32 protein-coding genes and 1 tRNA gene (1 of these 33 running past the window's edge) are annotated in these 57,671 nt (G+C 57.6%); 23 read left to right on the forward strand and 10 right to left on the reverse strand.

Annotation, left to right across the window (positions count from 1 at the left end; translation table 11 throughout):
* The first annotated feature begins 33 nt into the window (after positions 1-33).
* Complete coding sequence (locus ACQRAP_RS06080) at positions 34-11,475, forward strand: SpaA isopeptide-forming pilin-related protein (protein WP_427795148.1); 11,442 nt, start codon at positions 34-36, stop codon at positions 11,473-11,475.
* 251 nt (positions 11,476-11,726) lie between these two features.
* On the opposite strand, the gene ACQRAP_RS06085 is transcribed toward ACQRAP_RS06080, so the two are convergent.
* From ACQRAP_RS06085 to metK, 3 genes are all read right to left on the reverse strand, one after another.
* Positions 11,727-13,184, reverse strand: coding sequence for a L,D-transpeptidase (locus ACQRAP_RS06085; RefSeq protein ID WP_427747375.1), 1,458 nt, complete (start codon positions 13,182-13,184; stop codon positions 11,727-11,729).
* Positions 13,185-13,600: 416 nt separating this feature from the next.
* Positions 13,601-15,208, reverse strand: coding sequence for an L-serine ammonia-lyase, iron-sulfur-dependent, subunit alpha (gene sdaAA / locus ACQRAP_RS06090; RefSeq protein ID WP_427717365.1), 1,608 nt, complete (start codon positions 15,206-15,208; stop codon positions 13,601-13,603).
* A 341-nt stretch (positions 15,209-15,549) separates the two neighbouring features.
* Entirely contained in the window at positions 15,550-16,830 is a 1,281-nt protein-coding gene (gene metK / locus ACQRAP_RS06095) for a methionine adenosyltransferase (protein WP_427728191.1), read from the reverse strand.
* Between the two features lie 326 nt (positions 16,831-17,156).
* Between metK and gltX the strand changes: the two genes are divergently transcribed.
* The 5 genes from gltX (at position 17,157) to ACQRAP_RS06120 (ending at position 24,409) form a co-directional block, all read left to right on the forward strand.
* Entirely contained in the window at positions 17,157-18,632 is a 1,476-nt protein-coding gene (gene gltX, locus ACQRAP_RS06100) for a glutamate--tRNA ligase (protein WP_427795149.1), read from the forward strand.
* A gap of 70 nt (positions 18,633-18,702) precedes the next feature.
* A complete protein-coding gene (gene priA / locus ACQRAP_RS06105; protein ID WP_427795150.1) occupies positions 18,703-21,174 on the forward strand; it encodes a replication restart helicase PriA in 2,472 nt (823 codons plus the stop codon).
* Between the two features lie 18 nt (positions 21,175-21,192).
* Positions 21,193-21,729 (forward strand): peptide deformylase, encoded by a 537-nt coding sequence (def, locus tag ACQRAP_RS06110; protein WP_118449363.1) that lies wholly within the window; start codon positions 21,193-21,195, stop codon positions 21,727-21,729.
* A 362-nt stretch (positions 21,730-22,091) separates the two neighbouring features.
* Positions 22,092-23,012 carry a methionyl-tRNA formyltransferase gene (gene fmt / locus ACQRAP_RS06115; RefSeq protein WP_427795152.1) on the forward strand — a complete coding sequence of 307 codons (921 nt, stop codon included), beginning with the start codon at positions 22,092-22,094 and terminating at the stop codon, positions 23,010-23,012.
* Positions 23,009-24,409 carry an RsmB/NOP family class I SAM-dependent RNA methyltransferase gene (locus ACQRAP_RS06120; RefSeq protein ID WP_427795153.1) on the forward strand — a complete coding sequence of 467 codons (1,401 nt, stop codon included), beginning with the start codon at positions 23,009-23,011 and terminating at the stop codon, positions 24,407-24,409. Before fmt ends, ACQRAP_RS06120 begins: the two co-directional genes overlap by 4 nt.
* A 460-nt stretch (positions 24,410-24,869) precedes the next feature.
* Here ACQRAP_RS06120 and ACQRAP_RS06125 read toward each other — a convergent pair whose 3' ends face one another.
* The 7 genes from ACQRAP_RS06125 to glgB form a co-directional block, all read right to left on the reverse strand.
* The gene (locus ACQRAP_RS06125) at positions 24,870-25,106 is read right to left on the reverse strand and encodes an FmdB family zinc ribbon protein (RefSeq protein ID WP_154518065.1); all 237 of its coding nucleotides are present in this window, start codon (positions 25,104-25,106) and stop codon (positions 24,870-24,872) included.
* Positions 25,107-25,194: 88 nt separating this feature from the next.
* The gene (locus ACQRAP_RS06130; RefSeq protein ID WP_427795154.1) at positions 25,195-28,491 is read right to left on the reverse strand and encodes a 4-alpha-glucanotransferase; all 3,297 of its coding nucleotides are present in this window, start codon (positions 28,489-28,491) and stop codon (positions 25,195-25,197) included.
* A gap of 219 nt (positions 28,492-28,710) precedes the next feature.
* On the reverse strand, positions 28,711-31,125 hold the full coding sequence (gene glgA, locus ACQRAP_RS06135; protein WP_427795156.1) for a glycogen synthase GlgA: 2,415 nt from the start codon (positions 31,123-31,125) through the stop codon (positions 28,711-28,713).
* Positions 31,126-31,215: 90 nt separating this feature from the next.
* Positions 31,216-32,343 carry a glucose-1-phosphate adenylyltransferase subunit GlgD gene (gene glgD, locus ACQRAP_RS06140; RefSeq protein WP_427747383.1) on the reverse strand — a complete coding sequence of 376 codons (1,128 nt, stop codon included), beginning with the start codon at positions 32,341-32,343 and terminating at the stop codon, positions 31,216-31,218.
* A gap of 4 nt (positions 32,344-32,347) precedes the next feature.
* On the reverse strand, positions 32,348-33,496 hold the full coding sequence (locus ACQRAP_RS06145) for a glucose-1-phosphate adenylyltransferase (RefSeq protein ID WP_427795157.1): 1,149 nt from the start codon (positions 33,494-33,496) through the stop codon (positions 32,348-32,350).
* Positions 33,497-33,601: 105 nt separating this feature from the next.
* Positions 33,602-36,028, reverse strand: a complete 2,427-nt coding sequence (locus ACQRAP_RS06150; protein ID WP_427729050.1) for a glycogen/starch/alpha-glucan phosphorylase — start codon at positions 36,026-36,028, stop codon at positions 33,602-33,604.
* A 94-nt stretch (positions 36,029-36,122) separates the two neighbouring features.
* Complete coding sequence (gene glgB, locus ACQRAP_RS06155) at positions 36,123-38,456, reverse strand: 1,4-alpha-glucan branching protein GlgB (protein WP_427795176.1); 2,334 nt, start codon at positions 38,454-38,456, stop codon at positions 36,123-36,125.
* 331 nt (positions 38,457-38,787) lie between these two features.
* Here glgB and ACQRAP_RS06160 point away from each other — a divergent pair, with 331 nt between their 5' ends.
* From ACQRAP_RS06160 to ACQRAP_RS06240, 17 genes are all read left to right on the forward strand, one after another.
* Positions 38,788-39,477 (forward strand): HAD family hydrolase, encoded by a 690-nt coding sequence (locus ACQRAP_RS06160; protein ID WP_427795158.1) that lies wholly within the window; start codon positions 38,788-38,790, stop codon positions 39,475-39,477.
* A gap of 9 nt (positions 39,478-39,486) precedes the next feature.
* Positions 39,487-40,152 (forward strand): thiamine diphosphokinase, encoded by a 666-nt coding sequence (locus ACQRAP_RS06165; protein WP_427795159.1) that lies wholly within the window; start codon positions 39,487-39,489, stop codon positions 40,150-40,152.
* A 130-nt stretch (positions 40,153-40,282) separates the two neighbouring features.
* Positions 40,283-40,358, forward strand: a tRNA-Ala gene (locus ACQRAP_RS06170).
* A gap of 786 nt (positions 40,359-41,144) precedes the next feature.
* Positions 41,145-41,690 carry an antiterminator LoaP gene (gene loaP / locus ACQRAP_RS06175; protein ID WP_427795161.1) on the forward strand — a complete coding sequence of 182 codons (546 nt, stop codon included), beginning with the start codon at positions 41,145-41,147 and terminating at the stop codon, positions 41,688-41,690.
* Positions 41,691-41,762: 72 nt separating this feature from the next.
* Complete coding sequence (locus ACQRAP_RS06180; RefSeq protein ID WP_427795162.1) at positions 41,763-44,210, forward strand: glycosyltransferase; 2,448 nt, start codon at positions 41,763-41,765, stop codon at positions 44,208-44,210.
* Positions 44,194-45,264, forward strand: a complete 1,071-nt coding sequence (locus ACQRAP_RS06185; protein WP_427795163.1) for a polysaccharide biosynthesis protein — start codon at positions 44,194-44,196, stop codon at positions 45,262-45,264. The genes ACQRAP_RS06180 and ACQRAP_RS06185 overlap by 17 nt, the downstream gene beginning before the upstream one ends.
* Before the next feature lies 1 nt (position 45,265).
* Entirely contained in the window at positions 45,266-46,483 is a 1,218-nt protein-coding gene (locus ACQRAP_RS06190) for an NAD-dependent epimerase/dehydratase family protein (protein WP_427795164.1), read from the forward strand.
* 4 nt (positions 46,484-46,487) lie between these two features.
* Complete coding sequence (gene wecB / locus ACQRAP_RS06195) at positions 46,488-47,672, forward strand: non-hydrolyzing UDP-N-acetylglucosamine 2-epimerase (protein ID WP_427795165.1); 1,185 nt, start codon at positions 46,488-46,490, stop codon at positions 47,670-47,672.
* The gene (locus tag ACQRAP_RS06200; RefSeq protein ID WP_427795166.1) at positions 47,672-48,787 is read left to right on the forward strand and encodes a glycosyltransferase; all 1,116 of its coding nucleotides are present in this window, start codon (positions 47,672-47,674) and stop codon (positions 48,785-48,787) included. Before wecB ends, ACQRAP_RS06200 begins: the two co-directional genes overlap by 1 nt.
* A 394-nt stretch (positions 48,788-49,181) precedes the next feature.
* Positions 49,182-50,531 (forward strand): hypothetical protein, encoded by a 1,350-nt coding sequence (locus tag ACQRAP_RS06205; protein ID WP_427795167.1) that lies wholly within the window; start codon positions 49,182-49,184, stop codon positions 50,529-50,531.
* A 9-nt stretch (positions 50,532-50,540) separates the two neighbouring features.
* The gene (locus ACQRAP_RS06210; RefSeq protein ID WP_427795168.1) at positions 50,541-51,794 is read left to right on the forward strand and encodes an oligosaccharide flippase family protein; all 1,254 of its coding nucleotides are present in this window, start codon (positions 50,541-50,543) and stop codon (positions 51,792-51,794) included.
* Positions 51,787-52,608, forward strand: a complete 822-nt coding sequence (locus ACQRAP_RS06215) for a LicD family protein (protein WP_427795169.1) — start codon at positions 51,787-51,789, stop codon at positions 52,606-52,608. Before ACQRAP_RS06210 ends, ACQRAP_RS06215 begins: the two co-directional genes overlap by 8 nt.
* Positions 52,609-52,651: 43 nt before the next feature.
* The gene (locus ACQRAP_RS06220; protein ID WP_427795170.1) at positions 52,652-53,752 is read left to right on the forward strand and encodes a pyridoxal-phosphate-dependent aminotransferase family protein; all 1,101 of its coding nucleotides are present in this window, start codon (positions 52,652-52,654) and stop codon (positions 53,750-53,752) included.
* 2 nt (positions 53,753-53,754) lie between these two features.
* A complete protein-coding gene (locus ACQRAP_RS06225) occupies positions 53,755-55,137 on the forward strand; it encodes a Gfo/Idh/MocA family oxidoreductase (RefSeq protein WP_427795171.1) in 1,383 nt (460 codons plus the stop codon).
* Positions 55,134-56,321 (forward strand): ATP-grasp domain-containing protein, encoded by a 1,188-nt coding sequence (locus tag ACQRAP_RS06230; protein ID WP_427795172.1) that lies wholly within the window; start codon positions 55,134-55,136, stop codon positions 56,319-56,321. Before ACQRAP_RS06225 ends, ACQRAP_RS06230 begins: the two co-directional genes overlap by 4 nt.
* 257 nt (positions 56,322-56,578) lie before the next feature.
* On the forward strand, positions 56,579-57,124 hold the full coding sequence (locus ACQRAP_RS06235; protein WP_427795173.1) for a Pycsar system effector family protein: 546 nt from the start codon (positions 56,579-56,581) through the stop codon (positions 57,122-57,124).
* Positions 57,125-57,126: 2 nt separating this feature from the next.
* Positions 57,127-57,671 carry the 5' portion of an adenylate/guanylate cyclase domain-containing protein gene (locus ACQRAP_RS06240; protein WP_427795174.1) on the forward strand. 187 nt of this gene lie beyond the right edge of the window, so only the first 545 of its 732 coding nucleotides appear in the window; its start codon is at positions 57,127-57,129; its stop codon lies off the right edge, out of view.

A 57,671-nucleotide genomic window follows, 5' to 3' on the forward strand; every position in this document is an offset into this window, starting at 1 on the left:
AGTCTAGGACACTATTACCGAAAGTAGGTTGGGATGAGGCAGTTTAAGCGTGCTGTGGCTTTTGCCCTCACCTTTATCATGTGCGTCGAGGCCCTTTTGGGTAACGGCGTTGCCAGCGCGGTTGCCCTTACGCTTGAGGACGCCCAGTCGTGGCAGGACATTGTCCAACCGTTTGCCGAGACCGATGCGGCGGGGGAGTCGGATGACAAGACCGGCTCGGACGCCGCATCGGGCGTCTCGTCGAGCGATAGTTCGGATGAGGCTAGCGCGAGTGCTTCGAACGACGACAAGTCTGACTCAAACACTTCCAACAACACCACAGCCTCCAACGAGGACACTTCTGGCAACCAGGATGCCGTTGACGTGGTCCCGCGCGATTGGTCGCACGATGCCAGTGCGCTCACGGTATCCTCCGAGGGCCTTGCCTTTGACAAGCGCTTGGGAGAGCTTGCTGGAGCAGGCCCCATCGAGGAAATTCCTGTGCAGCTGCCTGCCTCGCTCAACATCAAGTGTGTTCTCAACGCGGCGCTGCTTGAAGGCGACACCTTTACCGTCGATCTTCCCGCCGGGCTCACATTCGACCTCGATTCGGCCAAGCTCCAGGACCATGATGGCATCAAGCGCATTGCCCTCTACCGCTTGGACGCTGAGGGCAATCCCACGCGCATCCGCCTTGGGTATGCACAGCTCACTGCCACTAAGCTTACTGTGGCTTTCGCTACTCCGCATGACGAGCAGACCGATGCCGACCTTTCCTTTGAGGCTCAAGAGTCCTTTGCCGTCGATGCCGATGTACTGCTCGATTCCGCGCTCCTCAAAGACGAGGAGTCAACGCTTGACTGGGCGATACAACAGACGCAGACCGAGGGCGTGCGTACTTGCGAGCTCACTATTCCCGCGCGCTCCCATGTTGAGGAGCTTCTTGGGATTGATAGGGCCGATGCTTCCCCAACGGTTGCCGTCGCTGTGGCGGGCACCTCCCAGGATCCGGTTTCTGCAGTGACCCCTGTGGATTCTTACGGCAGCAAGATCACGTTCACCACGCTTTGGGCCGATAACAACAACGCCAACCGCCCGTCTGCGGAGGCTCTCCAGAATCGAAACGAATACCGTGTGTTCTATTCTCTTGATGGCGGTAAGACCTATGTGGCGCTCACCGAGGACGGAGATATCCTGTCCGATGAGGCGGCCGCGCAGCTCGGATTTACCCAGGAGATCCTCGATGCCGCCAAGACCGATGGCCACTTGGTAAGCGTTGCAGCGTCCACGGTCTCCGAATACGAGGCGTCCGTGGTACTCGCTGGCAAGCTTCCCGCCAAGGTCGTGACGCGAACGGACGACGGCACGGCGCAAGAACAGCCCATCACGTATGCAATTTCCCACGTGACGGCGGGCGCTGGGGCCGTGGAAGTCAAAACTGGCTCGACACTCTATCCTAACTGCAACGCCGACCCTTCGCAGCGCTCTGAGTCTGGCGACTACATCGTGCCCGACTCCTCCATGCTGAGTGGCCGTACGGACTATGTGGAGCCCTATGCCAAAGAATGTCTGATGATGCTCAAAAACGTTAGCTTTAACGTCGATGTCCACATCGGCAACGATATGGTGGATCACAACCTTTCCGGCGATAATGGCTGGTATTCGAGATGGGGTAAGTACCTGACCCTTACGGCTGCGCGGCATATGGGTGCGTCTGACGACAAGGATGTAAGCAATATCAACGGGGACGGTCTTCTGCAGCTCATCGAACACCAGCTCTTTAGTGTTACCTGGAATGACAATGCTTCCAACAACTATGTTATAAGCGGTCGCATGCCGGCCTACCATCCATCCGGCGTGTCGATGAAGTACCGCCTGATCCAGCAGACAATAGATAACTCCGGCACCTCCGGCTATCGCGATGCCTACGAGGTCTCCTACGACAACAAGGCCGTTCCCGACTATGCGAGCGATATCTCCGCGTGCTACAGCGGCGGTACTATGACGGTGCGCCATACGGGCACCACGCGGTTTGAGGCTACCAAGGTCTGGCTCGACGACTACGCGCCCGGTTCGACCGATTCCAATGGCAACGATATTTCGCGCCCTGCGGCCACCTATACTCTGTGGCGCTATTCCGCAAGGCCCGGCAACGATGCGCGGAGCGCGGCGCAGGTGGTCGTGATGACGGGTGATCGCAAAGGCGAGTTCGTAAAGCTCGAGGTCACGGCCGAGCAGAATAATAAGCTGGGCGCGAGCTACAACAGTGAAGACGGTTCCATCAACAACGCTAAGATGGACCTTGGGAAGATGCTGCTCGATAAGTACGGCACCGATGGCTTCACGCAGTTTGCCAAGTACGATCCCGATGGCTACCCCTATATCTACCAGCTCCGCGAGTCGAACCTCGCGGGTTATGAGCATGTGTTCGGCACGGTCGACAACGAGGGCAACACGACGGGCGATCTCGGTCCCAACTATTTCAGTGCAAGCGATGCAAACACCGAGTATTTGCTTGATGGATGGATGCGCTCCGATTCCGACAACTTTGGCGTCTACAACGGCGGTACGCTCACCAATCGTCGTGCTGAGACCGAAACCGTTAGCGCCAAGAAGCGCTGGGATATCGGCGCCTATCAAGATCAGCTCGGTACCGTCGAGGTAAGCTTTCAGCTCCAGCGCATCCTTAAAGAGCATGCTACATACAACAACGGACGGTGGTTCTCTAAGGAAGATCCCATGTATGGAGCTGATGGCTCGCTTATCGGCACCTATACCTGGAACGACGTCGCTGACGGTCGCGTCACGCTTAACGGCTGGAGCGCCGAGAATTCTGAGCAGTCCTTCTTGAAGAGCGGTCTGCCTCGATATGACGAGCTGGGCAACGAGTACGTTTACCGCTGGCAAGAGGTTGAGGTGCTGGACACGCAGGATCCTGACCGGTTCTCTGCCTTGCCTACCACACCGGACGGCCCGTTTGAGTTTTTTGGCACGTTTACTGATGCTAACGGCAACCAGAATCTCCTTTCCTTTAATGGCGAATATGATGCTAAGGAGAAATGCTTTGTCAACAGCTACGTGGATACAGTTGATGCGACCGTTGATAAGTATTGGCAGGCCCTTGATGCCGATGGCAATCCTATTTGGACACAGGATGCCAAACAATGTGGTAATGGCGTTGCTCCAAAGGTAACGGTCAAGGTAATCCGCAACGATTCGCTGCTTACAACGATTGAGCTGGACGGTCGCGTTGATCCCACGCCCAATCTTCAGACGATTCCTGGCTCTTCCTGGGAGCTTGGCTGGTGGGAGACGAGTCCTTGGCATGTTGAGTTTATCCGTCTACCCAAATATGACGACAACGGGTCTAAGTACGACTACCTCTTTCTTGAGGAATCGGTGGATGGCTTTAACCTAGACCATACGGTTCGCGGTATCGACCCCGAGTCTCGCAAAATCTATACCAAGTTTTATAACCGGCGCGTGATTGAAGGCAATGCCTCCAGTTCGAAATTTGCGGTCTCCAAGAAATGGCTTGATAGCGGCAACGCTGCCTCCCGCGTGCCTGTTGAGATTGGCCTGTATGCGAAGCACGATATCGTTTCTCAAAGGGATGAACAGTTGGCCTATAAGGAGGGTCAACTGATTACTGAGGCCACTCTTAACGAAGAGAACTCTTGGTACGACGAATTAAATGTCCCAGTTGGCGGGCTTTCCAAGAATGACGTCGCTATCAGAGAGCTGTCTACGCTTAATAGTAGCGATACACCAGACGACCTAAGATATGAGGTCATCGATCGCGATACTGCTGTTCGCAGGGCTACAGACGGCTCTGCCGAGGAGATTGCGGCCTATGGTTCGCTGCTTAGAAATTGGCCTGAGACGGATACCTCTACTCGCATGATCTCCAAGAACCTTTCGCAGGGCTTTTCGTATGAGGTTTCGTATGGGGAAAATCTCGATAAAAATTCTCTCGAGGTCACGAATCGCCGCGTTGGTTCGGTGGATATCTCTATCGATAAGACCTGGGCTGACGCTGGATCTGCTGCGATCAAGCGCCCCAAGGCTCAGATAACAATCTCTGCGCCCGCATCGAGCTCCGAGTTTACGTTTGTCTGTGACAACAGTCGAGAGCTGTCCGTTAGGGTTGCCGGTAAAAAAGACCAGCCTCTAAAGAAAAAAGATTCGGAGGGCAACTTTAGCCAGCTAACTGGGTCTGCTGACGCCTCCGTAAACACCGATGTGATTGTTTCAGAGGATTCAAAGTCTATTACCTTTACGGTCGATGTGAACAAGGCCTCATCCTTCTTCTCCGTCGTGGGACTTCCTAAGTACGATCTTTCCGGCGCTATCGTTGATTGGAAGGTCGAGGAGAATATCGTCAATGCCGGTGACTATCGATCCGTCGGCGGACTTTCGAGCACAGACTTCGGTTCGCCCTGGCACCAGGAAGACCAGCTCAACTATTCGTTTACTAACAAGCGTACGGGCACCAAAGACGTGACGTTCCATACCAAGTGGTTTGACCACTACGTCAAGGACGTCCTCAACCAGCGCCCTGACGTTAAGCTGGTGCTGTATCGTGCGGCTTATACGTATGACGATAACGGCAATATCATTATAGATGGCGAAGGAAATCCCGTAATCACGCTCTCGTCGGTTTCTCCTTCCGAGTACGACGGCCACTTTGAGTGGGTGTCGTCCGACCCAGCCGATCGCCTGCGCAACGACACCAAGGGCGACTTTACCCAATACGCCACGTTCAAGAACCTTCCCAAGTACGACGGCAACGGCGGACAGTACGTCTATTACGCGCGTGTGGATATGAATGTCCTGGATGACACCAAGGGCGCGCTCGACTACTATGATGACGATACGGTTTCGAAGGATTCCTATACAAAGGACCCCGGCTCGTGGGATAAGGCAGATGACGAGGTTACGTCGTTTGCCGATTACCTCCTTGCAGACAACGACCAGCAGCTCGTTTACCGTGAGGACTCGACGTTCAATTTCCATATCCACGGCTCGGTAACGGTCTCGGGTGAGAAGCTGTGGGAGAACGTCCCTGTCGGTTACTCCAAAGACGACCTGCCGGCGATTTCTATCTACGTGCAGCGCCGCTTGCTTGCGGGTTCGTACGGAGCTAACGGCAACTGGACCGATGGCGCTGCTTTGCCTTGGTCTGGCCTTGCACTAACTGTGGATGATACGCAGGCAAAGGGCTATAGCGTGGCCAGCTCTAATACGGGTAAGACCGACTCTGGTCAGGAGATCCTTGACGGCAAGACTGCTGTGGCCTGGACGGACAGCCTTGAGAAGGACGGCAACAACTGGACGTTCAGCATCGGCCAGTACGGGGACAATTCCAATAGCAACGCTCTGCCGAGCGATAATAAGCTCGCTGCCTACGATGCCGAGGGACGTCGCATTGAGTACCGTGTGCGCGAGGTCATCGATGGCATTGTTGGTAAGGACGGTTGGCACCTCACGTCCGAAAGCGAACTCGAGAAGGCCTTTGACAAGGTCTACGATATTAGATATACGGACTTCTCGATCAGGAATACCTATAAGTCTAAGCAGAGCAAGCTCACGCTGTACAAGGTCTTTACGGGGCGTGCCTACGTTGACACCAAGTACCCCGACTCGACGTTTAGACTGTACCGCTACTACGTCAAGGATGATGACTCCAAGAGCGCTCTGACCTTTGTGGCTGAGCAGACGCTCAAGGGCGAGGACGTCAATCATGGCACCGAGTCCGGTGCTGTCACGTTTGACAACCTCGACATCTACGCGCCCTCAGGTGCCAAGTGGCAATACGTTGCCGTTGAGGTTGTGCCCAACGGCTACACCGCCACGAGCGGCATGGGCGAGCTTGCCGCCGATGCTTCTGGTTTTAAGTCTTCGGATGAGTGGGCGGCCGCCAACGGCGTGTCGCTTCCCACGGACGTGACCGGTGCCCTCTCCATGGGCCCCACCGTTGAGCTTGAAGAAGCTGGCACTGAACCCGACGTGACGTTTAAGAACGCCTATGAGCCTGCTACTGCGACGCTTACGGGTAAAAAGATCTGGCAAGACCGTAATAACGTGTTTAGCACGCGGCCTGATTCGATCACGATCGAGTTGACGCGTAAATACCAGAACGGCACCTTGGATGAGGACCTTGATGCTGGCCTGGTCAATCTCCAGTGCGATAATCCTGATCTGGAGAACTATATCTCCTGGGACAGATCTTCTGATACAGGTTCTTGGACCTATACCATCAAGAACCTCGAAAAATGGGCGCCCGATGGTACCCTGTGGCGATATGACGTTCGTGAGACGGTGACGCCGGATCAATATCGCATAAGCGGTAACGGCGGCTCGTGCCTCTCCGATCCAGGCGAGCTCCCCAATATCACCAACGTCCTGAATGGCCAGGTTGGTTTTTCCAAGCAGTGGGATGCTCTTGATTATTGGAAGCAACGGCCGATCCAGTACTTTACGCTCCAGGCGCGAGAGGCTGGCACCGACTCTGATTGGAAGGAAGCGGGCACGTTCTTTACCGCTCATGGTGTTAACGTGGGTACCGCGTCGAGCTATAAAGACACGGTCAACAACATAGATACCGGCCTGACGTGCTATACGCTTTCTAATGGTTCGGTCGTTCGTAAAACGGTCGATCAGCTGACGCCAAAGGAAAATGACGGCAAGGATCCCTACAACTTCAATAGCCATTGGACCATGCTCCCGCTCTCTCTCGGTGCCGGTTCTTCTGCGGTTAACGTTGAATATCGCGTTGTCGAAAGCCTTCTGGTCTATGAGCAGCGGGGGTCTAAGGTCAAGGTCTATCTTGACTGCGATAAGAACGGAAACTACTCAATAAGGGGTAGCGGGGCGAGCATCTACCTGCCTTCTCAGACTGAAGAGCATGCATCTGGAAGCTCAACCTGGAAATCGAACATTACCAACGAGTTGAAGGGTAAAACGACTTCGATAAAGGTTCGCAAGACCTGGGACGATGGTGGCAACGCTTGGGTAACTCGTCCGGGCACGTCTTCTCCAAATGGCTCCTGGGCTACGACGTTTGTCCTGCAGCGCTCTTCTGATGGCGGGGATACGTGGGAGTGGTTTACCAAGTACGGGTCCGTTGTCGCCAATCCATTTGTCTACGATCCATTTAACGGTTGGATTCTTAACGATAGCCTGCTTACCCGAAATGTCAGTGTCGCAGATACCAATGATTCCTTTGATGAGTTGCCTGCGCAAGGCGTTGGTGTGAAAGATCAGGCCGTTAAGTACCTTGAGTACCAATACCGCGCAGTGGAGCTGGTTAAGGGTAGCTATCTGGCTACGACCGCTCCGAGTGATGTTCTGGCCACGAGCGGCGACGGGTCGATGCGTCTTGAGCTGGTGCCGGCCTCAGAAGAAGGAGGGGTTCAGCACTATGTGAACACGCTGCTGACGACCACAGTTACCGGTACTAAGACTTGGAATGACTGGGGCTCGGGGCTTGCTTCGACGCTTGATCCTTCTACCTGCCGTATTAAGCTCAATTTGTATCGAAAGGTTGCGGGTGGCAGCGAGGAGCTTGTCAAGGTTGCCGATGCCACTGGCGCCCTGCGTGATGCGGCGCCTAAGTGGACCAAGAATGAAGATGGCACCTGGACCTACAAGTTTACGGGATTGCCCCAGACCGACCAGAACGGCAAGGTGTATTCCTACAGCGTGAAAGAGGTCGACGGGTCCGTTGCCGGTTGGTATAACGCTCAGAATGATAAGGGCAACCTTACCAACGCTGCGACGCGCTTGACGTTTGACAAGGTTGAGGGCGGCTCGGGCACCGGCGCCGCGACCGGCGATGCGCTCAACGGCGTGAAGTTGGAGGTCTCGGATAGCACTGGCAAGAAGGTCGCTACGTGGTCGCGCGATGAGAATGGCGCTGTTTCCGTTACTGTGGAGGACCGTTATGGCAAGGCTGGCGCCGGCGAAATCGCTGGCTGGATCGTGGGTTTGCCGGCAGGGGAGTACAAGGTTCACGAGGCTGTGGTGCCCGCGGGCCATGTCGCCGTGGCGGACTTCACGGTCAAGATCGGCGTCGATGGCGTCGTGACGCTCGAGGAGCCGCCCGAGGACGTCGAGCTCGACGCTTCCGTCGCCAAGATCACGGTGGCCGACCCGCTCTACCGCTCCGCCTTCTCGCTGGAGAAGGTCTACAGGCACGGAGATTCCGAGCTGCCGGTCGCGGGCATGACGTTCGACCTCTACCGCGGCACCTACCATGCCTCCTCCGTTGACGGCGGCGGCGTGAAGATCGCCGAGATCGTGACGGATGCCGATGGCAAGTGGGGCGCTGACAGCTCCGCTGAATGGCTCAACCACGATGACGCCTTTGGCGTGCTCGCCGGCTACTTTGTCAGGCAGTCCGACGGCCTGCCCGCGGGCAATTACTACCTGGTGGAGACGGGCGAGTCCGCGCTCACCAAGAAGCCCGGCGCGGCCGGCGCGGTGAAAGAGTTCACGCTGGATGGCAGCGTTAGGGGAACGACGAAGGCCGTCAAGGTCGAGAACGATGAGTTCAACGCGGGGCTCGAGATTCATAAGCGGGATGCGCTCACGCATTCTGCGGTTAACAATGCCACGTTTGAGCTGCGCTACACGCCCTTGGGCTCTACCGATGTTGTGACTATTGGCGGGCTCAAGTCTGGCTATTCTTACGCGCTCGGTGCCGCGGGCACGAGCTGCCTGGCCCCTGTTCCCGCTACGCCGGGCGCGCTCAGGGTGACGGGCCTCAAGAAGGGTCAATATCAGCTTGTCGAGACTTCGCCGGCGGTTGGCTATGCTTCTGTCGGGGCCGCCGGCACGGTTGTGCGAGAGTTTGTCGTGGGCGAGGGCTCGGCCGGGCTTGCAAATGTTGTCCCCGACCCCGATGTCACCAACATGCCGCTGCTGGGCAGCGTGACGATGCATAAGGTGGACACTGACGGCAATGCGATCGCGGGCGCTCAATTTAAACTGCAGCGTTTGGCTGGCGGTGACTGGACCGATGTGGCAGACGGCCTCTATACGACCGACGCTGACGGGCGCATCACCGTGACGGGTCTCGCTTGGGGTACCTATCGCTTTGCCGAGGTCGCGCCTGCCGCAGGCTTCTACATGAGCGGCAGCGTCACCACCAAGAGCGTTACCGTCGGGGCCGATAACGTGGCTGGCTCCATCATTTCGCCCCTCGACTGCGGCACGGTGACCAACGAGAGGCTCGGCTTTGGGCTCATCAAGGTCAACTCCGCCCGCGAGCGTCTCTCGGGCGCGCGCTTTACGGTGACGGGCGAGTTCTCCGATGGCTCGGTCGCGCGCGTTCTCGTGACCGCCGCTGACGGCACGGCTTCGCTCCCCGATGGCCTGCTCGTGGCCGGGAAGACCTATACCGTGACGGAGACTGCGGCGCCCGAGGGCTACAAGGTCGGCGACGGCTCCGCCGCAAGCGCGTCCTACCGCTTTACCGTCAAGGCTGACGGCACCTTTGCGGCTGACGGCACCTATACCGACACCGTGTGGTCTGCGGCGGGCAGGGGCACGCTTGAGCTCACCATGAAGGACACGGCCAATGTCGTCTCGCTCTCCAAGGCCGACGCGAGCTCGCGCGTGTTTGTTTCGGGTGCGACGTTTACCGTTGCCGGGCGCTTCTCCGATAGCGCCGACGGCTCAAAGACCGTCAGCCCCGTGGACGGCGCCGTCGAGCTCGGCGGCCTTATCAACGGCGAGGTCTACCGCATCGAGGAGACCGTCGCCCCCGACGGCTACGTGCGCCTGGACGCTCCGCTCTGCGTGCGCTTTGACAAGCGCGGCGAGCGCCTTATTGTGGTCGACGAGCGCGGCACGGTGCTCTCGCAGGCCCCCGAGGGCTGGGTCGTGACTGACGGTCGTGCGATCACTGCCAACGATCCGCTCTACCGCTCCGCCTTCTCGCTGGAGAAGGTCTACAGGCACGGTTCCTCCGAGCTGCCGGTCGCGGGCATGACGTTCGACCTCTACCGCGGCACCTACGATGCCTCCTCCGTTGACGGCGGCGGCGTGAAGATCGCCGCGATCGTGACTGATGCCGATGGCAAGTGGGGCGCGGACGGCTCCGCTGAATGGCTCAACCGCGATGACGCCTTTGGCGTGCTCGCTGGCTACTTTGTCAGGCAGTCCGACGGCCTGCCCGCGGGCAAATACTACCTGGTGGAGACGGGCGAGTCCGCGCTCACCAAGAAGCCCGGCGCGGCCGGCGCGGTGACCGAGTTCACGCTCGGCGACAACGACAGGGGCGCGGTGAAGGCCGTCAAGGTCGAGAACGGCGAGTTCAACGCGGGGCTCGCCATTGAGAAACGCGATGCCGCGACCGGATCTCCGGTCAACGGTGCGGGCTTCGAGCTCGTCTACACGCCGCTTGGGAAGACTGACTCCGTGACGATCTCCGGGCTTAAGACCGGCTGTTCATATGTGCTCGACGCGACGGGCACGCAAGTGGCGGCGCATTCCTCAAATGCGGACGGCTGCCTTAAGGTGACGGGCCTCAAGAAGGGCGGCTATCGGCTTATCGAGACGGTTTCCGCAACCGGCTATGCGCCGGTTGCGCCGGGCGGCTCGCTCGTGAGCTCGTTCGATGTGCTCGATGCTGCCAATGGGGTCGGCAACGTGCTCGCCACGGCAGACAGCTCGGCTCCCGTCGTTACCAACGAGCCGCTGCTGGGTAGCGTGTCGATGCGCAAAGTCGACGAGGGCGGACAGCCCATTGCCGGCACAACGTTTAAGCTGCAGCTCAAGAGCGGTTCGGACTGGGTCGATGTGGGCGATGGCCGCGCAACCGATACGGATGGCTCCATCGTGGTGACGGATCTCGCGTGGGGCACCTATCGCTTTGTCGAAGTCGCCCCCGCGGCTGGCTATTACCTCGATCGCGAGGAAGTCGCTACAAACGAACTGACCGTTACGGCAGATAATGTGGCCGGTTCCATCGAGTTACCGCTCGACTGCGGCACAGTGACCAATACGGCTTTTGCCCTAAAGCTCCTCAAGCGTAATGGGTCCGGCGATGCGCTGCCCGGTGCGGTCTTTACTGTTGAAGGCCGGTTTGCCGACGGCTCATCTGTCGTTGAACTTACCAGCGGCGACGATGGCATCGCCTCGCTTGGCTCGGCCCAGCTCGTGGCCGGGGAGACCTATACCGTGACGGAGACTGCGGCGCCTGCCGGTTACATGATCGGCGACGGTACCGCCGCGAGCGCATCGTTCTCCTTCTCGGTTGCCGCAGACGGATCTTGGTCCGCTGTGGGTGAGAGCAACCCCGCCGTCTGGTCCATGAGTGGCACGGGCTCGCTTGAGCTTGCTGTGACCGATAAGGCCCATACGGTCTTGCGCTCCAAGGACGGCATGCCCGGCACGGGCGACAGTCTGTTTGCCGTCTCTGACGCGCTCGCAACGCTTGGTCTCATGGCGCTTGCCATTGGCTTGCGTCGCACGCGTCGACGCAGCTAGGCGGTTATTAATTACGCCAAAGCGGGGCATACGGTTCATCACCGTATGCCCCGCCTTTCTTGTCTGATGCGTTATCCCGCGTTAGTAGCTGCCCTTCGCCGCTCGTATCGCTTTCGCCCATGATCGTGCCGCCTGTTACCGTGCGCCCTCGTTGACGCTCTGACCGGCCGGTTGGGGCGGGTGCGTATACGTGTTTCTTTCAGCATTAAAAGGTAGGTGACACGAGGCTTTGTTGTGTTGCATGTGATGTGCTATGAGTGCACGACCACGCATAGGCCTACGTTGATGCAATCGTGGAGTGCCTTGGCATCGGCCAGACGCAAGTTGATGCAACCGTGGCTGCCGCACCATTTGTACGAATTTGGGTCGTCAAAGCTCTGATCGTTTTGCCATGTTGCATCATGGAAACCAACCATGTTGCCTTCAAACGGCATCCAATATGACACGGGGCTTTCGTATTTTGGTTTTCCGGTCTTTGGGTCTTTGGCACCGATGAGCTTGCTTGCGCCGTCATTGCTATTGATCTGCCAAACGCCCTCGGGAGTGGCATCCTCTCCCGGTTTGCCCGAGATAAAGTTGGCTTCCCAAACGATATTACCGTTCTCGTCATAGTAGCGCGCGTGCTGCTCGGACAGGTCGACGTCGATATACGCCTTCCAGTCGGGCTCTCCCTTTGCGGTATAGGTGTCGGCCTTCTGGGAGTACTTAATCTCGATTTCGCCGGTCTGCTTGTTGTTAATGGCGTCCTCGACCTGCTTGGCAAGCGCGTCGCTATCGACGGACCAGCCAAAGTCACCGCCCTCGACGGCACATTCTTTGCCGTCGGCACGCGTCCACCAGCGGGTGGTGCCCACGGTATTAAAGCCGTTGGCGAGCTCGGCTGCCCAGCTACCGATCTGCGACGTATCGAGTGTGGGGTTGGCCGGATCGGCAAAGCTGATCCACTGCAACACGGAGCTGCCGTCGACCTTGCCGGCATCCTCGCCGTTGAGCTTGAGGGTCACGTTGACGCCCAAGAAGTTGTTGGCGGCATCGCATGCGGCCTGAATCTGATCATTGGTCAGCGTTTCATTGAGCGGCTCATAGGCATCGTTGCCGAGCTTGGAAAGATCTACGGTCTCGGCCAGCGAGGCAAGCTCGAGCTCGGCATACTTAATGACATGCTCGCGGTTGAGTTTTTCGTTGGAGCGCGCCTTCTCGACGGTAAACTTGCCGGCTTGCTCGTCATAGGAGCTATTGGCCTCGAACGTACCCGAACGGCCCTCGTTAAACTCGTCAATGGCGGCGCCCAGATCCTCCTCAAACTTCTTTTGGTCAAAGGTGTCAGAGAGCATGGACAGGTCGACGTCTTGTTCAAGATCGACTTCGTTGGAGGTAGCGATTGTTTTGGTCTTGCCGCTTAAGGATTCCACAAGGCGGACCGGCCATATAAAGGCTTCGTTGCGGCTGATGATTTCTTTTGCGGCAGCTTCGCCGTCGACGATGGGTTCATCGGACTCGGGCTGATAGGCCCAGTTAAAGTCATCGCCTGTCACGGTGAGCTTATAGTGCTTCCATGCCGAGTTGACCTTAGTGGCAGCAGACGAAGCGTTGGAGAACGAGACGTCGACGCCGGCAATGGTGGTGTTGGGGTAGGCTACCTGCGAAAATGCGACAACGCCAACAATGTAAACGACAACAATGAGGCCCAGAGCAACGAAAAGGGTCATTTTGGCCCCGGATTTTTTCCCGTTGGCGTGGTTCTCTGACCCACGGGGGCCCTTGTGATGGTTTTGCGTGTGTGAAGGCGCGTGCTTAGTCGCTTTATTGCCCTGACGCTGCTGATACGCATGGGGGTTCTGGCGCTGTGAGGTGTTTCCCGAACTATGCTTTGTGCTATGCGTTGGCGTAATGGGGCGCGGCGACTGAACGCCGCCGGTAGGCCTAGAAGGCTGTTTAGGATCGGGAATCAGTTGGGTGCGGTCGTTTTGCGACATCGTATGCATATCCTTCGAGTTTCGCCTTGCGGCTCATCGTGTTTTTACTGGGCTTGCATTATAGCGATTACCTAGTTGTTTGTGGTATTGAAACGGTGGCATTGGCAAGAGGTTGGACATTTGTCCCACCTCTTGTTTTGGACTGCTCTTTATCCGCACACACCGCATTTAGCGCAAGCCGAAAGTGCTGCGGGAGCTTGTGCGATGCCACCCTTGGCCGTCTCGCGCAGCGTGGCCGGCAACGCGTGGCCCACCGAGAGCATGACGTGTGCCATCTGGTCGAAGGGCACAAGGCTTTTGATACCTGCAAGGGCGAGCTGCGCCGAGCTAAATGCGGCCGCCACGCCGATCGCGTTGCGGTTTTGGCATGGCACTTCGACAAGGCCGCCCACGGGATCGCATACAAGACCAAGCAGATTGCTCAGTGCGATAGAGCTAGCGTCAAGTGCCTGCTCGGGCGTGCCGCCCAGCATCTGGACTAGCGCGGCAGCGGCCATGGCGGCGGCGCTGCCCACCTCAGCCTGACATCCGCCTTCGGCACCGGCGACGCAGGCACTTGTGGTGAGGTTGAGACCAATCGCGGCAGAGCAGTAGAGTGCGTCCATGACCTGTTCGTCATCGAGCTGTAGATGGTCGGCGAGCGCCAACACGCAGCCGGGCACGACGCCCGCAGAGCCGGCCGTGGGGGCGGCGACGATGACGCCCATGGTGGCAGAGCGCTCAAGCACGGCCATGGCGCGGGCTACAGCTTCGGTTTGGACGGCGCCCATCAGGTTTGTGCTCAGATCGTTGCGGCGTGTGGCGTCGACGAGTTTTGCCTCGCCGCCGATAAGCCCGCCGAGCGAGCGCTGCGGTGCGGCGATGGGCGCCGTTGTCTCCTCGCGCATGACCTCGAGTACGCGGCGCATGGCGGCGACGGCGTGCTGCTCGCCGGTCAAGCGGGCTTCGCGTACGGCCATGACGGCGCCAATGTTGAGGCCCAGTTCGGCGCAGGCGTCGAGGAGCTGTTCGCCATCGTCGAAGATTTCCTTGGCGGAAACGCCGGGGGAGAGCGATGAGGCCGAGCCGGGAAGCTCAATGAAGGTGGCGTAATCGACATGGTCGAGCATGCGTAGCATGGGAACGACGATGTCATCGGGGGTGCCGTCGGTCTCAAAGACGGAATAAGCTTGGCCGCCTACCTCGGTGCGGTAGGTGCGGCAGAAGGCAATGTTTACGTGTGCGTAGGCGAGCTGGTTCGTGAGCGCAGCGAGAACGCCGGGGACGTCCTGGTGCGCCACAAATAGGGTGGAATACATGCCCGAGATATCGACGCCGACGCCGTTGATGCGGCTGATGCGCATCTTGCCGCCGCCAAGGCTCTCGCCGCGGACCTGCGCCGTGGCGCCCGTGTCATCGACCATGTCGATGTCGACGGTGTTGGGGTGGATGGAGGCGTCGTCGCCCTTAATGTCAAAGTGATAACTGAGGCCCCGCTCGCGCGCGAGGTCAAAGGCCTGCTTGATGTTTTCGTCGTCGGTGTCGAGGCCCAAGATGCCCGCGACGAGTGCGCGGTCGGTGCCATGGCCGCGGTAGGTGTGGGCAAAGGAGTTCCACAGGCCAAAGGTGACCTTGGTGATGCGGCCTTCCAGCAGGCTGGCGGCAACTTGGGCACAACGCAGGGCGCCGGCGGTGTGCGATGAGCTGGGGCCGACCATGATGGGGCCCAAGATCTCGAATGCCGAGGTCGTAGCTAGTGTTTGCGGCTTGCCTGCCATGGCTGCTCCTTCTCTATCTCGTCGTCCCGAGGGGCGGGGCATACGCTGTCCCGCCGTTCCGAGGGCTTTAGTATTTGGTCGCCTGCTCGGACAGTCCTGCTCGCACGGAGAGCACATTAAGTGCTCTCCGGCTCGTGCGGAACTCGCGATCGACCAAATACTAAAGTCCTCGGAACTTAGGATACATGGTAGAGGCGCGCGTGTTTCAAAATTCATCGGTTGGTGACCTATTCGGTGTCCCATGTCGATACATCTTCACCACCGTGTAAATAAAAAGGTACCGGTTGTTCCGGTACCTCTTTTTGGTGCGTTTTTATTTGGCTGTGGCTTTTCTCGTTAGCTTACAGGCCGCAGGCTGCTTTGAGTTCGTCGATGCGGTCCGTTTTCTCCCAGGTAAAGTCGGCGTCTTCGCGGCCAAAGTGACCGTAGGCTGCCGTCTTTTCATAGATGGGGCGACGCAGGTCCAGGTCGCGGATGATTGCGCCCGGGCGCAGGTCAAAGGTCTTCTCCACGGCCTCGACGATCTTGTCCTCGGCAATATGCGCGGTGCCAAAGGTGTCGACCATGATCGACAGCGGCTTGGACACGCCGATGGCGTAGGCCAACTCGACCTCGCAGCGATCGGCCAGGCCGGCGGCGACTACGTTCTTGGCGACCCAGCGAGCGGCGTACGCGGCAGAGCGGTCGACCTTGGTGCAGTCCTTGCCGCTAAAGGCGCCGCCGCCGTGACGGCCGTAGCCGCCGTAGGTGTCGACGATGATCTTGCGGCCGGTCAGGCCCGTGTCGCCCATGGGGCCGCCCACGACAAAGCGTCCGGTGGGGTTCACATAGATATCGGCGCCATCCCACGGCATGTTCTCGGCATCCATGACGGGTGCGATGACATGCTCGATGAGGTCGGCCTTGATCTTGCCCATGTCCTCAACTTCGGCAGCGTGCTGCGTGGAGATGACGATGGTTGTGACCTCCACGGGCTTTCCGTCCTCGTAGCGCACGGTGACCTGGGTCTTGCCGTCGGGGCGCAGATAGGGCAGGGTGCCGTCGTGGCGTACGGCGGACAGGCGTTCCGCCAGGCGGCTTGCCAGGTAGTGCGGCATGGGCATGAGGGTCTTGGTCTCGTTGGAGGCGTAGCCGAACATCATGCCCTGGTCGCCGGCACCGATCAGGTCGATCGGGTCGGTGGTGGCGCCGGTCTGGGTCTCAAATGACTCGTCGACGCCCTGGGCGATATCGGGGGACTGCTCGTGGATGAGGCTCATGACGCCGCAGGTATCGCAGTCAAAGCCAAACTTGGCGCGGTTGTAGCCGATGCGGCGGATGACGCCACGGGCGATTTCCTGCACGTCGACGTATGCCTGGGTGCGAATCTCTCCGGCGACGATGACGGTGCCGGTGGTCACGAGGGTCTCGCAGGCGCAGCGGACGTTTTCCACATTGGCGGGCACGCCGTTGGGCGCAATATAGCCCTGCTCCTGCAGCTCTATTTCTTTGGCGAGGATTGCGTCGAGGACGGCATCGCTGATCTGGTCGGCGATCTTATCGGGATGGCCTTCGGTCACCGACTCCGACGTAAACACAAAAGACCCCTGCTGGGGCGGGATGGAACGAAGCTCTTCTGACATGATTGTCCTTTCGAATAACGTGTCCCAGCGACCGTTACCATTCCGCCGGGCTCTGTATGCAGGGGCACATCATAGCGCGTAAATCCAACATTCACACCCTTTCCGCACCTACTCATAAGGTAGCTAATTTGGGACGGGGCTTTTTTAGCTACCCCGGCAGGCTATCGGCTAAACCAGCAAACAATCAGCCGGGGCAGCTAAAAAAGCCCCGTCCCAAATTAGCTACCCGGCTTCGATGACTGGGTCGGTGCCCTTTGTGCGGAGGTGGGCGTTGTTGCTTTATACTGGTGCGGTTAGACATCCATCCTGCAATCGAGGAGATTTCCATGGCATCAGACGTTCGCGTCCGCTTTGCACCCTCACCGACGGGCAAGCTGCACATCGGCGGCGCCCGCACCGCTATCTATAACTGGGCTTTTGCCCGTGCAAACGGCGGCACGTTCATCCTGCGCATCGACGACACCGACCCCACCCGCTCTACCGACGAGAACACGCAGATCATTCTGCGCGCTATGCGTTGGCTGGGCCTGGACTGGGACGAGGGTCCCGAGGTTGGTGGCGACTATGGCCCCTATGCCCAGACCGAGCGCCTGGACCTGTACAAGCAGGCCGCCCAGAAGCTTTGGGACGAGGGCAAGGCCTATCCCTGCTTCTGCACCAAGGAGCAGCTCGAGGCCGACCGTAAGGCCGCCCAGGAGCGTAAAGACCCCTTCCAGGGCTATCAGCGCCGCTGTCGCGATCTCGATCCCGAGGAGGCACGCCGCCGCATCGAGGCCGGCGAGCCCTACGTCCTTCGCATCAAGGTGCCCGAGGACCGCGGCGATGTCGTCATCCACGACGCTGTCCACGGCGAGGTGACCTTCGACGCCAAGGAGCTCGACGACTTCGTCATCTTCCGCTCCGATGGCACGCCCACGTATAACTTCGCGACCGTCGTCGACGACGCCATGATGAAGATCACCCATGTCATCCGCGGCGACGACCATCTGTCCAACACCCCGCGCCAGGTCATGGTTTACGAGGCCCTCGGCGCGCCCGTTCCCACGTTCGCCCACATCTCCATGATCTTGGGTGCCGACGGCAAGAAGCTCTCCAAACGCCACGGCGCCACCTCGGTGGAGGAGTACCGCGACGCCGGCTACCTGTCCGACGCGTTCGTTAACTACCTGGCGCTGCTCGGCTGGTCGCTCGACGGCGAGACCACGATCATCCCGCGCGATGTCCTGGCCAGCAAGTTCTCGCTCGACCGCATCTCTAAGAACCCGGCGACCTTCGACCCCAAAAAGCTCGACTGGGTCAATGCCGAGTATATCAACAACATGTCCGACGCCCAGTTTGCCGACGAGATCATGATCCCCGAGCTGCACGAGGCCGGTATGATCGAGGGTAACATCGAGTACGGCGAGGACTGGATCGACGCGCTTGCCGCCATCGTCAAGCCGCGCACCAAGATGCCGGCCGACGCCGTGACCGTCGCCGCCCCCATCTTTGCCAAGGCCGAGACGCTCGAGTATGACGAGAAGTCTGTCAACAAGGGTCTGGCCAAGGAAGGCATGGGCTCCATTCTGGATGCCGCCAAGGTCGCGCTCGAGGGCGTGGATGAGTGGACGGCTGCCAACATCGACGCCGCGCTTGAGCCGCTGCCCGAGCAGATGGACCTCAAGAAGCGCGTGGTGTTCCAGGCTGTGCGCGTCGCCGTCTGCGGTAACATGGTGAGCCCCCCGCTGGGCGAGACCATGGCGCTCGTCGGCCGCGACGACTGCCTGGCGCGTATCGACCGCGCCCGCACGATGGCGCTGTAGCAGCTGCGTAAACGCATGTTTCCGAGCCCCGTTCACCCGAGCGGGGCTCTTGTTTCTAAAGACGTATGGGATGGGAGGTACAGAGACCATGGCCGAGCAACTGTCGCTGTTTGGTTCGCCGGAACCTAAGGAAGCTCCGAAGTCCACGGCCCCTGCCGCCGCCCCGGCGCAGCCCGAGCCCGCACCCGAACCCGTCTCCGCCTACGCGAGCGTGGTCCTCGACATCCCGACCCGTGCGCTCTCCGAGCCATTCGACTACGGCATCCCGCAGTCCCTTGCCAACGATGCCCAGATCGGGTCCACGGTCCTGGTCCACTTTGGCAACCGTGCGGCCGCGGGCTATATCGTCGATATCGCGCCCGAGCTGGGCGACCTGCAAGGCAACGACGCTCTCGACCCCTTGCGCATCAAGCCCATCGAGGCCATCCTCAGCAAGCCGCTCTTTACCGCCGAGGCTGCACGCATTGCGCGCTGGATGAGCCACGAGTACGTCGCGACGCTTTCCGAGTGCCTGCGTCTGTTCTTGCCTCCGGGCGGCAGTCCGCGTGTCGTGAAGGGCGATGACGGCGTGTGGACCGTTGAGCGCCCCGCCGTAAAACCCATCCAAAACCGTTGGGTCATGCTCACGCCCGAGGGTTTCGACTACACGCCGCCCAAGACAGCGGTCCGTCAGCGTCAGCTCATCGACGCGCTCCAATGCGGCCCGGTCACGACGCGCGACCTCAACTTGCTCTACAACAGCATGTCGGCGACCATTAAAGCGCTCGAAAAACGCGGCGTCGTGGTGGTGGAGGAGCGCCGCGCCTGGCGTGGGTGTAGCGAGCAGACCACGTTGTCCTCGGCAAGCGGCAAGGCGCCGGTCTCTCTCACCAACAGCCAGCAGCAGGCGCTCGCGCAGATTGAACGCGCCCGCCTTGATGCCCATGGCGACGTGGTCCTTGTCGATGGCGTCACCGGTTCCGGCAAAACCGAGGTTTACCTCTCGGCGATTGAGCGCGTGCTGGCGGCCGGCCGTTCGGCCTGCGTACTCGTGCCCGAGATCTCGCTGACGGCCCAGACCGTCGGCCGCTTCCGCTCGCGCTTTGGCGAGACGGTCGCGGTCTTCCACTCGCGTCTTTCGGCCGGCGAGCGTCTGGACCAGTGGGATATGGTCGCCAGCGGTGCCGCGCGCGTGGTCGTGGGCGCCCGCTCGGCGCTCTTTTGCCCGCTCAGCGATCTTGGCCTCATCATCATCGACGAGGAGCACGAGACCAGCTACAAGCAGGGCTCCAGCCCGCGCTACCATGCGCGCGAGGTGGCTGCCGAGATGGCGCACCGCTATCGGTGCCCGCTCGTGTTGGGCTCCGCCACGCCCTCGGCCGAGGCTCTCGACCGCTGTCGCCGCGGTATGTACAACGGTGCCACCTGGACGCGTGTCGAGATGCCCGAGCGCCCGGGACATGCCGTGCTGCCCACGGTCCGCATTGCCGACCTGCGCCGCGAGTTCGCGCACGGCAGCCGCTCCATGTTCTCAAAACCGCTGATGGAAGGCTTGGAACGCGTGGTCGAGCGCCGCGAGAAGGCCGTACTGCTGCACAACCGCCGAGGTTTTGCGCCGTTTTTGATGTGCCGTGAGTGCGGCTGCGTCCCCACCTGCAACCACTGTTCTACCGCGCTCACGTACCACGAGCGCACGCACACACTGCAGTGCCACACCTGCGGATCGTCCTGGCGCGTGCAGCCCTATCCGGCGCCCACGAGTCGTTGTCCCAAGTGCGGCAGCCGCTACCTGGCAAAAATGGGGCTGGGTACGCAGCAGATCGAGGACGCTCTACACCAGATGCTGCCCGACGACGTCGCCATCATTCGTATGGACGCCGATTCCACACGCGGCAAGGATGCGCACAAAAAACTACTCGAGCAGTTCGATGCCGCCGATTGCGCGGTGTTGCTGGGTACCCAGATGATTGCCAAGGGCCTCGATTTTCCCGAGGTCACGCTTGTGGGCGTGGTCAATGCCGACTTTGCGTTAAAGCTGCCCGATTTTAGGGCGGGGGAGCGCGCCTACGATTTGCTGGAACAGGTCGCCGGCCGCGCCGGTCGCGGCGATCGTCCCGGCGAGGTTATCATCCAGACGTATCTGCCCGAGGACCCGGTCATTCGCGCCGTCGCCGAGCACGACCGCTCGATCTTTACCGACTACGACCTGGACCAGCGGCGAGACGCGCTGTACCCGCCTTTCGTGCGTCTTGTCAACATCTTGGTGTGGTCGGCGAATCGTGATAATGCGCAGGACTACATTGGGCGCATCGCAAAGCTTCTCAAGCGCCGCTGGCATGCCGCCGCGCCCGACTTTTTGCGAGCGGGAAGCGCCGTGCCCCAGGTGCTGGGCCCGGCTTCGTGTGTAATCGAGAGAGCCAAAGACCGTTATCGCTTCCATCTGCTTGTAAAGTCGCCGGTAGGGTACCATGTCTCTGATGATATCGACGCCTGCCTCAAAGAGGTGGGCTCCGTGCGCGGCGTGAGCGTGAGCGTTGACGTCGACGCTTATGATTTGATGTAACAACCCGAAAGGATTGCCATGGAAGCCAACGGAATCGTATTGTCGCCCGACCCTCGTTTGCGCCAGGAGTGCGCCGTTATCGAGGAGATCACCCCGGCGATTGAGGCGCTTGCCGAGAAGATGAAGAAGATGATGTTCGACAACGGCGGTTGCGGCCTGGCCGCCCCGCAGATCGGCGAGCTCATCCAGCTCGTCACCATCGACTGCGACTACACCGACAAGAACGACTATGACCCGTACGTGCTCATCAACCCTGTCATTGTTGAGCAGAGTGACCATCTGGTGCCGTTTAGCGAGGGCTGCCTGTCTATCCCTGGCATTAGCTGCGAGATCGAGCGCCCCGACCATGTCGTTGTCGAGGCATACGATCTGGACGCCAACCTGATTCGCTATGAGGCCTCGGGCGACCTGTTCTGCGTGTGCCTGCAACACGAGATCGATCACTTGCACGGCAACACCATGTTCGAGCGACTCAAGCCGATGCAGCGCATCAAGGCCGTCAAGGAGTACCAGGACGCCCTGGCCCGCGGCGCTCGACCGGGCGAGACGGAGTAGGTCCCACCGTCCCCTTCCGCCGCAGGGCTTAGGTTTTGCTCCATGCTCAAACAGTCCTGCTCGCACGAAGAGCACATTAAGTGCTCTTCGGCTCGTGCGGAACTGCGCGTGGAGCAACAACCTAAGCCCTGCGGCGGAAGGGGACTGCGTTTTCGTGCTCCTTTTCGCCCGGGTGCCGTCGGGCCAGGGATGGGCGTCTTCGCTGATAATTGCTTTGTCGGAAGAGCTGCTTTTATTGCGGCTCTTTCTTTGGTTTTGGGTATATTTGTTCTTGTTGAAATGTTATTGCGGATGGGCTGGCCACTTGGCTTTCCGCTGTTATTTGTAGCCGTCTCGGTTTTATTTGAGGGGAGACGTTCTTTATGCGTATTGTGTTTATGGGTACGCCCGATTTCGCGGTGCCGTCGCTGACTTCGCTTGTTGAGGCTGGGAATGAGATTACGTTGGTAATTACGCGTCCCGATGCTGTTCGCGGGCGTGGTAAAAAGCTGGAGCCGTCTCCTGTTAAGGCCAAGGCGCTTGAGCTTGGTCTGCCCGTTGTTGAGGCAAATCGTATGACGCCGGATGTTATTGATCGCCTTAAGGCTGCTGATGCCGATATTTTCTGTGTGGCTGCCTATGGCTGTATTTTGCCCGATGAGGTGCTGCATATGGCGCCGCTCGGTATTGTGAATGTTCATGCTTCGCTGCTGCCGCGTTGGCGTGGCGCTGCTCCCATTCAGCGTGCCATTCTTGCTGGTGACGAGGTTGCTGGCGTTTCCATTATGCGCATTGGGCATGGCGTGGATACGGGCGCTTATTGCGCGCAGGTGTCGACCTCGGTTGCCGGTAAACATGCCGAGGCACTGACCATGGAGCTTGGTGAGCTGGGCGGTAAGTTGCTTGCCGATACGCTTCCCTCGCTTGCCGATGGCTCGGCTGTTTGGACTGAGCAGGATGAGTCGCTTGTCACGCATGCTGCCAAGATTTCCAAGCAGGAGATGCGTCTGGATCCGCGGATGGGGGCGCTTGATTGCGTGCGTCATGTGCTTGCCTCTTCCGACACCGCTCCCGCTCGCTGCGTGATTGCCGGCAAGACCGTGCGCGTGCTCGATGCCGCGCCGGCAGATGTATCGCTTGGCGAGGGGCTCGTCGCTGTTCAGGCCAAGCGCGTCTACCTGGGCCTGTCCGATGGCGCGGTCGAACTGCTTGAGGTTAAGCCCGATGGTAAGCGTGCTATGGCTGCTTCTGCCTGGGCTGCCGGCCTGCAGGGTGCGGATCTTTCGTGGGGTGTTTTGTCATGAGTAAGCTTTCCCCCGCGCGCAAGCTCGCGCTTGATGTTTTGATGGAGGCCGATCGCCGCGGCATGTACGCGCGCGACGTGCTCTCGTCCCGCGCCTCGGCCAAGGCCATTGACCAGCGCGATTCTGCTTTCGCCGCTCGTTTGGCACTGGGCGTTGCAGCCACCCAGGGCATTTTGGATGAGCTGCTCGACCAGTTTCTCGATAAGCCCAAAAAGGTCGCGCCTCGTGTGCGCATGGCACTTCGTATTTCGGCCTTCGAGATGCTCTACCTGCATACCCCGGGTCGCGTTGCGGTGAGTCAGGGCGTTGAGCTCGTGCGCAGCGGTGCTAAGTCTGCCGCCGGTCTGGCGAACGCCGTGCTGCATAAGGTTGCGGACAACGTCGAGGACTTTGCCACTGCGGCAGATGCCGATGAGTCCGAGCGCCGTTTGGTTCGCCTATCTCGCCTGATGGGCATGCCGCGCTGGCTGTGCGCTCGCATTATGGCGTCGTTCGATACACCCGAGGGCGCGCTCGGCTTTGCCGGCAATCTGGCGCCCGCGCCGCTGGCTTTGCACGAGAATGCCTTTGCAACCAAACCCGATCTGTACATTTCGCAGCTTGTGGCACCCGTGTTCCCGGGTTGCCATGCGCCGGTCGACGCGCAGGCCACGGTTGCGTCGGGTGTGTTTGAGCGCGCAGCTGCCGTGGCCTCGGACCTTAACGCCCAGCTCATCGCTACCGCGGCGACCCGTCCCGGGCGTTGTCTAGAGATTGGCGCCGGTCGTGGCACCAAGACCTATGTGATGATGTGCCAGGCCAAGCGTGCCGGTTACGACCGTCAGCACACCGCACTCGATTTGCACGACCGCAAGTGCGATCAGAATCTCGCACGTCTGCATAAGGCGGGTATTACGGGTGTTCGTACGGTGTCGGGCGATGCCTGCGAGCTCAATGAGGTGCTCACGTCCTTTGACGCGATGCTTGGCGAGCCTGCCCTGTTCGACACGGTGTTTATCGATGCTCCGTGCTCGGGCACCGGCACCATGCGCCGTCATCCCGAGATACCGTGGCGTCTTGCCGAGGGCGACGTTACGACTGAGTTGCCCCGCCTGCAGCTGACGATGCTCAAGGAAGCAGCCGCGCGCGTGGCTGCCGGCGGTGAGCTTATCTATGCCACCTGCTCGGTCTTCGACGAGGAGAACACGCAGGTCGTTGATGCCTTCCTAGCCTCTCCCGAGGGCGCCGGCTTTACCGTGATGCCGCTTTCCGAAGCCCAGATTTTGCAGCTCCCTGAGTACGACCATGCCAAGAGCCTCGTCACCCTGCGCCAAAACGCTCGAGGCCTCTTCCAGAGCGTCCCCGCAAACGCCGACTCCTACGACGGCCACTTCTGCGCCAGACTGGTCCGCAAGTAAAACGGATTCCAAGGGTAGCTAATTTGGGACGGGGCTTTTTTAGCTGCCCTGGCCGCCAGTCGGCCAAACATTTGCGTTATCAGCTGGGGCAGCTAAAAAAGCCCCGTCCCAAATTAGCTAAAGAGTGGGAAAAATAGCCCCGTTTCATACTTGCTGCCATCAAAAGTAGAGCGGATTACGGGGCAAGATTGGTGATGCCTGACCACAGCAAAAATGGCCTAAATAAAACCGCAGGTAGATGGTTTGTTGAAATTTGCAAATTACCGGAATGGATAGAGGTTGCCAATTCGGCCCCGTAATCCGGCAGGGTTTTGAAATGTTACAAACTTAGCATCAGCCCGAAATCCGATCTAAAGAAAAGTTGCGGTGAAATGGATCCTGTTTGGCCGTTGAAAGGGCTGATTCAGGAACTATTTCACCGCAACTCATCAGGAAGCCTGGGTGTCGGGACCGCTTGTCGCTAGTGGTTATGTGGGCAGTCGGCGCAGCAGCCACTGGTGGCGCTGGTGCTGGACCCGCCACTGCGCTGGTCGGTGTTGTAGAAACCGCTGCCGTCGAACTTAATGCCGCTGGCCGAGAACGTCTTGGATGCCGGGGCGCCGCAGCTGGGGCATACAACCTCGGGAGTCTCGGACATGGGGTGCTCAACCTCAAAAACGTTGCCGCAGCTCGTGCACTTATATTCGTAGCGTGCCATAATACTTCCTTTTCAGCACAAAGCGGGCAGATCGCTCTGCCCGCAAAAATTCAAACGTTTGTAACTGTACCCTATATCGGGGGTTTTATCACGCTTCGCCCCAGAATCTATGGGTGCTGCGCAGGAGCTTCGCAGTTTTCTCTTCGGCCTCCGCAATGTCTGCCTCTTGTGCCTGCCACGTCCAGTTGCCTGTGGCTACTCCCGGCACGTTCATACGTGCGTCGTCCCCCAGCCCCAGCACATCCTGCAGCGGCATCATCACCAGGGGGGCGTCGCTTGCGAGCGCGTCGCCCATCAGCTTGGCCGCCATCTCAGCACCGCTCGGCTCGTCGCCGCCTGCAAAGGAGCGCGTGCACCAGCCAGCGAGCGTCGAAGTGTCGTGCGTCGAGGTGTACAGGATTTTGCCCGGCGTGGGATGAATTCCGCAGCGAACGTCGTAGTCACTAAACTCCAGTACGTCCATGCCGGGAAAACCGCAGGTCGAAGCCATAGCGCGAACGCCAGGCGTCAGATAGCCCAGATCCTCGGCAATAAAATTGAGCGGACCCAGCTCGTCGTAGGCGGTCTGGAACAGGTCCTTGCCCGGACCAGCAAGCCAGCGGCCGTCGGCACAGGCTTTGCCAGCGGGAATGCTAAAGTAGTTGTGGAAGCCCAGGAAGTGGTCCAGGCGCACGCGGTCGTAGAGCGCGAACGCTCGGCGCAGGCGATCGAGCCACCAGCGATAGCCGCTCTCCTTCATGTGATCCCAGCGGAAGGTGGGGTTGCCCCACACCTGACCTTCGGGCGCAAAGTTGTCGGGCGGCGCACCGGAGATCTCGATTGCCTTGCCGGTATCGGACAGCCAGAAGTTCTCGGGCTCGCTCCACGCATCTGCCGAATCGTCCGACACATACATCGGGATATCGCCGATGACCTCGATGCCCTTCTTGTGCGCATAGTTCATGAGCTCGCACCAGGCAAGGTCAAAGCGGTACTGCATGTACGCCTGAAGCTCGGCCTCGTCGTGGAAGCGCTTGTCGTCGATCAGATGCTCGTTGTAGCGCGCGACATCTGCCGGCCAATTGTGGCGCGACTCGCCCTTAAAGTATTTCTTAACGGCCATGTAGACGCAGTACTTCTCGAGCCAATCGGCATTGCGATGTTTAAACGCGGTGTACAGCGGGTCGGCATCTTCGCCGCCGTGGGCCTTCCAAGAAGCGAAGTCGGCGGCCAGCTCCTCGTGACTCTCGGGCAGCAGGTCGATGTTACCCGCAAAAGCCGAGGGTCCGGCATAGGGGGAGCGGAAGAAATCCGTCGGGTTGACGGGCAGGACCTGCCAGTAGCGCATGCCCATGGCGGCCAGGTGGTCGATAAAGCGGCGCGTGGGTGCGCCGATCGTACCCGGCTTGCCATCGTCAGTCGGCACCGAGGTGATGTGGCACACGACGCCCGCGCCATGATCGAGCGGCTCCTGCAGGCGCCTCTCGGCATGGTGATAGATGATCGAAGAGCCCAGCGGGTACAGGTCGAGCGTAACCGTGCCGTTGTGGATCTCGCACTCGTGACCGCTGATCACGTCGCTCGCACATTCGCCGAGTGCCGGAATCGTCACGCGGTGCGAATTGCGCAGGCTGCGATTAACGATAACAGTCGCAGCCTCGCCGTCTTTGCCCGTGCGGGTGTAGGCTAGGACGTCGTCGTTAAGCGCGAAGGCCTTGATCTCGCCGTCAACCATAAACGGCAACGCGCGGCGCAGGGCGGATGCGTTCTTCACGATGGCCAACGTATCGAAATCGTGGAGCTGGTCCTTTGTCGGCAGGGTACGGCGGTTGCCCGGATCGGTGAGGCCCTCCAGGCCGTACTCATCGCCATAATAGATCGAGGGCACGCCGGGGAAGGTCATCTGCATGAGCGTCGCCAACCAAAAGCGCCTCTTGGCCAGGTCCATGGAGTTCTCGTCCAAGCGCCATTTGCTACGCTCGCTCTCGGGTAGCTGCGACTCGTCGGGACCACCGCCGAGCACCGAGATAATGCGCGGACGGTCGTGGCTCGAAAGCAGATTGAGCGCGCAGGCCAGTGCCTCGCGCGGGTAGTTCTCGCGCAGTGTCTCAATGTCCTCGGCAGCCTGATAGGCGTCCTTGTAGCCCATCAAAAAGCCGATGACCATGTCGCGGAAGGGGTAGTCCATGGCGGAATCGAGTTCGGAGCCCTGCAGATAACGGCGCAGATGGCCATAGCTGATCTTGTTAGAGGCGTCCTCCCAGACTTCGCCGAGCAGCAACGCATCGGGCTTCTCTTCGAGCACGGCGGCCTTGATATCGGCCAGGAAGTCATCGGAAAGCTCGTCGGCCACATCGAGTCGCCAGCCGTGGGCACCGGCGCGCAGACACTTGCGAATGACGCCGTCCTTGCCCAGAAGCTTTTTGCGCACGAGCTCGGAATTCTCGTTGAGGGCGGGCATGTTGCTCACGCCCCACCAGCAGTCATACGAACCGTCCTCGTGGAAGGTAAACGCATCGCGCCACGGGGAGTCCTCGCTCTGCCACGCGCCGACGCCGGGATAGTTGCCGTAGCGGTTAAAGTAGATCGAGTCGTCGCCCGTATGGTTGAAGACGCCGTCCAGGATGATGGAAATGCCGAGCTTCTCGGCCGCCTCGCATAGCTCCGTAAAGTCCTGCTCGGTTCCCAGAATCGGGTCGATCTTGGTGTAATCGGCCGTGTCGTAGCGGTGGTTGCTCGCGGCCTCAAAGATCGGGTTGAGGTAGATGGCCGTAAAGCCCAGCTCGGCAATGCGGGGCAGGTCATTTTGGATACCCTTGAGCGAGCCGCCGTAAAAATCCCAGGTCTTGATGGATCCGTCCTCGGCACGCTCGTACACGGGCGGCTCGTTCCAGTCCTCGACCATGCGACGCTGGATTCCCTTACGCGGTTTTTCGACCTCGGCCAGCGTGCGTTCGCGCCAGTTTTCGTCGCGGGCGTAGCGGTCGGGGAAGATCTGGTAGACCATGCCGTGCTCGTACCAGGTGGGACGGTTCTCGCGGTGCTTGTAGACGGTAATCTGGAAGGACGGAACCTCGGCGTAGTCGTATACAACGCCCTCGCCGCCGGTGCGACCCTGCGGCGCACCCAAGCGGACCTCGGACTGGCCTTCGATATTGCATATAAAGCTGTACCATACAAGACAGGGCTCGGCGCAGTTGAGCTCACCGGTAAAGATGCCATCGCCCTTGTGCTCCATGGGGATTAAGGTCTCTCCGATGCCGTCGACCCAGGTGCGCAGGGTGAGCGTTGCCTGGTTGGGGTCGGCATCCTCCAAAATCACCGAAAGCGAAACGGAAGTTCCAGTGGTCACAGCGCCAAAAGGAGTGCGAAACTGCGTCAGGCGGCTGTTGTGTATCAATCTCATAGTACGGTCCAGTTCTATACAATCATGGCCAGCGGGTCATGGGCTTAACGCACAGTGCATAAGTATATCCGTTGCACTTTAGTTGTATAAACTACAGTCGCTCACTATCGGCGAACGGTTGTCCTAGAAAATCGTTTTACCAACTATCTACAGAGAAGGGGCGCCCGGTTGGAGCGCCCCTTGTTTAGGGTTTTTATTAGGTTTTAGATCGTCTGTGGGCTAGCGGCGCTTGCGGGTGGCCGTTGCCTTGCGGACGGAGGTCTTCTTGGTCGGAGCCTTTTCCTCGGCTGGAGCGGCGGGGGAGACCGGGGCCTTCTTGGCGGGTTCGGTCTTTACCGTAGCCTTTGGAGCGGTCTTGACCTCAGCGGCCTTCGGTTCCGGCTCGGCCTTTACTGCGGGTTTGTCCTTGGCATTAGCCTCTGCCTTGGGAGCGGCTGTCTTGGTCGTAGCCTTTTTGGCCGTTGTCGTGGCGCGCTTGCGTGTGGTGGTCTTGGCGGCCGGCTTTGCCTCGGCAGCTGCCTCGGCCTTGGGCTCGGAGGGCGCCTCCTCGACCTTGACGGCGGGCTTTGCAGCAGCCTTCGGGGCCGTCTTCGCGGCGGCCTTCGTCATAGCAGCCTTGGTCGCCGGCGACTTCGTAGCCGTGGCCTTCTTGGCGGTCGCGGTCTTGGTTGCGGTCTTGGTCGCGGTCGTCTTCTTGGCAGCGGTCTTGGCCGGAGCCTTTGCCGCGGTCTTAGCCTCGGCAGTGGTAGCCTCAGCGGTGGCCTCGGCCTTTACCTCGGGAGCGGCCTCGGCTTCGACGGCCTTCTTGGCAGTGGCGGTCGTACGCTTACGCGTGGTGGTTGCCTTGGCAGCGGTGGTCTTGCTCGTAGCGGCCTTCGTGGTCGTGGCCTTCTTAGCCGTCGTCTTGCGGGTCGTCGTCTTCTTGGCGGCAGGCTTCGCCGTGGGCTTTACCTCGCCGTCGTCAGCCGGCTTCTCCTTGGCCTTGGGCTCCTCGGCAGCAGCGGGCTTCTTAACGGGTGCCGCAGGCTCGGCCTCGGCAGCAACCGGCTCCTTAACGGGTGCCGCAGGCTCGGCCTCCACTGCCACCGGCTCCTCCACAGCCGCAGCAGCCTCCACCGCCACCGGCTCCTCCACAGCCGCAGCAGCCTCCAATGCCACCGGCCTCTCAATCTCCGGGTGCATAAAGAAGTACAGGTCCAGATACTTATCGGCCGAACGTGTCCAGCTAAAGTCCTGGCTCATGGCCTGCGTGACCAGCTGATTCCAGGCCTCGCGGTTATCCCAGAACAGGCGAGCCGCGCGGAACACCGCGTCGCCCATCTCGTCGCCGTTAAAGTGACTAAATGAGAAGCCCGTGCCCTCGCCGGTAAACTCGTTGTACGGTTGCACGGTGTCCTTCAGGCCACCGGTCTCGCGCACAATGGGCAGGGTGCCGTAGCGCATGGCGATGATCTGCGACAGGCCACAGGGCTCAAACTTCGAGGGCATCAGGAACATATCGGCGGCGGCGTACATGCGCTGCGAAAGCGCCGGGTCAAACTCGATACGCGCCGCCATGGTGCCGGGGTATTTGCCCTGGAAGTAGCGAAGGCCGTCCTCGTAGTCGCGGTCGCCGGTACCCAGCACGGCCACCTGAACGCCACCGGACAGGATGCGGTCGAGCGCGTACATGACCAGGTCCATGCCCTTCTGTCGCGTCAGGCGCGTGACCATCACCATAAGCGGGCGGTCGTCGCGAATCTCGAGCCCCAGCTCCTCCTGCAGCTTGGCCTTGCATACGGCCTTCCCCGCGCGGTCATCAACCGTGTAGTTGGCGGCAATGCGCTTGTCGGTCGCCGGATCAAAACCCACAACGTCAATGCCGTTGAGGATGCCCTGCAGAGCGTACGAACGCTCGCGCAGCACGCCGTCCAGGCCCTCGCCAAACTCGGGCGTCTGGATCTCGCCCGCATAGGTGGGGCTCACCGTGGTGATGGCATCGGCATAGTGCAGCGCGCCCAGCATATAGTTAATGCTGCAGGCGTCACAGCGCAACTGCGTGGCGGCTGCCGGAATATGCGCCATACCCAGTATGTCTTCCATCACGGTGTCGCTAAACTGGCCCTGGAACGCCACATTGTGGATCGAGAACACGGTCTTGACGCGGTCGTACAGCGGCAGCCCTTGGTAGAACTCTCGCAAGAACACGGGCGCCAGCGCCGTCTGCCAGTCGTTGCAGTGCAGGATGTCGCACTCAAAGCCTTCAGGTAGGTGCTGCAGGCTCTCGGTGATGGCCTTGGAGAAAAACGCGAAGCGCTCGCCGTCGTCAAAGAAGCCGTAGGGATAGTCGCGCGCAAAGTAGTGCTCGTTGTCCACGAACATATAGGTGACGCCGTCGTGCTCGAGCTTCTCCAACCCGCAGTACTCGTTGCGCCAGCTCAGGCTCACGTAAAAGTCGGCAAAGTGCTCCATCTGCGCCTTGTACTCGTCCTTGATGGTGGCGTACTTGGGCACCATCACAATGACTTCGGCGCCAGCGCGCACGAGTGCCGCAGGCAGCGAGCCCGCCACGTCACCCAGGCCGCCGGTCTTAACAAACGGCGCGCACTCGGCCGAGGCAAACACGATCTGCATCTTTTTGCTGGTTTGTGCCATTATGTCTCCCATGTTGCAATTCGAGAATAGTCGCCTGGCGCTAACCGGGCGACTATTCTACAAGTTACGTGCGATTATGTGGTGCCAACGTTAACGAGCGATGGTGGTATCGGAAGTTAACGGAGCCTTGCCCAGCACCAGGATGTTCTCGGGCGTACCGCGAAGCTCGGTGTTGGTGGGAACCACGTTGTTCTTGTCCAGGATGGCGTTCTCAACACGGGCGCCGCTCTTGATGATGCAGCTCTGGTTGATGATCGAGTTGGTCACCGAGGCGCCTTCCTCGATCACAACGCCGCGCGACAGGATCGAGTTGCGCACGGTGCCCTTGATGATGCAGCCGGCCGAGATGATCGAGTTGCAGGCGTGGCTGCCGGTCGCGTAACGCGAAGGCGGCACGTCGTGGGCCTTGGTCAGGATCGGGCGCTCGGGGTCAAAGAGCTGATCGGCCACGGTCTGGTCGAGCAGGTCCATGCTGCGACGGTACAGCGACTTCTCGCTAAACACGCCCACGACCTCGCCCTTGTACTTGTAGCTGCACACGTCGATGTTGCCAAAGTCGCCCTGGAGTGCCTCGAGCAGGTCCAGATAGTCGGCGGCCTGGTAGTGGTCGATGATCTCGAGCAGCGTCTCGCGGTTGACGATGCAGCAGTCCATAGAGGCGTTGTCGCCGTACGCGACGCCGGCGCTCACGCCCGTCAGGCGGCCGTTCTCGTTGATATCGAGCTTGGTCTCGTCTTCGATGTTGTGCGTGGCCTTGCAGTACACCACGGTCATCTGGGCACCGGATTTCTCGTGCGCCTCGATGATGGTGTTGAGGTCCATGTTAAAGATGACGTTGGTGCCCATCATCACAACATAGGGCTTGTCCGAGCGCTGGAACAGCGTCTTGTTGGAGATGATGTCGCGGAGCAAGAAGCGCATGCCGCCCTTGGTGGTGCCATACGCGTTGCCGGGCACCATGAACAGGCCGCCGTTCTTGCGGTCCAGGCCCCAGTCCTTGCCCGAGCCCACGTGGTCGATCAGCGAGCGGTAGTTGCCCGGCATGACAACGCCGACGGTCTTAATGCCGGCATTCATCATGTTGGACAGCGGAAAGTCGATCAGGCGGTAGCGGCCCAAAAACGGAATCGACGCGATGGGGCGATCCTTGAGCAGCACGCTGCCGTAGGTCGAAGAGTAGTTAGCGGTGATATAGCCGATGGCCTTGCGATTGATCATCGGATCATTCCCCCTTCCCGACAACGACGTCATTTCCAACGACGGCCGTATCCTTGGTGGTATCGACAGAGCCGAGCTTCACGCCCTCTTCGACCGTGGAGTTCTCGCCCAAAATAGCGCGGCAAATGTGCGCGCCGCTCTTAACGTGCGCACCCGGCAGCAGCACGGAGTCCTCGACCACGGCGCGCTCCTCGATGATGACATCGGTCGAAAGGATCGAGTGGCGAGCGGTGCCGTAGATCTTGCAGCCATTGGAGACCAGGCAGTCGTCCAGGCGACCGTCCGGGCCAATGTAGTGCGGCGGACGCGTGGTGATGTTGGACATGATGGGGAAGCTCTTGTCAAACAGATCGAACTCGGGGTTGTTGCCCAGCAGGTCCATCGAGGTCTCGTGGAAGCTGGCGATGGTGCCAACATCCTTCCAAAAGCCGTGGAACTCGTAGCTGTACAGGCGCTTGTCCTCGCCGAGCAGCTTGGGGATGATGTCCTTGCCAAAGTCGTGGCTCGAGCGCTGGTCCAGAGCGTCCTCCTCGAGCGCCTTGATCAGCACGTCGGCCGAGAAGATGTAGATGCCCATGGACGCGAGGTTCGAATCGGGCTTCTCGGGCTTCTCCGTGAACTTGGTGATGCGGCCGTCCTCGGGGTCGGTGGTCAGGATGCCAAAGCGGCTAGCCTCCTCCCACGGCACGGGCATAACGCTCACCGTGAGGTCGGCGTTGTTCTCAATGTGCGTCTTGAGCATCTTGCGGTAGTCCATGCGATACAGATGATCGCCCGAAAGAATCAGGACGTACTTGGGGTCGTTGGACTTGATGTAGTCGAGGTTCTGCGTGATGGCGTCGGCCGTGCCCGCATACCACGCGCCACCGGTTTGCGTCTCGTACGGCGGCAGGATCGAAACGCCACCGTCGCGGCTGTCCAGATCCCACGCCTCGCCAGAGCCAACGTAGGCATGCAGCAGGTAGGGACGATACTGCGTCAGAACGCCCACCGTGTCGATGCCCGAATTGGAGCAGTTGGACAGCGAAAAGTCGATAATGCGGAACTTGCCACCAAAGCTAACCGCCGGTTTAGCGATCTTTTGGGTGAGTGCCCCCAATCGGCTTCCTTGTCCTCCTGCGAGGAGCATCGCGATGCATTCTTTCTTACTCATCGATTTCTCCTTCTGTCATCGATGTTCCTAAACCCATTAGCGACGGGCGCGGCGCTCGGTCGCGCCCGTCGAGTAATGCCGTGCGGCAAAGGGAACTCGCGGCCTTTAAGCGTGCCAGATCTCGTCGCGGTACTCGCGAATGGTGCGGTCGCTCGAGAACCAGCCGCTCGAGGCGGTGTTGAGCAGCGCCTTGCGGTTCCAGGTCTCCTGGTCGCCATAGCTGCCCGTGAGCTTCTCCCATGCATCTACGTAGCTGCGGAAGTCTGCCATGACCAGGTCGGGGTCGTTGTTGTTCATAAGCTCGTTGTAGATGCTCTCAAAGTTGCCCGAAAGGCCGGCAAACGTGTTGTCCTTGAGCTCATCCATCACGCGGCCCAGACGTTCGCGATCATTGTTGAGCGTATCCCACGCAAAGTAGCTGTTCGATGCCCAGAGCTGCTCGACCTCGGGAGCCGTCAGGCCAAAGATCGCCTCGTTCTCGCGGCCGGCCAAATCGGCGATTTCGATGTTGGCGCCGTCGAGGGTGCCCAGTGTAATGGCGCCGTTCATCATGAGCTTCATGTTGGACGTGCCCGAGGCCTCCTTGCCAGCTGTGGATATCTGCTCCGAAATCTCGGCGGCAGGGTAGATGAGCTGTGCGTTGCTCACGCGGAAGTTAGGGATAAAGCAGACCTTCATGACTTCGTTGACGCGCGGGTCGTTGTTGATGACCTCGGCAACGGAGTTAATGAGGCGGATGGTCTCCTTGGCAAAGGTGTAGCTCGAGGCAGCCTTGCCGCTAAAGATAAAGGTCGTCGGTGTTACGTGGAAGTTGGGATTGGCGATGCGGCGGTTGTAGATGTCCATCACCTTCATGATGTTCATGAGCTGGCGCTTGTAGGCATGAAAACGCTTTACCTGAACATCGAAGACGGTGTTGGGGTCAATGACCAGACCGGTCTCTGCCTTAACGTAGGCAGCAAGGCGCTCCTTGTTGGCGCGCTTGGAGGCACCCACGGCCTTAAGGAACTCGGTGTCGTTCTGAAAACCTTTAAGTTTCTCAAGCTCAAAGGCGTCCTTCAGCCAGCCGTCGCCAATGGCCTCGGTCACGAGCTTGGCGTAGGTGGGGTTGGCCTCGGCAAAGAAGCGACGGTGCGAGATGCCGTTGGTCTTGTTGTTGAACTTCTCGGGCGTTAAGGCATAGAAGTCCTTGAGCACATTGTTCTTGATGATATCGGAGTGAATCTTGGCCACGCCGTTGACGCTGTGGCTGCAGATCACGGACAGGTTGGCCATGCGAACCTCGCCGTCCCATAGGATGGCGGTCTGGCGCAGACGCTCCTGCCAGCCCTCCTGCGTCGTATCGAACGACTCATGCCAACGACGGCTGATTTCGTCGATGATCTGGTACACACGGGGGAGGAGCTTGGAGAACGTGCCGATGGGCCACTTCTCCAGGGCCTCGGGCAGGATGGTGTGGTTGGTGTAGCTCACGACCTGCGTCACGATGTTCCAGGCGTCATCCCACTCGAGCTTCTTCTCGTCGATGAGGATGCGCATGAGCTCGGGGCCGCACATGGCGGGGTGCGTATCGTTGGTGTGGATGGCCACAAACTGCGGCAGCAGCTCCCAGTTCGCGCCGTGTTCCTTCTCAAAGGTGTCGAGCAGGCTATAGATACCGGCCGAGACAAACAGGTATTCCTGCTTTAGACGCAGCAGACGGCCGTGCTCGCCGGCGTCGTTGGGGTAGAGGATGGCGCTGATGGCCTCGGCCTCGGCGCGCTCGGCGTCGGCCAGGGCGTAGTCGCCGCGGTTGAAGGCCTCCAGATCGAAGTGCTCCTCGACCGGCTCAGCGGCCCAGACGCGCAGCTTGTTGACGGTCTCGCCGGTATAGCCCACCACGGGGATGTCATAAGGGACGGCCAGGATGTCCTGCGTGTCCACGGTTCGATAGAACGTGCGGCCGTTCTCCTCAAAGCCCTCGACGCGGCCACCAAACTTAATGGTCACGGCCTTGTCCTGACGACGGACCTCCCAGGGATAGCCGTTGGTGAGCCACTCGTCGGTGGTTTCGACCTGGCTGCCGTTGACGATCTCCTGTTTAAACAGGCCGTAGCGGTAGCGCATGCCGTTGCCGTAGCCGGCAATGCCCTCGGCTGCCATGGAATCCAGGAAGCATGCGGCCAGACGACCCAGGCCACCGTTGCCCAGCGCCGGATCGGGCTCCTGGCTCTCGATGACGGACAGGTCAAGGCCCATATCGTCGAGTGCCTCGGCGACCATGTCGCGCACGCCAAAGTTGAGCAGGTAGTTGTCGAGCAGGCGGCCGATCAAAAACTCGATCGAGAAGTAGTACACGCGCTTCTTGCCCTCGGCGGTGGCGCGGGCGTCGCTCTTGGTGGCAACGGTGCGCGCCTTCTCGGCCACGAGCTTGGCCAAGGCGTTAAAGCGATCCAGGTCGCTGGCGGCCTCGACGCTCTTGCCGCTAATGCTCATGACGGCATCGCGATAGAGCTCGGTAAACTCCTGCTTGTTGTCGAAGATCTTATTCATACGTTCCTTTCCCCCGGGGATGTTTCTCCCGGAACGGTTGTGACTTGTATCCTACGCCCCGCTGGGGCGGGTAATTACAGCTGTAATGGCTTTGTTACGCATCCTTAGGTGACGACTTAACAGAAGCAGACTTGGCTTTGGTAGCGGCCTTTTTGGCAGCCGGCTTCTTGGTCGCGGTAGCCTTGGCAGCGGGCTTTGCGGCGGCCTTAGCCTTGGCCTTGGTCGTCGCAGCCTTCGCCTTGGCCGGAGCCTTCTTGGCGGTCGCTGGCTTGGGCTTCACCGAGGACGCACGCTTGCGGGTCGCCTTCTTGGCGGCCGCTGGCTTGGGCTTTACCGAGGACGCACGCTTGCGGGTCGCCTTCTTGGGCTCCTCGACCACGGGCGGCTTATAGCTGCTGGGGCCGCGACGCTTAAGCACCACGCCTGCCAGGCTGGGCACCTTAATCTCGATAGAGTCCATCTGCCCGTTCCAGGGATAGGGCTCGCTCGAGCAGGTGTAGGGCTCCTCGCCAGCATAGCCGCTGCCGCCAAACTCGGGACGGTCGGAGTCAAAGATGACCTCCCAGTCGCCCTCACGCGGCACGCCCACACGGAAGCTCTCGTAGGCCGCCGGGTCAAAGTTGATCAGGATCACGAGGTCGTCATCGACGTTTTCGCCCTGACGCACAAAGCTCACGATGGACTGCTTGGAGTTGTCCGCGTCGATCCAGGTAAAGCCGTCGTCATTGTAACCGCGCTCGTACAGGGCGGGCTCGGCGGTATACAGGTGGTTGAGCGCCTTAATGAACGCCTGATGGTGTGCATGGGTCTCATACTGCTCGGTCAAGAACCACTGAATTGATTCGTAGTAGCGCCACTCGATAAACTGGCCGATCTCGTTGCCCATAAAGTTGAGCTTGGCACCGGGGTGCGTCATCTGGTAGAAGGCGAGCGTGCGCAGGCCGGCAAACTGGCGCCACCAGTCACCCGGCATGCGGCCGATGAGCGAGCACTTGCCGTGCACGACCTCGTCGTGGCTCAGCGGGCAGATAAAGTTCTCGGTAAAGGCGTACATGATGGAGAACGTGAGCAAGCCATGGTTGCCGGGGCGCCACGGAAAATCGGTCTGCATGTAGTGCAGGGTGTCGTTCATCCAGCCCATGTCCCACTTGTAGTGGAAGCCCAGGCCGCCGTCCTGCGGCGGATAGGTCACAAGCGGCCACGCGGTGGACTCCTCGGCCATCATCATCACGTCGGGGTAGTGCGCCTCAACAGCGCAGTTGACCTGACGGATAAACGCGCTGGCGTCCAGGTCCTCCTCGGTACCGTACTTGTTGAACTTCTTTTGGCCAGGATCGTCAATGCCAAAGTTGAGGTACAGCATGCTGGACACGCCGTCCATGCGAATGCCGTCCACATGGAAGTTCTCGATCCAGTACAGCACGTTGGAGACCAAGAAGGAGCGGACCTCGCCGCGGGCGAAGTCAAACTTGTGCGTACCCCAGTTGGGGTGAATCTCGTGCTCAAACAGCATGTGGCCGTTAAAAGTGGCAAGGCCGTGGGAGTCGGCGCAAAAACCGCCGGGCACCCAGTCCATGATCACGCCGATGCCCGCCTCGTGGCACGCATCGATAAAGTGCATGAGCTGCTGCGGGTTGCCGTAGCGCGACGTGGCGGCAAAGTATCCGGTCGTCTGGTAGCCCCAGGAGCCATCGAAGGGGTGCTCCATAAGCGGCATGACCTCGATATGCGTGTAGCCCATATCGCGCACGTAGTCCACGAGCTCCACCGACAGGTCGTCATAGGTGTAAAACTCGCCGCGCTGCGCAGGGAAGGGGTCCATGGGACCGGGGTAGTTGCCGTACTCGTCCGGCTCTCCCTGTGGCTCGTCTCCGTGGCGCTTCCACGAGCCAATATGCACCTCGTAGATGTTGAGCGGCTGCGACATGTGGTTGTGGCCGGCGCGGCGCTTGAGCCACGCGGCGTCATTCCACTGGTAGCCATCGAGGGTCCACAGCACGCTCGCCGTTCCCGGAGGGCACTCGGCCTTAAAGGCGTACGGATCGGCCTTGTAGAGCTTTTCGCCCTCGTTGGTCTCGATGAGGTATTTATAGAGTTGGCCCTGCTCGGCGCCAGGAATAAAGCCTTCCCAGATAGCGCTCGTGTGTACGGGCACCAGCGGGTTGGCTTGTTCGTCCCAATTGTTAAATTCACCGATAACGTGGACGCTCTTAACGTCGGGCGCCCAAACGCAAAAACGCCAGCCGCGCGTGCGCTGCTGCGTGTCGGGATGCGCGCCCATCTTTTCCCAGCTACGCTCCCACATTCCAATGCCAAACAGATAGACATCGTCCTTGGTGAGCTCCGGTGCGTGCGGGGCGGCTTTACGGGTAGCGGGCTTTTTGGTTGCTGGCTTTAGCTTTGTATCGCTCACGTTTGATCCCATCATGACGCGGCAGCGTGTTGCCTTGGTGACTAGATGCGAAAGGTCCAAGGCTGCACGAATCGAAGGGACGGCGATAGCTCTATGAGTCGTCCCACCTCGCGTGCTCGGTGGAACTTTCGGCAAAAACCACAATAACACCTGTCCGTTACTTTTATGGACGAAAGTGGATTTACGGTGGCGTTTAATCGGTGAGCGCCATGTTTATGCCACTGACAGAATTGCGATGGTAAAACTCTTGACAGTTTTACCAATTAGGGTTTCAAGATTTTTAGATTTACGTTTGGTAAAACGTTTTTAGCAGGTTGTTTACCATTTGACATTGAAAGGTTTGCGAATGAACCACACAGCCGCCTCTAATGTTGCTTTTATTTTTGATTGCGACGGCACACTGGTAAATAGCACCCCCGTTTGGGCCTATGCCCAGCCCGAACTATTGCGGCGTTACGGCATTGATGTAACGGTCGACGATTTTGCCCAGTTTGAGCATTTGTCGCTCGAGGACGAGTGCCAGGCCTACCACGACACGTGGGGCATTGGCGAAAATGGCGAGGAGCTGTATCGCGAGCTGAGTGACATCCTGATCGATGGCTACTCCAAGGTGCCGCCGCGCGAGGGGCTCCTGGCATTTTTGGAACAGGCGAAATTGGCCGGCATTGCTATGTGCGTGGCCACGTCCACGCCGGCCGAGCTGGTGCAGTCCGCACTCGCGGGTGCGGGGCTCGACGCCTACATGGAGTTTATTACCACGACGGGCGAGGCGGGCCGCTCCAAGCAGTTCCCCGATGTGTACGAGCTGGCGTTACGTCGCCTGGAAGAGCGCCACGGGCACCAGTTTGAGCGCGCGTGGGTGTTTGAGGACGCCGTCTTTGGCCTTAAGAGCTCTGGCACTGCAGGCTTTAAGCGCGTGGGCATTTATGACCCGCACGGCCGTATGGCGCGCGACGAGGTTCGCGACAACTGCGACATCTTTATCGACAGCTATGAGGACCTGGATCTGGCCCGCGTGCTTGCGTTTAAGGGCTAGGCGAGGGCCGTGGCTTGCAAAGTATTAGTTGTTTGCGGCTCACCGGTGGTGGCGAGCGCGGATCTGTTGCGTCGACTAGCGGGGGAGTGCGACCACGTTGTCGCCGTGGATCGCGGGCTCGACGCGCTGCTGGGTGCTGGCCTGGGTTGCGACGTGTATGTAGGAGATGCCGACACGGTGAGCGACGCCGGTCGCGCGTTGGTCGATGCCGCCGAGGCCTTTGAGGTAGAGCGCCACGACCCCTACAAGGACTATACCGATTTGGCACTTGCACTCGATTCCGTCCGACGCCGCTGGCCGGGTGCCGAGGTGGTTGCGACCTGCGCCACCGGCGGTCGCCCGGACATGGCGCTTTCCGTAACTGGGCTGCTTGCAGGCTACGAGGATGCCCCCATTTGGATTGCCGAGGACAAGGTAGTCGCCCGCATCCTTCACGCAGGCGAGTCGTGGACCATCGAGGGTGCCGAGGGCAAAACCTTCTCCATCATAGCCATAGCCCCTGGGACAGTAGTAAGCGAACACGGCCTAGAGTGGGAACTAGATCACAGCCCTCTAGGCCTGTTAGCTGACACGGGCATCTCTAATGTCGTAAGGAAAACGGCCAAGATTCAAGTCCACCAAGGCATCGCGATCGGTTATTTATACCGTGAGGGTTTTATCGGGACGGTGGGTTAATTAGCTGGTTTTGGCTAAGCCAAAACCAGCTAATTCAGCCCCGTCCCAGGAAAACCCGTAAGGCAGGGCAACAACCCAAAAAAATCTCTTGCATCCCCGCAAACATTCCCCTATAGTATCTCCTCGTCACGGGGGCGTAGCTCAGCTGGGAGAGCGCTTGACTGGCAGTCAAGAGGTCAGGGGTTCGATCCCCCTCGTCTCCACCATCGTGAATGCAAAGGCCTTCGGAAAACTGAAGGCCTTTTTTCATACGTGTCCACGCTACAAACCAAAGTGACGCTCGCATCAACCTGTAAAAAGTTGCGCAATTACCTCCCCGTTTTATACAAAGTTTGTTAGCCAAAACATAATAGTTTGAGCAATTCACGCCGCCAGCAATACAGCTCAGGCAGTGATCGCCAACCCACACACCCCCATAAACCTGCGGCAATGTGTGCAAGGCGGCACAATATCCCCCATAACCACGGCAAGTAACCAATATGTTGCTAAACACACCCCAAAACGTATGGGCTACCTGCTGTGCTAGGATATTTACGTTACATGAGTTCAACTGTGCTCACGGCTCCAGCAAGCCGCAAAGCACAGGGTCGATCAGCATCCGGCCGTAACGGCGGTGCCAGAAACACCACGAGCTCCAATAGTCGTCATGCGTTTCGCATCGAAATGCTTTGTTTTTGTCTACGAGCAAACTGTTCTTTCGATTCGATATTCCATGACTCATCGCAGCAGTCCTACAGCTGTTTGCGTGCGATTCAGTTTTGTTCCCGCTTGACTGGATCGCACGCAGCCAGCTGGGGTCGCGGTCATTTTGCGATACACGTCCGCGTCTCTAGCAACTGCACTTATACATACCGTTCACGGTGGGGCAGAGCCACGCGCTTGTCTAACTGGGCTCAGGGTTTGAATATGGAGCGCCTTCGCGCACAAGCGCCCTGGCGAAGCCATACCTAAACCCCGTGAGCCACACGTAAGACAGCAAGGGGGTGGTGCTCGTGTGGTATGTGATCCAGGTCATTAATGGTCGCGAAGATGTAATGCGCGAGCGCATTGAGCGCATGGTGCCGGCTGGCGCCATTCAGGAGCTCTTTTATCCCCAATTTCAAACCGAGATCAAGGTTCACGGCGAATGGGTCAACACGACCAAGCCGCTTTTTCCCGGTTACCTTATCTGCGATACGGCAGATCCCCGCACCGTGCAACAGTATCTGCTGCGCATGGACGACTTTGCCCGGGTGCTATCCCAGGACGGTCAGTTTGTGCCGCTGGCAAAAGAAGAGGTCCAGCTTATTGGAAGCTTTACTCATGCGGGAGACCGCGTAGTGCCCATGAGCGAGGCCCTAAAAGACGGCGACCAGGTCGTAGTGACGGCTGGTCCGTTGCTGGGCCACGAAGGCCTTATCAAAACCATTAACAGACGCAAGAGCACTGCTTATTTGGAGCTCGACCTGTGCGGCCGACGCGTAACCACCCGCGTTGGCCTAGCCGTGCTTTCAGCCGATCAGCGCGCAATGCGAAACCTTAAAAAGGCGATTGCCTAATTACGGGCAACTGTTTAACGGACAGGGAGGATCCCCGGGGGCGGGGACGTAGGCTAAGAGAGAATGTATTTAATGGGCGAACTCAAAACTGCTGCACTATTGCTGTTTATTACCGCTCTGGTGGTGACGTTGTTTACGGTGCCACTTGCGTCAAAGATTGCATGGAGGGTCGGCTCGATTGATTATCCGAGCCGACGTCGTGTAAATACCAAGCCCACTCCGCGAATGGGCGGCATTGCTGTAATGCTTGGCATGGCAGCTTCCTTCCTTATTTGGGTCTTGGCTGCTCCTTCTCTTGGTATGCCTTCTGCAATTCAAGTTTTGTCTTCCAATGGGGTAAATCCTTTGGGAGTTGCTGTGGCTATAGCGGCAATGTTTACCGTTGGTGCTGTCGATGACGCAATTCAACTTACTGCTCTCAATAAGTTTTTCTGGCAGATTGTTGCCGCTTGCATTGCGGTTGCATCGGGCGTTGTTATTGGTCAAATTGCAAGTCCACTATACGGTGGCTATCTCGATCTTGGCATCTTTGCCTACCCTCTCACGGTTATTTTCTTGGTTTCCTTTGCCAATATCATTAACTTAATTGATGGCGTTGATGGCCTCGCGTCTGGAATTACTGCTGTTTGCAGTGCTGCACTATTTGCTATGTCAGTTTTGACCTTCCGTTTTGAAACCGCCGCTTTGGTTGCCGCACTTTTCGGTGCAACGCTTGGCTTTTTACGCTGGAATTTTAACCCTGCTAAAATATTCCTTGGAGATTCCGGCTCGCTACTTCTTGGATTCTCCCTGGGTTTGGCCGTCATGTTGCTTAATACGGGCCATACTTCCCTCTCGATGATCCTTGCCCCGATTGTTATGGTCGGTGTCCCCATTCTGGATACCTTTGCTGCAATTGTTCGCCGGTCTCGTGTCGGAGTTAGTATCGGTACGCCCGATAAGGGACATATTCACCACCGACTTCTCAAACGTGGCTTTGGGCAAAAGGCTCTAGTTGCAATCATATATGCCATTACTGCCCTGCTGTGTGTGTTTGCATTCATCATTACCCAGGTCCCGCTCATCTGGAAGCTGCTTATCTTTGTTGTCTTGGCTGTACTCGCAATTCTTTTGGGCGTGTATCTGCAGATGTTCGTTCCGGTTGTACGTAGGAGATTTGATCCTGAGACCGGCGAAAACGAAGTTGTTCCCATCAATGAAGTTGACGAGTCCGAGGATTATACAAAGGAAGAGATTGCGTCTGCACTTGTTGGTGCGGTTGATGCCGATAAGGTGTCTGCTGGCCCCTCATTTAAGACTGAGCGTCCTCTGCGCGTTTTGGCTGTTAGCCAGCATTATTGGCCTGAGCCGTTTGCTATTGCCGATGTCTGTGAGGGACTTGCCGCCATGGGCCATGAGGTTACGGTGCTCACTGGCACCCCAAATTATCCTGATGGCGATATCTATCCTGGTTATGAGCGCGGTGCTCGCGGCAGTCAGGAGCGCAACGGCGTTCATATTAGACGTGTTGAAATTATTCCTCGTGGACGTGAAATTTGGCAGCGAGTGATCAATTACTACAGCTTTAGCTCTAGGGCTACTAAAGAAGCTCTTAGGATGAATGCAGAGTATGACGTTGTCCTTTCGTTCCAGACTTCACCCGTTATGATGGCAAGACCTGCACTTGCATACGGTGAAAAGCATAACGTGCCTGTTCTTTTGTGGTGTCAAGATCTCTGGCCCGAAAGTCTGACTGTTGGCAACATCAAGCGTACGTCCCTCATTTTTAAAGGCTATGCACGGGTTTCTCGCAAGATTTACAACGCTGCCACCGTTTTGGCTGTTACGTCGAGAAACTTTAGCGACTACTTTAAGTCTGTTCTCAAAATGGATCGCGATACGGTTTATCTTCCGCAATATGCAGAGGATATCTTCAATGAAGAGGCTCCTAAGCGTTCGGAGTATGATTCCGCAAAAGTAAATCTAACGTTCGCTGGCAACGTCGGAATTGCTCAGGCAGTGAATACATTTGTGGAAGCCGGTCACTATCTTGAAGGCGACCCGAGATTTGCACTGCACGTTGTGGGTTCGGGATCTGAACTTGAGACTCTTAAGAAATATAAGAGTGAGATTGGTGCTTCGTGCGTTGAATTCCATGGGCGCCATCCTTTGGCAGATATGCCGTCGTTCTACGGCTCAAGCGACGCGATGGTTGCCACTTTTGCTAACAATTCAATTCTTGGCTATACGCTCCCCAGAAAAGTTACTTCCTATATGGCGGCTGGACGGCCCATTTTGGGCACTGTGACCGGCGAAGCCCGCCATGTAATTGAAGAGGCTGGATGTGGCTTGTGCTGTGATCCGGAGGATCCAGAAGGTCTTGCCTCTATTTGCAGGCAGTTTGCCGATATGACGCCCAGCCAGCGCGAAGAGATGGGTAAGCGCGGCAGGCGATATTACGAAGAGCATTTTGCAAAAGACAGCTTCTACACGATTCTCGAGAAGGAGCTTCAGGCTATGAAGGATGGCAAAAATGAATAACTGCGGCGGTACGTTCACTGGTAAGACCCTCATGATCACGGGCGGCACCGGCTCGTTCGGCAACACCGTGCTCAAGCACTTCATGAACACCGACCTGGCCGAGATCCGCATCTTCTCGCGCGACGAGAAGAAGCAGGACGACATGCGCCACCGCCTGCAGGAGAAGTCGCCCGAGCTCGCCTCCAAGGTGCGCTTCTTCATCGGCGACGTCCGCAACGCCCAGAGCGTGCGCGACGCCATGCACGGCGTGGACTACATCTTCCACGCCGCCGCCCTCAAGCAGGTGCCCTCCTGCGAGTTCTTCCCCATGGAGGCCGTGCGCACCAACGTCATCGGCACGGACAACGTGCTGCACGCCGCGATCGAGGAGGGCGTCGACCGCGTCGTGTGCCTGTCCACCGACAAGGCCGCCTACCCCATCAACGCCATGGGCAAGTCCAAGGCCATGATGGAGTCCATCATCTACGCCAACGCCCGCAACGGCGCCGGCCGCACCACCATCTGCTGCACCCGCTACGGCAACGTCATGTGCTCGCGCGGCAGCGTCATCCCGCTGTTCATCGACCGCATCCGCAAGGGCGAGCCGCTGACGGTCACCGACCCCAACATGACCCGCTTCCTCATGAACCTGGACGAGGCCGTGGACCTGGTGCAGTTCGCCTTCGAGCACGCCAACCCCGGCGACCTGTTCATCCAGAAGGCGCCGGCGTCGACCATCGGCGACCTCGCCGAGGCCGTCCAGGAGGTATTCGGCCGCGTGGGCACTCAGATCATCGGCACCCGCCACGGCGAGAAGCTCTTCGAGACCCTCATGACCCGCGAGGAGCGCCTGCGCGCCGAGGACATGGGCGGCTACTACCGCGTGGCCTGCGACTCGCGCGACCTGAACTACGACAAGTTCGTCGTCGACGGCGAGGTGGAGACCCAGGCCGACGAGTCCTACACCTCCCACAACACCGAGAGGCTCGACGTGGAGGGCACCATCGCCAAGATCAAGACCGCCGAGTACGTACAGCTGGCGCTCGAGGGCCGCGAGCACGAGGCGGTGCAGTAGGGTGCGCGTCCTCGTCACCGGCGCGAGGGGCTTCGTCGGGAGGAACCTCTGCTGCGCGCTGAAGAACATCCGCGACGGCAAGGACCGCCGCGCCAAGTATCAGCCTCTCCTTCCCCTCGAGGTCATGGAGTACGACGTCGACTCGACTCCCGAGGAACTAGATGCGTACTGCTCCCGCGCCGACTTCGTCTTCAACCTGGCCGGCGTCAACCGCCCCAAGGACCAGTCCGAGTTCATGGAGGGCAACTTCGGGTTCGCCTCCACGCTGCTCGAGACGCTCGAGCGCCACGGGAACACGTGCCCCGTCATGCTCTCCAGCTCCGCGCAGGCGAGCCTCTCCGGCCGCTTCGAGGGCTCCGTATACGGCGAGTCCAAGCTCGCGGGGGAGGGCCTGTTCCGCGAGTACTCGGAGCGCACGGGGGCGCCGGTGCTCATCTACCGCTTCCCCAACCTCTACGGCAAGTGGTGCCGCCCGCGCTACAACTCCGCCGTGGCCACCTTCTGCGACGCCATCGCCAACGGACGTCCCTACACCGTGAACGACCCCAGCGTGGAGCTGGAGCTCCTCTACATCGACGACCTGGTCGGCGAGATGCTGGGCGCCCTGCTGGGTCAGGAGCACCGCTGCGGCTACGAGGGGCTCGAGCGCGTGGAGGGCGAGGAGTTCTGCTACGTCCCCGGTACCGACGTGAAGACCCTGGGCGAGATCGTCTACCTGCTGGGCGCTTTCCGCGACAGCCGCGAGACGCTCACGGTGCCCGACCTTTCCGAGGGCTCCTTCTCCAAGAAGCTCTGGAGCACGTTCCTGTCCTACTACGAGCCGGGCAACTTCGCCTACGGCCTCAGGCCCAACGTGGACGCGCGCGGCTCGTTCACGGAGTTCCTGCGCACGCCTGAGCGCGGGCAGGTCTCCATCAACGTGTCCAGGCCCGGCATCACCAAGGGAAACCACTGGCACATGAGCAAGTGGGAGAGGTTCCTGGTGGTCTCCGGCACCGCCTCCGTCAAGCTGAGGAAGGTGGGGGAGGACTCCGATGGAAACCCGTTCCCCGTCGACGAGTACGTCGTGAGCGGCTCCGACATGCGCGTGGTCGAGATGATCCCCGGCTACACGCACTCCATCACCAACCTGTCCGACACCGAGGACCTCGTGACGGTCATGTGGGCGAACGAGCCCTTCGACCCCGAGAGCCCCGACACCTACTACGAGGAGGTCTAGCCGCATGGGCAAGGACTATTCCGATATCGCATTCAGGGACGACGGCCGCCTGAAGCTGCTGATCATCGTGGGCACCCGCCCCGAGGTCATCCGACTGTCAGAGGTCATCAAGAAGTGCCGCCGCCACTTCGACTGCCTGCTGGCGCACACCGGGCAGAACTACGACTACACGCTCAACGGCATCTTCTTCCGCGACCTGTCGCTGGACGACCCCGACGTCTACCTGGACGCCGTGGGCGCGGACCTCGGCGAGACGGTGGGCAACATCATCGCGGCCTCGTACAAGCTCATGGTGCAGGTGCAGCCCGACGCCCTTCTGATCCTGGGCGACACCAACAGCTGCCTGTCCGCCATCGCGGCCAAGCGCCTGCACATCCCCATCTTCCACATGGAGGCGGGCAACCGCTGCAAGGACGAGTGCCTGCCCGAGGAGACCAACCGCCGCATCGTCGACGTGATCTCCGACGTCAACCTGGCATACTCCGAGCACGCACGCCGCTACCTCAAGGATACCGGCTGCGCCCCGGAGCGCACCTACGTCACGGGGTCGCCCATGGCGGAGGTCCTTCGCGCCAACCTGGAGAAGATCGAGGCATCCGACGTCCTCTCCGAGCTCGGCCTGGAGCCGAAGAAGTACATGCTGCTCTCCGCCCACCGCGAGGAGAACATCGACACCGAGGCGAACTTCACGAGCCTGTTCACCGCGATCAACGCGCTGGCGGAGAAATACGACATGCCGATCCTGTACTCCTGCCACCCGCGCTCCCGCAAGCGCCTGGAGGCCACCGGCTTCAAGCTCGACCCGCGCGTGCGCATGCACGAGCCCATGGGATTCCACGACTACAACTGCCTGCAGTTGAACGCCTTCGCCGTGGTGTCCGACTCCGGCACCCTGCCCGAGGAGTCCAGCTTCTTCGCGAGCGTCGGGCACCCGTTCCCGGCGGTGTGCATCCGCACCTCCACCGAGCGCCCCGAGGCCCTGGACAAGGCCTGCTTCACGCTCGCCGGCATCAGCGAGCGCGGCCTGCTTCAGGCCGTCCACACGGCCGTCGAGCTCGACGCGGAGGGTTCGCTTCCCGAGGCGCCCGTTCCCGACTACGCCGACGAGACCGTGTCCACCAAGGTGGTCAAGATCATCCAGAGCTACACCGGTGTTGTCAACAAGATGGTGTGGAGGAAGAGCCTGTAGTGACGGTCTATGCCCACATAAACACCGTGCCGAACGGCTCGACCGGCGGCATTATGATGAAGGAGCACCGAGAGCTTCTGGCTGCCGGCGAAGAATCCTATGTGTTCTGGGGTCGTGGCCGCGAGGCGGAAAAGCCGAACGAAATGAAGTTTGCCTCTGATGCAGAGGTTAAGCTCGACGTGCTTCAGACTCGCATAGATGGTAGGGCGGGTTTTCATAGCAAAAACGCTACGAAACGTCTTCTTGCTCGACTTGATGAGATTAAGCCTGATATAGTGCATCTGCATAACCTGCATGGCTACTACGTCAATGTCGAGATGCTTTTCGAGTGGCTTTCAAAACACGATTGCAGGGTCGAATGGACCCTGCACGACTGTTGGGCATTCACGGGCCACTGCGCACACTTCACATATGTGAAGTGTGCGCAGTGGAAAGACCGCTGCGCGTACTCAAAGCCTTGCTCGCAACTCTATACATATCCCAAGACGTACTCCAAATTGTCTTGCTCGTGGAACTTCGAGCAGAAGAAACGTGTCTTCAATCAGGTGCCCGCTGAGCGTATGAAGTTGATTACGCCCTCGCAGTGGCTTGCCAACCTGGTAGGGGAGAGCTTCTTGAAGGGTTATCCCGTCGAGGTGCGTCACAACACCATCGACATCGATGTGTTCAAGCCCACACCGAGCAATTTTCGCGAGCGCTACAACATCGGCAATCGTTTCATGATTCTGGGCGTAGCGAGTCCATGGACTGAGCGTAAAGGCCTTGCTGACTTTGTACGGCTGGCGGGGGAGTTGGATTCTGGCAAATTCGCCATCGTGCTCGTGGGGCTCTCTGAGAAACAGATTAAGGAGATGCCCGAGGGCATCGTGGGTCTAACTCGCACAGACTCACGTGAGGAACTCGCGGGCATCTACTCGACCGCTGATGTGTTTTTCAACCCAACGACCGAGGACAACTTCCCCACGGTAAACCTTGAGGCCGAGGCTTGCGGAACCTGCGTGGTGACCTACGATACCGGCGGCTGCCGGGAAACGTTGCGTCGTACGGATTCTCATGCTGTGAAGGGATACGAGCAAGGTCTTGCATTAATTAATAGATTAGGAGCGAAGGCGTGACGGGCACTGCAGTACAAACGAGACACAAAAGCGTTCGCGTATCTCATTTTTCAATATTACTTGCTCTTGTTTTGGCGCATATGCTGCTGTTTCTTACGGCGTCTATGATCGCCGATGCCGAAGCCAGACAAATTATGATGCGTGGCGATCTATTGTTCACTTTCGCGTTTAGTGTTGGGTATGCTGCTGCTTTTGCGTTCTGTCTTGTCCTATGCCTTGGATCCCGAACCATTCTTGCAGGCGTAGTGGCTAAGCGCGGGGGGCGCCCCTCGTGGTTAAAGTGGCTTACATTGCCGCAGTCCCTGCATTGGACTCGGGTGGGATCAGGAGCTTTTGGTCGTCCTCGTGCAAGTATCCCGCAGAGGCCCAACACGCTCTTAGGAGCTTGGTAGCTATGGCATTTTCTGCTGCTTGGCTCCTGCGATACGCACTTTCAGTAACGGGCGTGCTCTTAAGTGTTCTCGGTTATGCGGCTGTTGTGCCTAATGGTTTGTTGGCCGTGGCTGCCCTTGTGTTGTCCTGCGCCTTTCTTATTCACGTTCGCAACAACAGGCTACTTTTACTTGTGGGTATTGTATTTGCCTATCTTTGCTACAGCATTTTGTTCGTTAATTATTTGTCGCCGCTATTGACTACCGTGTTCACGAGGTACCGCAGCACGCCCGAAGCTGGAGTTGCACTTTCCGCACTGCTTCTCTTCATCTCGTGCCTGCTGCTGTTTATGCCTGATCGTATTGTGCCCTTTGGGGAAGGACAATCGTTAGTTGGAAGCGCGCGTTGCAATGCTGTGTTCGAGGTCGTGTTACTTATTGTACTCGGCTTAATTCTGGTGTTTGGGTTTGGGCGTCCCGATGCGATAGGCGAAGACAGGGGATCTCCTTCTGCACTCTACGAGTATTCAATGATTTTGTTTTTGCTTGGATATTATTTTGCTGGTAGTCACAAAGGGTGGATAGTAACTTTCTCTGTTCTGCTTGGACTCTATGCTTTACAGAACATTGTTTATGGCGGGCGTGTAACGGCACTGCAATTGTTGCTTATCCTTTTTTTCTGCACGTTAAATAAAAAAACGAGTACAAAGGTATTTGTTTCGGCGATTGTCTTTGGGCTTTTGGCGTTTACCCTTTTGGGGGCAATTCGCACCGGTCTCGCGCATGCTGGCCTGAGCGACTATCTTGAAGCTTTAAGTGATTCACTTTCTCGCGGCTTTACGTGGGATACTGCCTATTCTTCATGGCATACATCCGTTACCTTTATATTGTACGGCGGAATAATACCTCGCGCTGAGCATCTAAGACTTTTCGGTCAATGGGCCAAGTCAGTGGTTTTAGGCGGCTCTGTTCCTATGTGCAACCTTGCGAACCTGACGCTTCCGTATTTCTATCATTGCTTCGGTGGCGTGCTCCCCGTATTCTTCCAGTTTTATCTGGGGCCTATTGGCGTAATTGTTGCTTCGTTTTACGTTTCGGTCATCATCAGGTTTATCAGCAAAGCTTGCGAAGTGGTAAATCCCCCGTCAAGAGTGCTGCTTACACCTGCAATCGGCATCGTTTCTATGTATGTTTCCACGTCGTGCTTCAGATGGATTCTTTATTCGCCATCGCAGATTACTCGCGGGTTGTTGCTTTGCCTGCTGTGTTCTCTGCTTCTGTTTTGGCTCGATAGACAGATGCAGGCGAGCGGACTCGACGCGGCTTATGGTTCTCCGATCCAAGACTCACTTTCAAAAAACTCTAAGCGTTAATGGAGCTTTATGTCATCAGTAAAGTCACATAAGTCTTTCTACAAAAACACTGTCTGGCAGTACGGGCTGCAAATCGTTAAGTATCTGTTCCCGCTCATCACGCTTCCATACCTTACGCGCGTTCTTGAACCGGAGGGGTACGCGCTCTACGCCTACGTTGTTTCCTTCATGTCCTTTGCGCAGGTTTTTGTCGACTTCGGTTTTAACCTTTCGGGCACTAAGCGCATTGCAAAGGCATGCTCGGTGGGCGAGGAGAACCGTGTTATAGGCGCCGTTACTGAGGCGAGGCTACTTCTATGTGTTATCGCAGGAGTAGCTGTGATGATCGTTGCCTCTTTCCTACCTCTGACACAGAGCAATCTCCCTTATGTATTTCTGGCCTTCATAGCAGTGTGCGGAAAAGGACTCGTTCCCGACTTTTTGTTTCAGGGACACGAGAGGATGGGGCCTATCACCACGCGCTTCCTGGTTTCAAAGAGCATTTCGACCATTTCTACGTTTGTCCTGGTGCACTCGATGACCGATATCATGTGGGTGCCAGTGCTCGACATCATTTCGAACGGTGTGGCACTCGCATGGTCGTTTGCATCGGCGAAACGATGCTTCGGCACGACCATTGAATGCGTTGAGCTACGTGAAGCGCTGTTAGAGTTAAAAACCTCGGGCTTGTACTGCTTTTCGAACATGGCTGCCAGCGTTTTCTCTGGATTCACGACGCTGCTCATTGGTGTGGTCGTGACCGATGCGGCACAGGTGGCATACTGGTCTCTTTCCATGACTGCCGTGTCGGCGGTCCAGTCTCTTTACTCTCCTATCGTAAATAGCCTGTACCCCCATATGGTGAATAGCGGTGACTATCGCTTTGCGAAGAAGCTTAGTCTTCTTGCATTGCCCGTCGTCCTGGTCGGCACGGTTGCCTTCTGTCTGCTTTCTAATTTCATCATGCTTGTGCTGGGTGGAGAACAGTATCTCGTTGGCTCATGGGTGCTCGTATGGGTGAGTCCGCTACTTTTCTTCAGTTTCTTTGGAATGCTTTTCGGCTGGCCTGTATTGGGTGCTGTCGGCAAAGTAGCAGAGGTCACGAAATCTACCGTGGTTAGTGCCCTGTTTTGTATTGCCGTGCTTCTATTTGTCTCTCTCGTTGGCATAACGGATCTTCATGCAATCTGTCTCATTCGCTGCCTTACTGAGGCCCTTCTGTTCGGAATTAGGTTTTATTACGCACTGCCCGTGCTGCTCGGTAAGGAGGATGGCCATGCCTGATGCAATAGAGAGCGATTTCAAGTACCTGACCCTTGACGAGCTCCAATACGAGCTGTTAGAAATGCTGCTGAAGTTCGATACTTTCTGTAAAGAACATGAACTCCGTTATTCCCTTGATTCGGGAACTCTGTTGGGCGCTGTTCGCCACAAAGGATTTATTCCTTGGGACGACGATTTGGACGTTAATATGCCGAGACCGGACTACGAGCGTTTGCTATCAATTCAGAGTGAACTGCCCGAGGGCATGCATATAATAAACGCAAAGAACAGTAGGTTCGCTTACGGTTTTTCAAAGCTCTGCACCGATGCGATACGTGCTCAGGAGCCCTCATACGAGGGTTCAGTGGATGAAATGCTTTGGATCGACATATTCCCGACTGACGGGCTGCCTTCAAATGATTCCGAGGCCGAGATGGTCTGGAAGCGTGTACATAATGCAACTAGGCAGAATATATGGGCCTCGGTAAACCACCAGCCTGAGCATGGTATTCGAAAATTCATCAAGGTTGTCGGAGGCACCCTCTTTAGACTAGGCAAACCACAGGAACGCATGCTTTCCGCAATCTCCGAGGCAGCATCCAATCCCGGTTACGAAAACGCGGAGAGAGTCGGCTGTTTCGTAGGAAGTGGGGGCAAGTTCTGGAGTCTTCCCAAGAACGCATACGAAAAGACCGTAACCTTGGAATTTGAGGGACATTTGCTTCCCTGTATGGGCTGTTGGGACGAATTCCTTACCAAACTATACGGCGACTATATGCAGCTGCCACCTGAAACTCAGCGTCAAACTCATTGTCTAAAAGCGTGGCGAGTTTAACTACTGCCTCCTATAACCAAAATGTAACGAGAGGAAATGAATAATGCTTAATTTCGCTGTGGGGCCCGTGGCCTCTTCTGATAACGTTAGGGCAATCGGCTCCCTAGATACCCCTTATTTCCGCACCCCGGAATTTTCGCAAACCATGCTTGAAAACGAGCAGCTTCTTTGCCGTCTGGCTAACGCCCCCGAAGGTTCGCGCGCGATATTTCCTACTTGTTCGGGCACTGGTGCAATGGAAGCGTCCATCATGGGTCTACTGGATCCTAAATCCGATAAGGCAATTGTCGTCGACGGAGGCAGCTTCGGACACAGATTCCGTTCCATGCTGGAACTGCATGACATTGACAACGTTGCCATCGAACTCGTTCCCGGTGAACCCCTCACTGAGGCTGATTTGGAAACAATTGACGCCGAGGACTGCACTGCTTTCCTCGTGAATTTGGGCGAGACTTCGCAGGGCGTACTTTATGACGCCCACCTTATTGGTCGCTACTGTCGTGAACATGGCCTTTTCTTGATTGTAGACGGTATCAGTTCATTTTTAGCTGACCCGTTTGACATGACGCGTATGGGGGCTGACGTGCTTATTACCGACGCCCAGAAAGCTCTAGCTTGCCCTCCAGGCGTGGCACCCATGGTTCTCTCGCCTGATGCTGTTGAGAGGGCTTGCACAATAAAGCAGCCCTGCATGTATCTGAGTATTTACGATTTGCTAAAAAATCAGGAGCGTGGGCAAACTCCGTTTACCCCTGCGGTTACAACTCTTTTACAGATCCATGAAAGACTTTCCTTCATCGATGCAGCTGGCGGTGCAGAACCTGAAGTTGCACGATGCGCTAATGTGGCTAAGGACTTCCGCGATAGGATCTTATCATCCGGCCTGCCCTTTAAAATGCGGTTGGCTTCTCCTTCAAATGCTGTGACCTATATCGAGAGCCCGAAAGTAGGGGCTAAGGCATTGTTCGCCATGCTCAAAGATGAGTACGGTATCTGGTTGTGTCCTAACGGCGGGAAGAAGGCCAATTCCTCGTTCAGGGTTGGTCATATCGGCGAGCATAAGCTGTCCGATAATGCGCTTCTAGTTGCGGCGCTTGTCGATGCCTGCGGGCGTCTGGCACCTAATCTCCGCGAGGAAGTCTAGTTATGATGAAGGTCATCACCTATGGCACATATGATCATCTTCATCGCGGTCATATTCGTCTTTTGAAGCGGGCAAAAGCCTTAGGCGACTATCTAATCGTGGGTGTCACTTCTGACGACTTCGACAAGCAACGTGGCAAGATTAACGTACAGCAACCACTCGAGGAGCGCATTGCTGCAGTAAGGGCCACGGGTATTGCCGACAAGATAATTGTCGAAGAGTATGAGGGTCAAAAAATTGATGATATCAAGCGCTATGGCGTGGATATTTTCACTGTAGGCTCTGACTGGGTAGGGCATTTCGATTATCTAAATGAGTATTGCAAGGTTCAATATCTTGAACGTACAAGCGGCGTATCATCCACTGAAATTCGCAGCTTAAAAATTAAACGTTGCGGACTGGTGGGATACACCGGCTACATGAATCGTGTATATGCAGAATGCGGCCTTGTAAACGGACTTGAAGTCGTTGCAATATGTACGAAAGATAGAAGCTTGCTAAGCAAAGGTCCTCTAGGCGTACCGCTTATTACAGATGATTACGATGAATTGCTAAACGCTGTAGACCTGGTCTATATCCATTCCCATCCCAATTGTCACTATAGTCAAGTAAAAAAAGCGCTGATTGCGGGCAAGCACGTTATGTGCGAAGCTCCGATTGCAAAAAGCGCAGACGAATGTGATGAGTTGTTTTCTTTAGCTGACGATTTGGGTCTAGTGCTAATGGACTCTCTTCGAACTGCATATTCAACAGCATACGTTCGCATGTTGTTGCTTGTTGCGGGCGGTCGCATTGGCGACGTTGTATCTGTTGATGCTACTTGCACTAATCTCAACACAAATCGATTGCCGTACTCATTGAGTCATGAAACCGCATGGAGCAGCATGACAGCTTGGGGACCAACAGCATTGCTGCCGATTTTCCAAATTTTGGGCGCCAATCCCGAGCGTGTACAGTTTTCTTCCTTATGTGATCCAAATGATAAGGCCTTCGATATCTTCTCGAGAATTAACGTCGAGTATGGGGGCGCTGTTGGTAGTGCAAAGGTTGGTGCCGGCGCCAAGTCCGAGGGTAGCCTTGTTGTATCGGGAACCAAGGGTTATGTATATGTTCCTGCTCCATGGTGGAAAACGGACTACTTTGAAATTCGCTATGAAAATCCATCTGACAACCGTCGATATTTTTACCAATTAGATGGAGAGGGAATTCGATTTGAGTGGGTTTCTTTTTTAAGAATGATTGAGTCTGTATGCGAGGGATCTGATGGCGTAGAAGCCCTTCGGCGTGAGGGCGGTATTGAAAGAGAAATAACGCGCGCTACCTGTGAAGCAATTGGTTCTTTTGAACGTGGCGAGCGCGTGAGATTTATGGAGGTTCATAAATGAAGAAAATCCTTCTATTGGGCGGTCCCGTTTTCCAAAAACCAGTTATTGAACGCGCCAAATCTATGGGTCTTTACGTTGGCGTGGCCGATATCAGCAAGCAGGCTCCTGCAGCCCCACTTGCTGATGAGTTTTTCCAAGGCTCTATTAGGGATTACGAAGCGATGCTAGCAATCGCTCGTGAGTTTAAACCTGACGCCATTGCTAGCGGTGCATGCGACACCTCCGTTGTCACTGTTGCTCGTCTTTGCGAGGAGTTGGGGCTGCCGGGCAATTCCGTAGATGCGGCGCTCAATTCAACTGACAAATTACGCATGATTAAATGCTTTGCACAAGAGGGGGTGGCTCATCCTGCTTTTGCTGTGGCTAAGAAGGCCGAGCTGGATGTTTTCGTGCCCCCCTTCCCGTATCCAATCATAACCAAGCCCACAGATAGCGCCGGGGGCAGGGGAGTAAATTTGGTTTCATCGCCGGAAACTCTCTTGTCAGCACTTCAAACTGCATCCGCTGCGGGCGTTTCGGGCGACGTACTCGTCGAAGAATGTATGTCTGGCCCCGAAGTTAGCGTAGAGATTATCATTTCTGATGGCGTTCCTCACGTTCTGCAAGTAACCGATAAACTCACATCAGGTGCGCCGAATTTCTTTGAAATTGGGCATGTCCAGCCGACGAGTTTAAGCTGTGAACAGCGAAAGGCAATCTCCGATGTTGCGTCATCAGCCGTACTTGCAGTCGGTCTTAAAAACAGCGTCGCGCATGCCGAAGTGATGCTAACTTCTGAAGGACCCAAAATGGTTGAGCTTGGAGCTCGACTCGGTGGTGGCTGGATAACTTCTCATCTAATTTGGAATTCCGTAACTGGAATCGATATGGTAGAGACCATGATTAAGGTTGCGTTGGGTGAAAAAGTGCATGATTTTAACTTCAGCAATAGCGGCATATACGTAGCCACCAAATTCCTCCCTGCTCGAGAAGGCGTCCTTAGCGGATTGAATGGCATTGAATCCGCTAAGGATTCAGAAGGCGTTATCCATGTTGAAGTTCACGGTACTGTTGGACAAAGATACAGCAAGGCAGTGGACGATTCTGCTCGTTTTGCTTCAGTTGTTGCTAACGGCAAGACAAAAGAAGAAGCGTTGTCCAACTGCGACCGCGCTCTCAGTTTAATTGAAGTTCAAATGGGATAAGAATAATTCGCGAGCTTTATATTCAAAACTACACGAGGGACAGGATCAATTACAGCGGTTCTGTCCCTCATTTGTTATTTGCTTCGATGTCCTCGGCGGACAACTCGCTACGTGTTTTCTTCAAATTTAAAGAAAAGTTTATAATAATGAAAATACGACCAAGTCCAATTGGTGCCCAACTGATGATGGTTCAGATTGCAACATCGGTTTGTTTTATCTAATTAGTGCTGTAAGGTAAATCAATCCAAAGGAACTATATGAATTCCAGCAAAGCGAAGTGCAGGCCGCCGAAGCCGACGAAAAACGCAGGGCTTTCCAATGAAGACCTTAAATGGGTTCTCGATAGAACTAGTGCCTATATTCGCGATGCAGATACTAAGAATGCCTTCATTGTCGCGTTACTTTCTGTTGTCGTCACAATCACCCTGTCTGATGGAGAATTTCTAACCAAAATCAATCAAATGATAAAAGAAGGATGTCCGTACTGTTGTGTAGTCTTTCTTCTCGGATTGGCCTCCTCCTTAACGGTGATAACCGTATCGGGATCGGTCTTCCCTAGGCTAGACTCTAAAGAAGCAAGATGTTCGAATATCTATTATGGCGATATAAGCTCATTCGATTCCGCTAGAGAATATCTCGATTCAGTTGATCGTTGCAGTTTAAGGAGCGAGTTGATTAACCAGATCCTCGTCAACTCCAAGATAGCAAAGAAAAAGATGGCCCTTAATCGGTACTCAATTATCTCCTTATTAGTTTTTATTGCGATGCTCACTTTGGTTCAGATTTTTGGAGGCGCATTTTAATCGTGTATTACGACTATCGAGCGGGAAAAGAAAGAATTGACGGAATTCTTGATAGTGAATTAACAGTTATCGAAAATAACAGATTGCCCAAAAGCGATAGCCTGACCTTTGATAACTCATATTTATCGTGGGTTTCTGCCATATTTATTGATATTAGAGATTCGACAAAGTTAATGGCTCTCGATGACCAGGAATACGTAGCAAAGGTTGTACGCTGTTTCACATCAGAGCTTATTGAAATTCTTCGAAATGAAGACACGTTAAGAGAAATTGGCATTAGAGGCGATTGTGTTTATGCAATTTATACAACGCCGCAGAAAAACGACGTTGACGACGTTTTCAATCTGGCCGTTTGGTGCAACACATACTTAAAAATGTTAAATGCTACTCTGCGCGAACGTAATCTTGATGAGCTCAAAGCAGGGATCGGTCTAGCGACTGGCCATGACCATATTGTGAAAGCAGGTAGAAAAGGAGTAGACATTAATGCGCACGTTTGGATGGGTGATGCCGTGTCAACTGCCTCAAAGCTGAGTTTCTGGGGACA

Origin of the sequence: Collinsella sp. SGI.180 (genome assembly GCF_050313455.1) — a bacterium.
Lineage (GTDB): Bacteria > Actinomycetota > Coriobacteriia > Coriobacteriales > Coriobacteriaceae > Collinsella.

Bases quoted from the DNA above. Each gene is read 5' to 3' on its own strand.
- glgB (WP_427795176.1), bottom strand. From the start codon at position 38,456: ATGATGGGATCAAACGTGAGCGATACAAAGCTAAAGCCAGCAACCAAA.
- ACQRAP_RS06185 (WP_427795163.1), top strand. From the start codon at position 44,194: ATGGCAAAAATGAATAACTGCGGCGGTACGTTCACTGGTAAGACCCTC.
- def (WP_118449363.1), top strand. From the start codon at position 21,193: ATGGAAGCCAACGGAATCGTATTGTCGCCCGACCCTCGTTTGCGCCAG.
- fmt (WP_427795152.1), top strand. From the start codon at position 22,092: ATGCGTATTGTGTTTATGGGTACGCCCGATTTCGCGGTGCCGTCGCTG.
- glgD (WP_427747383.1), bottom strand. From the start codon at position 32,343: ATGATCAATCGCAAGGCCATCGGCTATATCACCGCTAACTACTCTTCG.
- ACQRAP_RS06085 (WP_427747375.1), bottom strand. From the start codon at position 13,184: ATGACCCTTTTCGTTGCTCTGGGCCTCATTGTTGTCGTTTACATTGTT.
- ACQRAP_RS06180 (WP_427795162.1), top strand. From the start codon at position 41,763: ATGGGCGAACTCAAAACTGCTGCACTATTGCTGTTTATTACCGCTCTG.
- priA (WP_427795150.1), top strand. From the start codon at position 18,703: ATGGGAGGTACAGAGACCATGGCCGAGCAACTGTCGCTGTTTGGTTCG.
- ACQRAP_RS06150 (WP_427729050.1), bottom strand. From the start codon at position 36,028: ATGAATAAGATCTTCGACAACAAGCAGGAGTTTACCGAGCTCTATCGC.
- metK (WP_427728191.1), bottom strand. From the start codon at position 16,830: ATGTCAGAAGAGCTTCGTTCCATCCCGCCCCAGCAGGGGTCTTTTGTG.
- glgA (WP_427795156.1), bottom strand. From the start codon at position 31,125: ATGGCACAAACCAGCAAAAAGATGCAGATCGTGTTTGCCTCGGCCGAG.
- ACQRAP_RS06080 (WP_427795148.1), top strand. From the start codon at position 34: ATGAGGCAGTTTAAGCGTGCTGTGGCTTTTGCCCTCACCTTTATCATG.
- ACQRAP_RS06230 (WP_427795172.1), top strand. From the start codon at position 55,134: ATGAAGAAAATCCTTCTATTGGGCGGTCCCGTTTTCCAAAAACCAGTT.
- ACQRAP_RS06220 (WP_427795170.1), top strand. From the start codon at position 52,652: ATGCTTAATTTCGCTGTGGGGCCCGTGGCCTCTTCTGATAACGTTAGG.
- ACQRAP_RS06120 (WP_427795153.1), top strand. From the start codon at position 23,009: ATGAGTAAGCTTTCCCCCGCGCGCAAGCTCGCGCTTGATGTTTTGATG.
- ACQRAP_RS06225 (WP_427795171.1), top strand. From the start codon at position 53,755: ATGATGAAGGTCATCACCTATGGCACATATGATCATCTTCATCGCGGT.
- wecB (WP_427795165.1), top strand. From the start codon at position 46,488: ATGGGCAAGGACTATTCCGATATCGCATTCAGGGACGACGGCCGCCTG.
- sdaAA (WP_427717365.1), bottom strand. From the start codon at position 15,208: ATGGCAGGCAAGCCGCAAACACTAGCTACGACCTCGGCATTCGAGATC.
- ACQRAP_RS06205 (WP_427795167.1), top strand. From the start codon at position 49,182: ATGGCATTTTCTGCTGCTTGGCTCCTGCGATACGCACTTTCAGTAACG.
- gltX (WP_427795149.1), top strand. From the start codon at position 17,157: ATGGCATCAGACGTTCGCGTCCGCTTTGCACCCTCACCGACGGGCAAG.
- ACQRAP_RS06145 (WP_427795157.1), bottom strand. From the start codon at position 33,496: ATGAGTAAGAAAGAATGCATCGCGATGCTCCTCGCAGGAGGACAAGGA.
- ACQRAP_RS06215 (WP_427795169.1), top strand. From the start codon at position 51,787: ATGCCTGATGCAATAGAGAGCGATTTCAAGTACCTGACCCTTGACGAG.
- ACQRAP_RS06160 (WP_427795158.1), top strand. From the start codon at position 38,788: ATGAACCACACAGCCGCCTCTAATGTTGCTTTTATTTTTGATTGCGAC.
- ACQRAP_RS06210 (WP_427795168.1), top strand. From the start codon at position 50,541: ATGTCATCAGTAAAGTCACATAAGTCTTTCTACAAAAACACTGTCTGG.
- ACQRAP_RS06125 (WP_154518065.1), bottom strand. From the start codon at position 25,106: ATGGCACGCTACGAATATAAGTGCACGAGCTGCGGCAACGTTTTTGAG.
- ACQRAP_RS06235 (WP_427795173.1), top strand. From the start codon at position 56,579: ATGAATTCCAGCAAAGCGAAGTGCAGGCCGCCGAAGCCGACGAAAAAC.
- ACQRAP_RS06130 (WP_427795154.1), bottom strand. From the start codon at position 28,491: ATGAGATTGATACACAACAGCCGCCTGACGCAGTTTCGCACTCCTTTT.